Raw genomic sequence first — 56,394 nt, forward strand, 5'->3', positions numbered from 1 at the left:
CAACGACGCTACGAGCCAGACACCAGGTGATCAGGATCCAACCACCGCAACAAGCGGCAACCCCACCCTGACACTGACGACGACGCTAACGCACACACATTCGGCGCGGCCAGGCCCGCCAAAGTGGGTAACCAAGCCGATAGCGCGCGGGGGCGTCAATTCGAACAGATCGCGAGGCGGAAGGCGGGTTCGCAATGGCTGGTCACGAGGGCGAACGGTGGGACGTCAGCATCAAGAACAATGCGATCTACCTGGAGCGCATCTCCGACAGCGACGAGCAGTTGTTCGACGATTCGCTCGCCGTGGACGAGGCTCGCGGACTGGCCGGGCTGCTGAGGAAATTCGCCGACAAGCTCGAAGGGTCCGGGGATTCCGGCGGGACCGGCGACTCCGGCGACTCCGACGAGTCGGACGCCTCGAAAGCTTCCGAGGGGTCCGAAAAGCCTTCGGGGCAGCGCACATAGCCCGACGACGAGGGGGCCGGGCCGGAGCGGTCTGCGGGTATCGTTCGGCGGCGCCGAGGTGAGCGTCTTGAGCGCGGCGCATTAGCCGATAAGCTCGCAGCGCCATGAACGAAACGCCGCCCGCAACCGTCGGGGCACCGGCCGTCGCCGGGGCCGACCACCCCGAAAAGCTACCCGACAAGCTTGATGCCAGGCTGCTGCGCATCGGCGCAGTGTGCGGTCTGGCCGCCCTGATGGGGTTTTTGGACTCCACGGCGGTGGCCGTCGCACAGCGCACCTTCGCAGCCGAATTCGGCTCCACCCCGGCCGTCGTCTCCTGGACGATTGCGGGCTACCTGCTCGCGTTCGCGGCCGTCGTCCCGGTAACCGGGTGGGCCGCAGACCGGTTCGGCACCAAACGCCTGTTCATCGGCGCGGTCGCCCTGTTCACACTGGCCTCGCTGCTCTGCGCGGTCGCACCAAACATCTTGTCGTTGATCGTATTTCGCGTGCTGCAGGGCGCCGGTGGCGGCATCTTGTCGCCCCTGAGCTTCGTGATCGCGACCAAAGAGGCGGGCCCCAAACGGCTCGGCCGGCTGGTCGCGGTGGGCGCCGTACCGTTCCTGCTGGGCCCGATCGGAGGACCCATTCTCGGCGGCTGGTTGATCGGGACCTACGGATGGAAATGGATCTTCTTGATCAACCTGCCCATCGGGCTGATCACCCTGGTGCTGGCGGCGGCCATGTTCCCCCAAGACCGTCCGGCGCCGGCAGAGGCCCTCGACGTGCTCGGCATGCTCCTGCTGTCACCCGGCTTCGCCGTCCTGCTGGCCGGGGTGTCGGCCATTCCGGAGCAGCGCGGGGTCACCGATGCTCACGTGGTGCTACCACTGGCCCTCGGTCTGGTCTTGATCACCACCTTCGTCGTGCATGCCTGGCGGCGCACCGACCACCCCCTGGTGGATCTGCGGCTGTTCCGGAACCGGGTGGTTACCTTGTCCAACGCGACGCTCTTGCTGTTCGCCGCCACCTACGTCGGCGTCTTGTTGTTGGTGCCGAGCTATTTCCAGGCGGGGCTGCACCAGACGCCGATGTCGTCCGGGCTGCACCTGATCGCGATGGGCGTCGGCGTCGTGGTGACCACGCCCATCGCCGGGGCGGTGATGGACAAATTCGGACCCGGCCGGCTGGTGCTGGTCGGATTTCCGCTGATGGCAGCCGGTCTGGGGATCTTCACCCTCGGCGTTGCCCGGCGCGCGGACTACACGCCCACGCTGCTGGCCGGGCTGCTGGTCATGGGCCTGGGCATCGGTTGCGCCGCGACACCCTTGTCCGCGGGATGCATGCAGTCGTTGGCGACGCATCAGATCGCCCGGGGCACGACTCTGCTCGGCATCACCGACCAGTTGGGCGGGGCCATCGGAGCGGCGTTGCTGGCGACGCTGTTGACCAATCAGTTGGCGGGGCACGGCGAGGGGGTCGCGCAGCCCGAGCTCGCGCACGCCTACGCGACGGTGTTTGCGGTGGCCGCGGCGATGGCCGTGGGCACGATCATCCCCGCGGCCTTCCTGCCGCGCAGGCTGGTCGTGCCCCCACCCGGGGGGGAGAACTGAGCCCGGCTTTGCCCGGTGCGCAAACTTAGGCCAGCCTAAGGTAAGCTTCGGCTCCTGTGGGCGACGCACAGTGGGGTGCGTCGAGCCGGCCAACAGTTAGCGGGTTCTGCGTAATGCGCATCGTGTTCTTTGGGTTTCAGACCTGGGGCTACAAGACTCTGCAGGCGTTGATCAACCTCGAGCACCACGTCGTGCTCGCCGTAACCCACCCCGTCAGCAGCGAGTCGTACAAGGCCATCTGGTCGGCACCCGTCGACGAACTCGCCCGCAGCCACGGCATCCCGCTGCACGTGGCCACGCAGGCCGACCCCGAGACGATCGATTTGGTCGCCGGCTACGAGCCCGACGTCATCGTCGTCAACAGCTGGTATCACCGGATGCCGCCCGAGCTCTACGACCTGCCGCGGTACTGCACCCTGAATCTCCACGATTCGCTGCTGCCCAAATTCACCGGCTTCTCCCCGGTGCTGTGGGCGCTGATCAGCGGCGAGTCCGAGTTCGGGCTGACCGTGCACCGCATGGACGACGGCCTGGACACCGGCGACATCCTCGTGCAGCGGTCATTGCCGATCGGACCCGCCGACACCGGAACCGAGCTGGTACTGCGAGGCATGGAGCTGATCCCGGGTGCACTCGACGAGGCGTTACGGGCGCTAGAGTCCGGCCACGCTGCCTTTCGGCCGCAGAACAAGGCGGAGCGGACGTATTTCCACAAGCGTTCGGCGCGCGACAGTTTGATCGACTGGAGCTGGCCCGCCGAGGACCTCGAGCGGTTCGTGCGGGCGCTGTCCGATCCGTATCCCCGCGCGTTCAGCTTTTACCGGGGCGAGCGGATCGAGGTGCTGGAGGCTCACGTTTCCGACGCCCGCTACGGCGGTACGCCGGGCCGGGTGATGGTGCAGGAGGAGGGCGGCGTGGTGGTGTGCGGTTCCGCGCCACGCCGGGGCCACAATCGCGGCTTGGTGATCACGCGGCTGCGTTGCGCGGAAGGCGTCGAGTGCAGCGGGGAGAAATACTTTCGGCGCGGAGGCTACCTGGACAGTCACCCGTAGTGCGGCCGCAGACCGAAAACGCTTGCGGGACAGGACAAGCACCGTCGCGAACAGGAAGACCGCAATAAATGCTCGACTACGGTACGCAACCGGACATGTTGGGACCGTTGACCCCCGCGCAGCGCTCGATGTGGGTCGCGCAAGAACTGCAGCCCGACGTCCCGTACAACTTCGCCGGCTACGTCGAGATCGACCATCATGTCGACGCCGAAAAGCTCATGGCCGCTTGTGAATCGGCCGCGACGCGATTTGGGTCGCCGTGCGCGCGACTCGCCCTCGACCGGGGTGAACCGGTTTTCATGCTCGACCATGCGATCCCGCACGCCCTGCACTGTGTGGATCTGCGCGCGGAGTCCGACCCGGCGGCCGCGGGCCGGGCGTGGATGCACGACGACTACCGCCGGCCGGTCGATTTGCTCACCGACCGGCTCACCCATTTCGCGCTGCTGCGCGTCACCGACGATTTGTGCTACTTCTACGTGCGGGCACATCACGTCCTGTTGGACGGCTACGGCGCCTACAACTTCCTGCGTCACGTCGCGGACGCCTACTCCGAGGGGCCACGTTCCGCCGGTGTCGTCGATTTCTCGGAATTCGACGTGATCCGGGCCGCCGACGAGAAATATCGACAGTCGCCCCGCAGCCACGCCGACGCGCAATACTGGAAATCCGTCCTGACCGGGTCTCCCGACATCGCCGATCTGTCGGGCAGGCAACGACCGGTGGCCCCGCGCCACCCCCAGGTCCGCGAACTCGCCTGTCCAGCCAGCCGGGACGGCCAACGCCACTTCGACGTCGCGCAGGTCATCGCCACGATGGCCGTCTTTCTCGCGAAAACCACCGGACGGCAAACCATTTCGCTCTCGCTTCCGGTGTCGGCCCGCACCACCGCGGCGCTGAAGAAGTGTGCCGGGATGGTGTCCAACATGGTGCCGCTGATCATCGACGTCGCCGAGCACGACTCCATCGGCGCGCTCACCGACCGGGTCGGCAGGGCGGTCGTCGGCGCACTGCGCCATCAGCAGTACCGCGGCTTTCCGGAGATCATCGGCGACGGAACCCCTTCCGACATGAATCTCGAGTTCGGCCCGGTGGTCAACGTGCTCGACTTCGCGGCGCCCTTGCATTTCGGTCCATCCCAATCCGCCTGTCACGTCCTGAGCAACTTTCCCATCCAGGACGTCGCGGTCAACATCTATCCACAATTGGGCGACGGGGCCCCGCGCGTGCACTTCTCCTGGAATCCGGACCGGTACCCCGCCGACGAGATCGCCGGGCACATACGGCGTTTGGAGGCGCTGTTCGAGAATCTGTTGGTGGCGGACCCGTCCGTGGTGGTGGGCACGGTGCCGTTGCTCGACGACGCCGAGCGGGCGCGATTGGACGGGTTGGGCAACCGGGCGGTGCTGAGCCGCCCGGTTGCGGGTGCGTCCATTCCGGAATTGTTCGCCGCGCAGGTGCTGCGCACTCCCGACGCCGTGGCAGTCAGCTGCGCGGGCCGGTCGCTGACCTACGCGGAGCTCGACGAGCAAGCAAACCGGTTGGCCCACCGGCTGGTTGGGCTCGGCGCGGGTCCCGGCCAGTGCGTGGCGACGCTGTTTCCCCGTTCGGCGCATGCAATCGTGGCCATCTGCGCCGTGCTGAAATCGGGTGCGGCGTATCTGCCTATCGACTCCGCGGTGCCCGACTCGCGCATCGAGTTCATGCTCACCGACGCTCGACCGATCGCCGCGCTGACCACCATCGACCTTGCCGGGCGGCTGGCAGGCCGCGGGGTGCCCGTCGTGGATGTCGCCGACCCCGCGCTGCACAGCCAGCCGGGGACCGCTCTGCCGATGCCCGCACCCGATGACGTCGCGCACATCGTGTACACCTCGGGCACCACGGGGGTGCCAAAGGGCGTGGCGACCACCCACCACAACGTCACCCAGCTGCTGCAACCATTGCATCCGGGCCTGCCGTCGGGGCCCGGCCAGGTGTGGTCGCAGTGGTATTCCTACGCCTTCGACGCCTCGGTCGAAGAGATCTGGGGTGCGCTGCTGCACGGCAGCCGGCTGTTGATCGTGCCGGAAGCGGTGGCCGCATCGCCAGCAGAGTTCCAGGCCTTGCTGATTGACGAACGCGTCACCGTGCTGCATCAAACCCCGTCGGCCGTATCGGCGCTGACGCCGGACGGTCTGGACTCGACGGCCGTGGTGGTCGCGGCCGAGCCGTGCGCGGTGGAGCTGGTGGACCGGTGGGCGCCGGGCCGGGTGATGACCAACGCCTACGGGCCGACCGAGACCACCCTGTGCGTGACGGTCAGCGTGCCGCTGCGGCCCGGCGCCGGAGAGGTTCCGATCGGGGCGCCGATACCGGGGGCGGCGCTGTTCGTCCTGGACGGGCGGTTGCGGCCGGTGCCGCCGGGCGTGGTCGGCGAGCTGTACGTGGCCGGACTCGGGGTCGGACTCGGGTACGTCCGCCGCGCGGGCCTGACCTCATCGCGGTTCGTGGCCTGCCCGTTCGGCGATGCGGGCCAGCGCATGTACCGGACCGGGGACCTGGTGGCGTGGGGCCCCGGCGGACAGCTGCGCTACATCGGGCGTGCCGACGAGCAGGTCAAGATCCGCGGATACCGCATCGAAATCGGTGAAATCCGTTCCGCCCTAGCCGGTTTGGGCGGGGTAGATCAAGCCGTGGTCATCGTGCGGGAAGACCGCCCCGGTGACAAGAAGCTGATCGGCTACGTCACCGAGTTGATTGCGGGCCGCGTCGACATCGCTGCCGCGCGCGCACACTTGGCCAAGCGCCTGCCGGCCTATATGGTGCCCGCCGCCATCGTGACCCTCGACGCGCTGCCACTGACGGTTAATGGCAAGCTCGACACCCGCGCCTTGCCGGCACCGGAGTACCGGGACACGCAATACCGCGCGCCGTCCACCGCCGTCGAGGAGATTCTGTCCGCCATCTATGCCGAAGTGCTCGGCCTGGACCGCGTCGGCGTCGACGACTCTTTCTTCGATCTGGGCGGCGACAGCATCTTGTCGATGCGGATCGTGGCGCGGGCCCGGGCGGCGGGAGTGCTGTGCCGGCCGCGGGATATCTTCGTCGAACAGACCGTCGCCGGCCTGGCCCGGGTGGCCACGATCGTCACGGGAAACGCCGACCCGGCCGACGACGGCGTAGGCCCGGTGATCGCGACGCCGATCGTGCGCTGGCTGCACGGCGTGGACGGCCCGATCGACGAGTTCAACCAGACGCTGGTCATCGACGCACCTCCCGGAGTCACCGATTCCGACGTCGTCGTCGTCCTGCAGGCCATCCTGGACCGGCATCCGATGCTGCGCCTCTGCGTGGACGACGACGGCGCCGGGGACTGGTCGCTGCACGTGCCCGACCCCGGCTCGGCGCGGGCGACGGATCAGTTGCAGATCGTCGAGGCGCTATCGGACGACGCGCTCACCCGGGCGCGGTCCTGGCTGAACCCCGGCGCCGGAGTCATGGTGAGCGCGCTGTGGGCGACCTCGACCGCTCAGCTGGTGCTGATCATCCACCACTTGGCCGTCGACGGTGTCTCGTGGCGAATCCTGTTGGAAGACCTCAACATTGCCTGGGCGCAACACAGGGGTGGGCAGCCGGTCGCACTGCCCGGGGGCGGCACCTCATTCGCCCGATGGTCGGCGCTGCTCGCTGAGCACGCGCGGCGACCCGACATCGCGAAACATGCCCAGACGTGGCGAGAAATCACGGCCACCGCGCCGGCACCGCCGGCGCTGCGACCCGGCACCGATACTTATGCCGATACTTATGCCGGGGCGGGACGACTGTCGCTGACGCTGGATGCCGAGACCACCCGCCTGCTGCTCGGCGACGTGCCGTCGGCGTTGCACGCCGGCGTGCAAGACATTCTGCTGATCGCGTTCGGGTTGGCGGTCGCGGAATTTTTGGGCGGCGCCGGCGCGCCGGTCGTCATTGACGTGGAAGGACACGGCCGCCAGGAGCTGGCCGACGTTCGGGTGGACCTGTCGCGCACGGTGGGCTGGTTCACCGTTAAGCACCCGGTGGCATTGACCCTCGACGAGCTGGACTGGTCCGAGATCGCTGCGGGCGGCGCGGCCCTCGGGGCGGTGCTGAAAGCCGCGAAGGAACAGTTGCGCGCGCTGCCCGACGGACTGACCTACGGGCTGTTGCGATACCTCAACGCCGAGGTGGAACTGGATCAGCCGGACCCGGCCATTGCATTCAACTACCTGGGCCGGCTGGGCGTCGCGTCGGACCTGGCCGCCCAGCTGTGGCGGCCCAGCCCTGACACGTTATCGGTCAGTGCCACAACGGCTTCGGTGCCGATGCCGCTGAGCCATGCCGTGGTCCTCGACGCGGCCGCCCTGGACGGCGAGGCCGGCCCGCGCCTGCATGCCAACTGGACTTGGGCACCCTCGGTTATGAATGGTGACCAGGCAAACCGGTTGGGCCAGTTGTGGTTTGACGCCCTGACCGGCATCTGCGCCCATGTGCGCGGCGGTGGCGGCGGGTTTACTCCGTCGGATCTGTTGCCCGCTCGGCTCACCCAACCACAGATCGACGAACTCGCGCGGCACCACCGTATCGCCGACGTGTTGCCGTTGACCCCACTGCAGCAGGGCTTGCTGTTTCACGCCACCATCGCTGCGCGCAGCGGTGTCGGCCCGTACGCGCCTCAACTGGTCATCGGACTGACCGGCCCGCTCGATGAGATTCGGCTCCGCGACGCGGTATACGCGGTCGTCGACCGCCATCCCAACCTGGCGGCGCGGTTCTGCCCGCAGTTCGACCCGCCGGTGCAGATCATCCCCGCCGACCCGGCGCCGGCGTGGCGATCGATCGACCTCGGCGGCGCCGCCGACGCCGACGAGCGGATACAACGGGTGTGCGCCGAGGAACGCGCCGCGGTGTGCGACCTGGCCAACCCGCCGGTCTTTCGGGCGGCGCTGCTGCGCACCGCAGCCGGGCAGCACCGCCTCGTGCTCACCAACCACCACATTGTCCTTGACGGATGGTCACTGCCCATCCTGCTGCGCGAGATCTTCGCGAGCTACGACGGGCAGCGGCTGCCCGCCCCGGTGCCGTATCGCAGATTCGTTGCCTGGCTTGCCGATCGAGATCTCGACGCCGCCCGGGCGGCATGGCGGGACGTGCTCGCCGGCTTCGACACCCCCACCCTGGTCGGATCGCATCGGGTGGGTGAACTTGGGCCGCGCGGTCTGACGGCGATCCGGTTACCCGAGCCGACTACCCGCGCGCTGACCCAGCTTGCCCGCGCACACCGCACCACGCTGAACATCGTGCTGCAGGCCGGCTGGGCCCAGCTGTTGATCTGGCTGACCGGCCGGCACGACGTCGCTTTCGGCGCCACCGTATCCGGGCGTCCCACCGAGGTCGCCGGGGCGGAGTCGCTGGTCGGTCTGACGATCAACACAATCCCGGTGCGGGCCCGCGCGGGCGCCCTGATCACCACCGCCGACCTGCTCCACCAGCTGCACGACGGCCATCAGCGCACCCTGGAACACCACCATCTGGCGCTCAGCGACATTCACCGGATCGCCGGCCACGATCAGCTTTTCGACACCCTGTTCGTCTACGAGAACTACCCGATCGACTCCGCGGTCTCGACGGGACTCGGCGCATTGGCCATCACCGAGTTCACCAGTCGCGAATCCACCCACTACCCGCTGACCCTGCAAGTCGCCCCGGGGCCGGAACTGGGGCTACGTATCGAATACGACGCGGAACTGTTCGACGCCGAAAGCGTTGCGCGCCTCGCCGATAGGTTGCAACGGGTGTTGCAGGCCATGGTGCAAGCACCGTCGGGACGGCTGTCGGCGGTGGACCTTCTCGACACCGATGAACATGCCCGGCTGGACGTCCTCGGCAACCTCCCGGTGCTGACGAAGGCGGTGGCGGGCACGTCGATCCCGGAGCTGTTCGCCGCGCAGGTGGCCCGCACCCCCGACGCGCCGGCGCTGCGCTGTGCCGGCCGGTCGCTGACGTATCGCGAATTGGACGAGCACGCCAACCAGCTGGCGCACCACCTGATCGCGCTGGGCGCGGGTCCCGGCGCCTGTCTGGCGGTGCTGTTTGCACGTTCGGCCGAGGCGATCGTGGCGATCCTGGCGGTGCTCAAGGCGGGCGCCGCGTATCTGCCCATCGATCCCGCGGTGCCCGACACGCGCATCGAGTTCATGCTCGCCGACGCGGAGCCGATCGCGGCGGTGACGCCGACGCGGCTGGCCGACCGGTTCACCGGACACCGGCTGCGTATCGTCGACGTCGACGATCCCGCGATAAAAGCGCGGCCGCGCACCGGGTTACCGTCGCCGCAACCCGACGACATCGCCCACATCGTGTACACCTCGGGCACGACGGGTGTGCCGAAGGGGGTGGCGACGACCCACCACAACGTGACCCAGCTGCTGGAGTCCCTGCATGTGGGTCTGCCGTCGGGACCCGGCGAGGTTTGGTCGCAATGGTATTCCTACGCTTTCGACGCCTCCATCGAAGAGATCTGGGGCGCGCTACTGCACGGATCTTGCCTGGTGGTGGTGCCCGAGTCGGTGGCCGCCACGCCAGATGCCTTCCAGGCCTTGCTGATTGACGAGCACGTCACCGTCTTGCATCAAACCCCGTCGGCGCTGTCGACCCTGACGCCCGCAGGCCTGCCGGACACGGCACTGGTCGTGGCCGCCGAGGCGTGTTCGGCCGAACTGGTCGATCGTTGGGCGCCGGGACGGATCATGACCAACGCCTACGGGCCCACCGAGACCACACTGTGCGTGACGGTCAGTGCACCGTTAACCCCGCAGTCGGGGACACCGCCGATCGGTGCGCCGGTGCCGGGTGCGGCCATGTTCGTCCTGGACGGCTGGTTGCGTCCGGTGCCGCCGGGCATGGTGGGCGAGTTGTACGTGGCCGGGCGGGGACTGGCCGCCGGCTATCTGCACCGGCCCGGCTTGACGGCGTCGCGGTTCGTGGCGTGCCCGTTCGGCGGGGCGGGCTCGGCGGGCCAACGCATGTATCGCACCGGCGATCTCGTCCGGTGGGGCGCCGACGGTCAGCTGCAGTACCTGGGACGCGCCGACGAGCAGGTGAAGATTCGCGGGTACCGCATCGAGCTGGGTGAAATCCAGGCGGCACTAAGCGATTTGGACGGTGTCGAACAAGCCGTCGTGATCGTGCGGGAAGACCGCCCCGGCGACAAGCGCCTGGTGGGCTACGTCACCGAGGGGCGGGAGAACGCGGTGGACGTGGCCGATGCGCGCGCCGCGCTGGCGCGGCGGCTGGCCGCCTACATGGTCCCCGCCGCGGTCGTGGTCCTCGACACGTTGCCGCTGACCGTGAACGGCAAGCTCGACGTCCGTGCCCTGCCGGCACCGTGCTATCGCGGCACCGAATACCGCGCCCCGAGTAGCGCCGTCGAGAAAATCGTGGCCGACGGCTACGCCCAGATCCTTGGCCTGGACCGGGTCGGGGTCGACGATTCGTTCTTCGACCTCGGCGGCGACAGCATCTCGGCGATGCGGCTGATCGCCACCCTCAACACGGCTCTCGACACCCGCCTCAGCGTCCGCACGCTCTTCGACGCGCCGTCCGTCGGTGCCCTGAGCCGACAGGTGGACCGCCACGCCATCGACCCGCGCTTTGCGGCCGTGCACGGCGATCAGCCCGAGCGGCTTCGCGCCGACGATCTCACGCTCGAGAAATTCCTTGACACGCAGACTCTTTCGGCGGCCGCCACGCTGCCGGTGCCGGGGCCCGAGGTGCGCACGGTGCTGCTGACCGGGGCGACCGGCTTCCTCGGCCGTTATCTGGTGCTGCACTGGCTCGAGCAGCTGGAGTTGATCGGCGGCACCCTGATCTGTCTGGTACGGGCCAGCTCCGACGCGGACGCGCACCGTCGCCTGGAAATGGTCCTCGACAGCGGAGATCCGCGGCTATTGGCACACTTTCGCGACCTGGCCGCCGGTCGGCTGCGGGTCATCGCGGGGGACAAGGCCAAAACGCGGCTGGGCCTCGACGAGCAGACCTGGCAGCAGCTAGCGGAATCCGTTGACCTGATTGTCGATTCGGCCGCGCTGGTCAACGGCGTGCTGCCCTACGCGGAGCTGTTCGGGCCCAATGTCGCCGGGACCGCCGAACTGATCCGGCTGGCGCTGACCGCCAGGCTCAAACCCTACGCGTACGTGTCCACGGCCAACGTGGGCGATTCGGTTGAACGATCGGCATTCACCGAGGATGCCGACATCCGGGTGATCAGCCCGACGCGCAGCAACGACGGCGGACCGGTCAGCGGCTACGCCAACAGCAAGTGGGCCGGCGAGGTGCTGTTGCGGGAAGCCCACGACCTGTGCGCCCTGCCCGTTGTGGTGTTTCGCAGCAGCATGATTCTGGCCGACACCAGTTACCTCGGTCAGCTCAACGTGGCGGACCTGGTCACCCGGATGGTGCTGAGCGTGCTGGCCACCGGCATCGCACCCGGGTCTTTCTATCAGCGTGACGCGAACGGCAACCGGCAACGCGCCCATTACGACGGGCTGCCCGTAGAATTCGTCGCGCAGGCGATCGTCGCCCTCGGTGCCCAAACGGTCGACGGGTTCCACACCTACCACGTGATGAACCCGCACGACGACGGCATCGGCCTCGACACCTACGTCGACTGGCTCATCCAGGCGGGTCACCCGATCAAGCGCATCGACGATTTCGACCTGTGGTTGCGGCGATTCGAGGCCGGCCTGCGCCGCCTGCCGGAACGGCAACGGCAGCACAGCGTGCTGGCGTTACTGCAGTCGGCGGGGCCCCGATATCTGCGCCCGGCAACGCCGACCCGCGGCGCGTCGGCGTCGACCGCCAGGTTCCGCGCCGCGGTGCAGGAAGCCAAAATCGGAGCCGATAACGACATCCCGCATGTCAGCGCACCAATCCTGGAAAAATACGTCACCGATTTGCAGCTGCTCGGACTGCTCTAACCTGACCACCATGATCCGTTGCGTCGTCACCGTGGTGATGCCGATCCTCGGTGTGCCGGGCTTCGGCGCCCCGGTTCCGTTGGACATTGCACCCGCCAAGATCGACGCCAGCGTCGCGACCGTGACCTATGACTGTGGCAACCAATCGCCGATCAGGATCGTGGGACAGGACGCGACCGTGACCCTGAACGGATCATGCGGCGAAGTCGACGTCACCGGCATCGCGAACACCGTCAACCTGCAAACCGTGGCGAGCATCCGGGTCACCGGCACCGGCAACCACATCACCTGGATGAATGGCCCGGACGGCAAAATCCCGCGGATCAGCAACACCGGCGGCAGCAACTCGGTCGTCGGCCCCGGCGGGATCCAGATCCAGTAGGCGCCGACACCCGCGCGCATCTTCCGTGCGGCCGCGCGGCGTCGTACGCTCGGTGCGATGCTGGCAAACTCCGAGATCCGGTTCCTGCGCGTGGACTCCGGCCGGGTGGCCTACGAGGTGCGCGGCGACGGTCCGGCCCTGGTCGCCCCGGCCTGGTGGGTCAGCCATCTCGAACTCGACTGGCAGAGCGCGGGATTCCGGCGTTTCTGGGACAGCGTCGCCCGCGGCTACACGCTGATCCGCTACGACCGGCTCGGCGTCGGCATGTCGGATCGCGCGGTGCACGAGTCGGACCTGACGCTGGCCGGCGAGGTCGCGCTGCTGGGCGCCCTGTTCGACGAGCTCGGACTGCAACGCGCATCGCTGGTGGGCGGCTCCTGCGGAAGTTGTAGCGCAATCGCTTTCGCCGCAACATATCCCGAACGTGTCGACCGGCTGGTGCTGTACGGGTCCTATGCCGACGGCTCGGCGATCACGGAGCCGGAGGTGAGCGATGCGATCGTCGCGGCGGTGCGTGCGCATTGGGGGCTGGGCTCGCGTCTGCTCAGCCATATCTTTTTGGGTTCCGCCGAATCCGTGGAGCACGAACGTTTTGCGCGGCTGCAGCGAGAAGCGGCAACCGCCGAAACCGCGGCCGCGTTGCTGGGACTGGTCTACCGCCTCGACGTCCGCGCGCAGCTTGCCGAGGTCGGCTGTCCGACCCTGGTTGTGCATCGTCGCGACGACCGCGCGGTGCCGTACCGGCTGGGGCGCGAGGTCGCTGCCGGGATTCCGGGCGCCGCACTGCTTTCCCTGTCGGGCAATGCCCACTTCCCCTGGCATGGCGACGTGGATTCCGTTGCGCGCGCCTGCCGCGAGCTGCTGGGCGCGTCCCAGGAGCCGCCACAGTCGGATGATGAAGACCAGATCGTGCTGACCGTGCGCGAACGCGAGATCCTCGCCTGCGTCGCGCGCGGCCTGCACGATCGCGAGATCGCCGAGCAATTGGTGCTGAGCCCGCACACCGTGCATCGCCATGTGGCCAACATCCGCCGCAAGCTCGGCCGCAGCTCGCGCGGCGCCGCCGTCGCCGAGGCCGCCGGCCTGGGGCTGCTGTGAAGTGGCCGAAACGGGCCATCCGCCCAAGATGGCCGCACTGAGCGACGCGCGGTGACACCGGGCACCGTTACGTTCACGCCATGACCGACACCGGCATTCGACGGGAAGTCCGCCCATCCTCCGGCGCTTGGCTGCGCGTGATGGCCGTGGTGTATGACCCGTTCGTCTGGCTGGGCGAACTGGCGGGCATGCGCCAACGGCGGTGCACTCTGCTCAGCGGCGCGCGGGGCGGCGTGCTCGAAATCGGTGCCGGAACGGGACTCAACATCGGGTGCTATCCCGACGGCATCGACCAGCTCGTGCTTGCCGAACCCGAGCCGGCCATGCGCCGCAGGCTCGCCCGCCGGCTGCGGCGGCACGCCCAGCCGGCGCGCATCATCGATGCGTCCGCAGAGCGGCTGCCGCTTCCCGACGACTCCGTAGACACCCTCGTCTCGACACTGGTCTTGTGCACCGTCGCCGATCCCGAACGTGCCTTACGCGAGATCGCGCGGGTATTGCGCCCCGGCGGTCAGCTGCTGTTCATCGAGCACGTGCGCGCGCAATCCGCTCTGCTGGCGCGGTGGCAGGATTGGCTGTTCGCCGCCTGGCGCGGGTTCGCGGGCGGCTGCTGCTGCAACCGCCCGATCGGGGACTTGATCCGCGGCTGCGGGTTTGACGTCGTGGCCGACGAAGCCGTATGGCGCGGCATGCCCCGCATCGTCCACCCGCTCATCGTGGGCCGCGCGACCCACTGATCATCTTTGACTACAGTCGTTTTCATCACGGTCCGCAGACGTCGTCGATTGGGTCACCTCGCTAGCATCAGGTGACCTTGCCGAAAGGCATCGCGACCTCGCTGCCGTATGTTACTGCCTTGCTTAACAATTGGTTACCGGCAGGCAACGGGCGGGCGTTCCGATGCATCATGAGCCTGCTGCGAAAAGAGGACGATGTCGTCTGTTGGGGTGTTGTCGCGTAGTCGAATTATTGCCGGACCGCGGTGGAACAGATGGCTTGTGCCGCCCGCCGCGCTTTCCATCCACCTGGCGATCGGCAGCGTCTACTCGTGGAGCGTCTTCAAGCTGCCCTTGCATGACACCCTGCACGCGTCCGGGCTTTTGAGTGCCATCCCGTTCACCCTGGGCATCGTCATGCTCGGCGTGTCGGCGGCGGTCTTCGGCACCGCGGTGGACCGGAAGGGCCCGCGCTGGGCGATGGTCGTCGCGCTGTCGTGCTTTTGCGGCGGCTTGTTGATCTCGGCTGCCGCGGCCGAGCTCGGCCAGATGTGGCTGATCATCGTCGGTTACGGAATCGTCGGTGGCGTCGGGCTTGGGATCGGCTATATATCACCGGTTTCCACGTTGATGAAGTGGTTCCCCGACCGGCCGGGCATGGCGACCGGCTTCGCCATCATGGGTTTCGGCGGCGGTGCGTTGATCGCCTCGCCCTGGTCGTCGCAGCTGATGAAGTGGTTCGGCACCGACCGGCACGGCCTGGCCGCGACATTTTTGGTGATGGGATTGGTTTACGCCGTGTTCATGTCCCTGGGCGTCGTTCTCATTCGGGTACCGGCACCGGGATGGGAGCCGCCGGTCGTCCGAAACGTCGTCGCGAAGACTCCGCACGCCGCCGGCCCGGATCACACCGCCAACGAGGCGATCAAGACGCCCCAATTCTGGCTGCTGTGGGTCGTGCTGTGCTTCAACGTCACCGCGGGAATCGGCATCCTGGAACGAGCCGCGCCCATCTACCGGGATTACTTCCCCCACGCGGCATCTCCCGCCGCGCTGACGGCGGCCGCCGCCGGTTTCGTCGCCATGCTGTCGCTGGCGAACTCGTTGGGACGGATCTTGTGGAGCTCGGCCTCAGACACGGTCGGACGAAAGAACATGTACCGGCTGTACCTGGGTTTGGGCGCGGCGCTCTATCTGGTCTTGATCGTCGCGCAAAACGCCAGCAAGCCGTTGTTCCTGGTGGTCTGCATTCTCCTGCTGTCGTTCTACGGCGCTGGATTCTCAACGGCCCCAGCGTATTTGCGTGACCTGTTTGGTTACCTCGAGGTCGGAGCGATCCACGGCAGGCTGCTGACGGCGTGGTCGACGGCCGGCGTGCTCGGGCCGGTCATCGTCAATGCGATCGCCGACAACCGGATCGCCGCGCACGTGACCGGTCCCGAGCGCTATCGATGGTCGTTCATGATCATGCTGGGCCTATTGGTGATCGGCGTGATCTGCAACGAGCTGATTCGGGTCCCACAGCCGCCGAACTTCCTTGGCGCGGCAACCGACACGCGGCAACCCGCCGGCGTGACTTCCGGAGAGGGTGTGGAATGACAGCACTGCGAGTCGTCAGCTGGGTGTGGGTGGGAGTGCCGTTCTGCTACGGCCTCTATCAACTCCTCGTCAAGATCCCCGCGCTGTTCCTGAACTGAGTCGCAACGCCGTAGGCGCCCTGGGATGGACCCGGAATGGACTCAGCAAGGGAATAGCCCGGCGGCCTGACCGCGTTGGGCCGGACATGAAATCTTTCACGGAGAGCGAAAGCCAGCAATTCCTGGCGGACCTGCATGTCGGGGTGGTGTCCGTCGCCGCCGAGGGTGACCGTCCGCCGGCGAGCGTGCCGATTTGGTACGACTATGTTCCGGGCGGAAACATCCGGATCACGACCGGTAGCTCATCGCGCAAGGCCAAGCTGATCAAGCGGGCCGGGGTGGTGACCCTGGTCGCGCAGCGCGAAGAGCTGCCTTATCAGTACGTGGTCGTGGAGGGCACGGTGGTGGAAACGACCACGCCGACTCCGGCGGACGTGCAGGAAGCCATTGCCATCCGTTACCTGGGCGAGGAAGGCGGGCGGGCGTTCGTCAAGAGCCTGGAAGGACACGAGAACGTGTTATTCACCATCCGCCCCGACCGTTGGCTCAGCGCCGATTTCTCCGACGATCTCTGAGCCGGCGTCGGCAAATCCGGTAACACGCCCCGGCCGGTGCGATAACGGCAATAGTGGTTCGAAGCGAGAAGTCGCGGGTATTCCCTGGCGACTTCTCGTGGAGAAAGGACCGGACATGTTGCACTCGGTGATTCTGGCTAGCGCGGATCCGCTTGCGGCGGGATTCATTCTGCGCGGGATCAAAGGCATCTTCGTCGCGATAGCAGCATCATCGCCGCGATCGTCTGCGGCCTGATTGCCGCGATGAAAGGCCGCAATCCGCTGGGCTGGGGAATTCTGGGACTGTTCTTCTCCATTCTCACGCTGATCGTCGTTATCGTCATTCCCAGCAAGAAATAGGCGCCGTGCGGCGTGTTCCGCCTGTCACCTTGGATGGCCCAGCAAACTGCTTTTACTTGTCTCGACCGGCCATGGAATCGGCGGCTTGGCCGACACGCTGTCGCGCGGTCAGCAACAAATGGTCGAAATCGGATTGCGACGTCAGGTGCGGGCCCTCGGTGCGAAAGTCCTCGCAGATTTGCTCGGCGAGCACACGTAACTTGATGTTCGCTTCTTGCGACAGCCATTTCAGTAGTTCGAAGGCCGCCGCTTCGCCGATGCCGTAAATCAGCATCAGCATCCCCTTGACCTGCTCGATAACGGCGCGCTGCTCGGCGATCTCGGCGAGCTTCGCGGTGACGAGGTCCTCGCCTTCCTGCTGCAACGGGGAGACATCGACATAAAACCCGTGCGTCCCGATCACCGCGCCCTTGCCGTCGCGAAGCTGATCGCCGACCACCACGACATGGTGGACGTGCCCGCCGGTGTCGATGACGCGATGGCGGGTGCTGAACGCCTGATGGGTGTTGAGTATCTCGTCGATGGTGGCCGCGACTTGTCTTCGGTCATCGGGGTGTTTGTGGGACAACACCAGTTCGGTGGTCGGCGTGACCGTGCCGGGCTCATACCCGTGCAGCTGCTGGACCTGCTCCGACCATTCCCAGCGCTGATCGGCGAAGTAGAACCGGAACCAGCCTGCCCGCTGTGGTGCACCACCGGCGAGGGCCTGTTCGACGTCGGCCGATTGACCGTTGAGGTCCCAATTCATCGCGGGGTTCGTCTCCTGGGGTTCGGATGCCGACGCAACCACGCCCACCGCGGGTATGCACTCCCGATCGCAGAGGATCGGTGTGCGGTGCGGGAATTCGCGCAGTGGCGGTATGAGTGGCGCTGGATATTCAACGCCGAGGTCGTGTCAGATCCTGTCACAACGGTCGGCGCGCAGGTCGGGGACCGGCGACGGACGGCGCCGGCGGTGATGCCACGCCGCCCGTCCCGATCCGTCACTGCATCAGGCGTTGATCACCTCCCGCTGTTCCGTACGGTTTCCGACCTGTTCATCGATGACGTGGTGGGCGCCGCCGCGGTCGATGGCGATCTTGCGCGGCTTGGCCTTCTCCGCCACCGGAATGCGCAGGCGCAGAACGCCTTCGGTGTAGGAAGCCTCGATCCGGTCGGTATCGAGGTTCTCACCGAGCACCAGTTGTCGGCTGAACACGCCACGTGCTCGCTCGGTGGCCAGCATTTCCCGGTTGGGGTCGAGGGCCGGGCGTTCGGCCCGGACGGTCACCACATTGCGCTCGATGTCGATGTCCAGCGAGTTGGCGTCGATGCCGGGGAGATCGAACTCGACGACGAACTCTTCACCCTGGCGCCAGGCGTCCATGGGCATCGCCGCGGGACGAGCGGCCGTCCCCAACACCTGCTGAGCGAAACGGTCCAGTTCCCGGAAGGGGTCGGTACGCATCAGCATTGCAGCCATTTCTTCACTCCAATCTGTTGCTACGAGTCTGGAATTTCTATGCCGTGAGGCATAGGTTTTATATAGCACTATCGCGAGATGACTGCAAGTGTGGTAGACAAGTTTTCTACACGACCGAGTGAGGAGGTGCTCGATGGCCGATCTCTTTGGCGACGCCGGTGCGCCGCCGCCCGATCGTGGCGTCTACGGCATTTCGGTTGCCGCCGAACTGTCCGGGGTCCCCGTGCAGTCGCTACGGCTATATGAGCGCCATGGCTTACTCACTCCGGCCCGCAGCGAGGGGGGAACGCGCCGCTACAGTGCCGACGACCTGGCACGGTTGCGGCGCATCAGCACGCTCGTCGAGGCCGGGGTGAACCTGGCCGGCATCGCTCGGATACTCAACCTCGAAGACCACAACGCCGAACTCTCGGCGGCCAACACCGACCTACGGTCCAGCAATCGCGCCTTGCGCAAGGCCGTGAAGTCCAACGGTCAGGACCCGGCCTAAACCCCCGCGGCTCAGGCGACAACCCGGAACTGGCGAGCGGTCGAATCCGCCGGATCCGGCAGCGTCATGCCCGCGTCGACGCCGGAACGCAGATAGTCGATGACGGCGTCGTTGAGACGTTCACCCGGCACCACCGCCGGAATGCCCGGTGGATACGGCGTGATCTGTTCGGCCGAGATGCGTCCGGCGGCCTTCTCGGCGGGCACCATCTCGGTCGGCCCGAAGAAGGCGACGCGCGGCAAGCAGACGGTCTCGAGCTGCAGTTCTTCCGGTGCCGGCAGGTCAATCGGCGGTGGCGGTTCGAAATCCGTTGCGGCCCGCCGCCATTGGCCCATCGCGGTGAGGAGCCGGTCCGCCGTCTGCCGGTCGTCGGCAAACGACATGGTGGCCAGAATCCGGCGGTGGTCGCTCATCCCGAGGTCGAGGCGACAGTGTTCACGCAGCCAGTCGGCGGCCTGATATCCCGATGTGCCGGTGCCTGCGACGTCCATCAACACCTGCGTGGTGTCCAGGTCGCACGACGCCTCGGCGCCGAGCAACTCGTCCTCAAGCACCAAGACGTCGGGAATCTCGGCCAAGCGGCTGCGCAGGTAGCCGGCGAGAGCGAGTTCCGCGGCGAGCAGTTCGTGCCCATGTTCGACCATCTGGCGACGCCAACCGTCGAGCGCCGCATAGACCATCACGTTCGGGCTCGTCGTCATCAGTAGGTCGGCGCACGCCGACAAGCGGGTCGGGTCGACGAGGTCGCCCTGCAGATGAAATACCGAACCCTGCTCGAAGCCGGCACCCATCTTGTGGACACTGACCACGCAGACGTCCGCGCCCGCATCCATCGCCCACGTCGGCAGGTCTTCGTGGAACGGCAGGTGCGCGCCCCACGCCTCGTCGACGATCAGTGGCTTGTTGCGCCGATGACAGACCTCGGCGATGCCGGCGATATCGGCACACGTGCCATACGGGCTGGGGCTGACAATCAGCGCGCCGGCCGCGTCGGGGTGGGCCTCCCACGCGGCCTGCACCTGCTCGGGTGACGGGGGGTGGGAGAAGTGGTGCGCGCTGTCCCACCGGGGGCTGATCCATCGGGGGCGGACGCCGGAAAAGATCAATCCCGCCACGATCGACTTGTGGCTGTCCCGCGCGACCAGCAGTCCGCCGTCGGCGTCCCCGGCGACGGCCATCATCGCGGCCTTGACCGACAGCGAACTGCCGCAAGTGGAAAAGAACGCCGTGTCGGCGCCCACGGCGTCGGCCATCAGCTCCTCGGCCCGCGCGAGAAACTTGCCGCGGCTCTTCCGATCGTCGAGGCCGTTGGTCGCGAGCACGTCGTCGCGGAACGGTTCGGTGCCCAGCACCGCCAGCACGCGCGGGTCGGCGCCCCGGCCCTGGCGGTGGCCGGGCGGGGTGAAGCCATAACGGTCGCAGCGGTGGTAGTCGGCCAGCGCATCCAGCAGGGGGGCTTGCGACTGATCCATGAACGAACGGATACCCCTCGCACATGACTCCAATCGCGTACGGGCCCCGATTGGGTCGCGCGTCGCCGGGTACCCGTGCTGCCGGACACGCCTGTGGCCACCGTGAAGGAGTGTGAAAATGAACGAATCGTCGGCGGCTCCCGGCCGTGTGATCGGCGAGGCGCGCCATGAGGCCGACGTCTACCGCGGCGACGAGCCGCAACCGCTGGGGGGCTACCTGGTCGTCCTCGGGGTCTACGGCCTGCTCGTGACGGCGGCGACAGTGCTCGCCGCGGTCACCGGACGCAGCCTGGCATCGCAGTGGCGGTTGCAAGACCTCGCGATGCTAACCCTTGGCACGCACAAGCTTTCGCGGACATTGACCAAAGACGCGGTGACGAGTCCGCTGCGGGCGCCGTTCACCCGCTACGCGGGGACCGGCGGTCCGGCCGAACTCAACGAAGAGGTGCGACGCGACGGGCCGCTGCGGCACAGTCTGGGCGAGTTGCTGACGTGCCCGTTCTGCCTCGACATGTGGGTCGCGACCGCGTTCACCATCGGTTTGGTCTTCGCGCCTCGGTTCACCCGGCTGGTGGCGGGCGTCTTCACGGTCCTGGCCGGGGCCGATTTCCTGCAGCTCGCCTACGCCAAGGCGCAGCAGGCGGCCGAAGGCTAAGTCCGCCAAGCGGTTTCGCCTTCCTGGTTCGACCCGTCATGGTTCGAGGTTGTAGAACGAGTCACCGTCTTCGGGCGTCCCGTCGATCTGACCGGCTTCCCGCCCATGGGTGGATGGGTCGATGCGGTCCAGTTCGTCGTCGCCGACCATCACCACCGCACCGTCGTCGACGGTGTCGACGGCGTCGGGTGCTTGGCCCGCGCCGGGCTCGTCGGGGATTTCCGCCGCGAGGCGCTCGTCGAGGGACTCGTCCTCCTCGGCCCTGATCCAGCGGTCGGGAGGATCCACCACTTCGTCGCCGTCGTCGTTGCGGACCTCGTCGGAGTCGAGGCTCTCGGCCTGGCCCAGCATGTCGTCATTGCCGTTATCCACGTCGCTATTCACGTTGGCCGGTTGCCCGAGGCGGGATCGAATTAAACGATCTTCGGCATCGGAATGCCTTCGGCGGCCGTGAACTGCGCATCCTCCTGCGACGACAACCCGATGGACACCACCGATCGGTTGAACAGCAGGTCGGTGAGGTACGCCAGCGACACGGCCCAGCGGTTCAGTGGGCGGGGAATCGCACACAGATGGTAGGCGCGGGTGACGAGTTTCGCCGGTAAGCCAGACAGGTGCACGTTGAGGGGGTTGGCGACGGCATAGCCCGGCCCGAGATCGACGACCAGACCGAGGTTGCGATGTTTGTATTGCTTGCTCGTGCCGTAACCGAGACTGGCGGCAACGTTGCGGGCCAACACCTTTCCCTGCCGTGTCGCGTGCTGCGCGGTCGGTGGCGTGATTTTCCCGGGCTGCGTCAGGTCGGGCACCGCGGCCGCGTCGCCCGCGGCGAACACACCCAGATGGCCCGGCACCTGCAAATCGGGGTGAACCTTCAACCGCCCCCTCTCGGTCGGCAGGCCCAGCTTTTCGATCAGCGGGGCGCCGGTCACACCGGTCACCCATGCGATAGTGTGCGTGTCGATGCGCGAATCATCGCTGAGCACAACGTGATCGGCGTAGGCCGCCTTGAGCGTGGTGCCGAGCCGGACATCGATCCCGCGGCTCCGCAGGACCTCCATCGCGGCGTTGCCGAGCTTCTCGCCCACCTCGGGCATGACCTGCTCGGCCGTATCGAGCAGCAGGAACCTGACCTCGGCCGGGTTGAAACCCATTTGACGTGCCGCCGCGTCGGCCAGCGCCCGCAGCTGGGCGACCAATTCGGTGCCGGAATACGACGCCCCGACCACCACGACCGTGCGTCGTGCCGCCGCCACCGCCGGGTCGTCCTCAATGGCGGCCAGCTCCAGCTGTTCGACGAAATGGTCGCGCAGATACAGGGCCTCCGCGGTGGTCTTCAGACCGCGCGCGTACGTCGCGAGCCCGGGAACGTCGAACAACCGGGTGACCGACCCGGGGGTGAGCACCAGGCGGTCCCAGGGCAGGGGATGCCGGCGCTCCTCCGGGTCGCAGTAGGTCACGGTCCGCGCGGCGAAGTCCACATCATCGACCCGGCCGCGAACCGCGCGTACGCCTTTCAGCGCGTTCGCCAACGGTATGGCCACGAAGCGGGCGTCGACCACACCGCCGGCAACGTCGGGCAGCAGCGGCGTGTACAGCATGTAATCGACCGGCGAGACGATGGTGATCTGGGCCTTCGCTTGCTTTCGGCGCAGAATCCGGGCCAGCTGGTGGGCGCAGGTGTATCCGGTGAAGCCGCTTCCGACGATCACGATCGAGGTCATCCATCCGAGTCTAAGGCGATCCGGCAAAGATTCGGGGTGTGCCGCAACGTGAGGCGAAAAGCATTGATTGCCAATGCCTTCCCGGCGGCCTTCGCTCACTGGCCATCGGCTTCGCTCATTGTCCTGGCGTAGGCGCCGGCCGTCGTTGTGCGCCCGCCAAAGCTTCGCCACGCGGATATGATGGGCGTTGTTTTGCATCAACTCGGGCTCGTCGACCGCCCCTGCCGGGGCGATGGGACGTCCTAAAAGGGTGGTGTCATGCCGGACGACAACACCACGGTCGTTGCTCAGCTCGCCGAGCTGATTGCCAATCTGGAGCGCGACGGCACGGACACGGTGCTGGGTCTGCGCGAACTGATCGAGAACGGCACCCGGCATGTTCTCGGCAGTCACTGCGCGGGCATCACATTGGCCGACGCAAAAGCGGTGACCACCGTCGCGGCCACGCATGCCTACGCGACCGAGCTCGACCGCGTCCAGCACCGATACCGGGAAGGCCCCTGCGTCACGGCCGCCTGGGAGCACCACACGATGCACGTCGCGGACCTCGGCGCCGACCACCGGTGGCCGCGCTACCGGCAGTACGCCCTCGACCACACGCCGGTCCGCTCGGTCCTGTCCTACGAGTTGTTCGTGGAAGGCAACTCGACCGGGGCGCTGAATTTCTACGGCGAACGACCGCACGCTTTCACCGCTGACTCGGTGGAGCTGGGCGGCGTCTTCGCTACCCATGTCGCATTGGCATGGTCGATGATGCGCCGCCACGACCAGTTTCGCAGTGCCCTGGCCTCGCGCGACCTGATCGGCCAGGCCAAGGGGATCGTCATGGAGCGCTTCAATCTCGACGCCGTCGAGGCGTTCGAGTTGCTCACCCGGTTGTCCCAGCAATCCAACGTCCGGGTCGCCGATCTGGCCAGGTCGCTGATCGACAGCGAGCATCCACTCAAGCTCCGGCCTTGATAGACGTCCAAAACCATGGCATTGCAAAGCCTTTGGTTGTCCGGCCGAGCCACGGTCGACGGTGCGATCGGGGGCGGCGGTTTCGACCTGCGGCAACCGGGTACCAGCCAGATGTCTTGACCTAGGAGGGCGCATGAAAGCAGTCACCTGGCACGGCAAACGCGACGTCCGCGTGGAGTCGGTGCCTGACCCGAAGATCGAACAGCCCACCGACGCGATTATCGAGGTCACCTCGACCAACATCTGCGGGTCCGACCTCCATCTGTATGAGGTGCTGGGCGCCTTTATGAAACCGGGGGACATCCTTGGGCACGAACCAATGGGAATCGTCCGAGAGACCGGGCCGCAGACCGGCGACCTGCGGGTCGGCGACCGGGTGGTCATCCCGTTCCAGATCTCGTGCGGCAGCTGTCATATGTGCGGTCAGCGGCTGTTCACGCAGTGCGAAACCACCCAGGTGCGCGAACAGGGTATGGGCGCGGCGCTGTTCGGCTACTCGGAGCTCTACGGCGCGGTCCCCGGCGGCCAGGCCGAATTGTTACGGGTGCCCCAAGCCCAGTTCACGCATATCAAAGTGCCTGTGGGACCGCCCGATTCGCGGTTCGTATACCTCTCCGATGTGTTGCCGACCGCCTGGCAGGCGGTGGCCTACGCTGACATCCCCGATGGCGGCACAGTGGCCGTGCTCGGGTTGGGCCCGATCGGTGACATGGCCGCGCGCATCGCCGATCATCTCGGCTACCGCGTCATTGCCATCGACCTGGTGGCCGAGCGGCTGGCCCGGGCCGCCAAGCGCGGGATCCACACCATCGATCTCGGGCGTCTCGACGCGTCGCTGGGCGATGCGGTCCGGGACCTGACCGATGGCCGGGGCGCGGACTCGGTGATCGACGCGGTGGGGATGGAGGCGCACGGTTCCCCGGCCGCCAAGTTCGCACAGCAGGCCACTGCGGTGCTTCCCGACGCGATCGCCAAGCGGTTCATGCAGACCGCCGGCGTGGACCGGCTCAATGCGCTGTACTCGGCCATCGACATCGTGCGGCGCGGCGGCACCATCTCGCTGAGCGGGGTCTACGGTGGCATGGCCGATCCGCTGCCCATGCTCACGCTCTTCGACAAGCAACTGACCCTGCGTATGGGACAGGCCAACGTGAAGCGGTGGATCGACGACATCATGCCGTTGCTCACCGACGACGATCCGCTCGGCGTCGACGACTTCGCCACGCATGTGTTGCCCCTCGAGAAGGCGCCACACGGCTACGAGATCTTCCAGAAAAAGCAGGATGGCGCCGTCAAGGTCATGCTGAAACCCTGAATTCGCCACCGCGTCTGTGCATTTCACAGCGTTGTTTGGCCGGGGTCCGGCTCGGGTATCAAGTGCGCCATGACTAGAGCCGACGGCCCAGCTCCCACGCCCACCGGTGAATTATGGCCGGGCAAGGCGTACCCCTTGGGCGCCACCTACGATGGCGCCGGTACCAACTTCACCCTCTTCAGCGAGATCGCCGAGCGGGTCGAGCTGTGCCTATTCGACGCAGACGGCACCGAGACGCGCATCACCCTGCCCGAGGTCGACTACTTCGTCTGGCACGGCTACATCCCCGCCATCGAACCCGGCCAGCGATACGGCTACCGGGTGCACGGCCCGTACCACCCCGCCGAGGGCCTGCGCTGCAACCCGAACAAGTTGCTGCTGGACCCGTACTCGAAGGCCATCGACGGCACCTTCGACTGGAATCAGTCGCTGTTCAGCTACAACTTCGGTGATCCCGACAGTCGCAACGACGACGACTCCGCGGCCAGCATGCCCAAGTCGGTGGTGATCAACCCGTACTTCGATTGGGGCAACGACCGCCCGCCGGGCCACGAATACGCCGACACCGTCATCTACGAGGCGCACGTCAAGGGGCTGACGCAGACCCATCCCGACATTCCAGAACAGATCCGCGGCACCTACGGCGCGGTGGCGCACCCGGTGATCATCGACCACCTCAAGAGCCTGGGTGTCACCGCGATCGAGCTGATGCCGGTGCACCACTTCGCCAACGACTCCACCCTGGTCGAACGGGGCCTGTCGAATTACTGGGGCTACAACACGATCGGCTTCTTCGCGCCCGACTTCAAGTACTCGACCGGCAGCACCCCGGGCGGGCAGGTGCAGGAGTTCAAGGCGATGGTGCGCACGCTGCACGAGGCGGGCATCGAGGTGATCCTCGACGTCGTCTACAACCACACCGCTGAGGGCAACCACATGGGTCCCACATTGTCGATGCGCGGTATCGACAACCCGGCGTACTACCGGCTCGTCGACGACGACAAGCAGTACTACATGGACTACACCGGGACGGGGAACAGCCTCAACGTCGGCCACCCGCATGCGCTGCAACTGATCATGGATTCACTGCGGTACTGGGTTACCGAAATGCACGTCGACGGCTTCCGGTTCGACCTGGCCTCGACCCTGGCCCGCGAGTTCTACGATGTCGACCGGCTGGCGGCGTTCTTCGAACTCGTCCAACAGGATCCGACCGTCAGCCAGGTCAAGCTCATCGCCGAACCGTGGGACGTCGGACCCGGCGGCTACCAGGTGGGCGGTTTCCCGCCGCAATGGACGGAATGGAATGGTAAGTACCGCGACACCGTCCGCGACTTCTGGCGCGGTGAACCCGCGACCCTCGACGAATTCGCCTATCGGCTGTCCGGGTCGGCCGACCTCTACGAGCACACCGGTCGCCGTCCGGTGGCCTCGATCAACTTTGTCATCGCCCACGACGGATTCACGCTGCGCGATCTGGTCTCCTACAACGAGAAACACAACGAGGCCAACGGCGAGGACAACAACGACGGCGAGAGTCACAACCGTTCCTGGAATTGCGGTGCCGAGGGACCGACCGACGACCCCGGCATCATCGAGCTGCGCGCCCGACAGCAGCGCAACTTCCTGACGACATTGCTGCTGTCCCAAGGTGTTCCGATGATCTGCCACGGCGACGAGCTCGGTCGCACGCAGCAGGGCAACAACAACGGGTATTGCCAGGACAGCGAGCTCACCTGGATCGATTGGGCCTCCTGCGACACCGATCTGTTGGAGTTCACCCGCAAAGTCTCGGCGTTGCGCGCGAACCATCCGGTGTTCCGCAGGCGGCGGTTCTTCTCGGGCAAGCCGGTGGGCCGCCGGGGGCAGGGCGGCCTGGCCGATATCGCTTGGTTCACTCCCGACGGGGACGAGATGACCGACGAGGACTGGGGCACCAGCTACGCGAAATCCGTCACCGTTTTTCTCAACGGGCACGGCATACCCGACCGCGACGCGCGGGGCCAGCGGGTTCTCGACGACTCTTTCCTGCTGTGCTTCAACGCCCATCACGAGCCACTCGAATTCACGCTTCCGCCAAAGGAATTCGGTGCTTCCTGGCAAGTCGTGGTGTTCACCGGTCCCGAGCACGCGACACCCGCCGACGAGGTGCCCGGCGGAGGCGCGCTGACCGTGGACGCGCACAGCGCGGTGGTGCTGCAAGCCCTGGAGACCGAGCGCGCCGGTTGACATCTTGTCGATCCCGCGACATCGATCGGCTGTTCGATCTAAAGATCGCCCTTTCGCGTAGGCGAAGGACGACGAGGTCCGATGCCGTGCGTCAGGGAAGGACTGTTGATGGACGAGCCCGGTGCGGACGCGAATCTGCAGTCGGTGCTGAGGTGGTGCACCCTGACAACATCGCCGAGAAGATCCGCGACCGCGCCGCCGACCCCATCGATGTCGGCGGCCACACCATCCGCGCCACCCTGAGCGTCGATGCGACCATCGCCCTACCGGGCGAACCGGTCTCCTCCGTCACCGCGCGCGCCGACGCGGCGATGTACCGACAGAAACTGGGCGGGCATGATGCCGTCACCCGGTTCTTGATCGAGCGCTCCCTGCGCCGGACACGCCGGGCGTGACCTGCCCGGCAGTGACATGCCGAACCCCAGCTCGATACGCTGTGCCTGCAGCGGCCTCGTTACAGGAGAGGGCAAATATGTCAAGGACAGTGGTTGTCGGCGCATCGAGCGGGCTCGGGCGCTGCATCGGCGTGGGACTCGGACAGCGCGGGGAAAACGTCGCCCTGCTCGCCCGGCGGTTGGAGCGCCTCGAAACCGCCGCCAAGGAGGCGGGGCCGGATGCCATCGCCCTGGCCTGCGACATCACCGACGAGTCATCGATTCGGTCGTCGCTAGACCGGGCCGCCGACGCGTTGGGTGGTATCGACAACGTCGTGTACACGCCCGCGATCAGCCCGCTGGTGCGCATGGTCGACACCGATGCGGACACGTGGCGCCGGATTTTTGAAACCAACGTGATCGGCGCGTCGCTGGTGACTGCGGCGGCCTTGCCGCACCTGACGGCCTCGACCGGCAAGGTGATCTACCTGTCCAGTGACGCCGGCCCGTACGGCCCGTCGTGGCCGGGCCTGGGAGCCTACGGTGTCAGCAAGGCCGCGCTGGAGCGACTCGTCGAGGCGTGGCGCGCCGAGCATCCCGACATCGGCTTCACCAACCTGATCGTCGGGGAGTGCCCGGGTGGCGAGGGCGACGGGGCGACCGGAATGAACGTCGGCTGGGATACGGATCTGGCCATGCAGGCCTACCCGTTGTGGGTGCAGCGCGGCTGCATGCCAGGCAAGTTGATGCCGGTCGAGGACCTGATTGAGGTGGTGCACATGATCCTGCGCACCAATGCGTCTACCTCGATGCCGGTTGTGGTGGCACGGGGCGGACCCGCCAGCGCCGCCGTCCTCGCCCCGGCTCAGTGACGACCGAGCCGCTCTCGCGCCAGGTCGGTCACAAAGCGGATTGGTGACACTGGACGGAATGCCAGCGCCGTGTCGGTCAGCGCGTCCCTCGTCTCGGCGGGCAACTCGATGTCGGCGGCGGCGACGTTGAATTCGAGCTGCTCGACGCTGGACGCGCCGGGAATGGCGACGACGCCGGGATAACTGATCAGCCAGGCCAGCGCCACCTGCGCCGGCTGGGCGGCAACGTCGTTGGCGACGTCGCGCAGCAGCTGCAGCAGCGGCTCGAGGCGTCGCAGGTTTTCGGTGCCGAACAGCGAATTGATCGCGCGGATCCCGCCCGGCCGGTTGTCGACGTTGTACTTACCGCCCAGCAACCCCTGTTCCAGTGGGCTATAGGCGATCACGATGCGGTTCTCCCGTTCGGCGAACGGCACCAGGTTTTTCAGCGCCTTGGGGAAGGCGAGCGAGAAGTGAACCTGATTGCTGATGACCGGCCGGCCCAGCGCGGCGTCGGCCTTCTGCCAGCGCTGAAGCGAATAGTTCGAGACGCCGGCGGCGCCGATGGCGCCGCTGTCGAGGAGGTCGCGCATGCCCGGCATGATCACCGAATCGGGCACCACCGGGTTGGCCTGGTGGATTTGATAGAGCGGAATCCGGTCTAGCTGCAGCCGCCGCGCGCTGGCCCGCTCGCGCTGCTTGATCACCGCCGGAAACGGCGCGACCGGAAAGACTTTGCTGGCCACCGCGACCTCGGCACGCTCGTCGCCGAGCGCCTCGCCGAGGATCCGCTCACTTTTGCCCAGCCCGTACACCTCGGCGGTGTCGAACAGCGTCACACCCAGCGCGCGAGCGCGTTGCACGATGTCGCGGGCGGGACCCGCGGCGTAGTCGTCCCCGTAGCCCCACTCTCGCGAGCCGAACTGCCAGGTGCCCAGCCCGATCCGGCTGACCCGTCCGACCCCGTCGACGTCGACATATTTCATGTGTTCACCGTACTGGCCCAACACTTGCCGCTTCGACTAGTCGGGGATCTTGCCGACGATGTAGTTGGCGATGCTGACGGCGGTCTGCCGGGGCGCGCCGGCATCGGTCGTGCCGAGGTTGACGACATACAGGTCGACCACGACGTTCGACTTTGCCGCGGCCGCTCGGACAAAACGCACCTTCAGACCCTTGGGTGCCAGACCCATCGTGGTGATGCCGTTGCCGGCGTCGGCCGGCGGGCTCAGTGACAGCTGGTAGGTCGGCCCGCCCCGGGCGGTCAGCGTCACCGGCGCCCCGCCGCAATCACGCCAGCCGTCGACCAGCTTGGTCACTTGTGCTTGTGCGGTCGGCGAGTCGCGAAACGCCATCACCGCCTGGATGACCTGGACCGACTTCAACAGCGTTTGCGTGTCGGAGTACGCCTCCGCGCGATAGCGCAGCATCGCGGTGAGGTCGTAGGCCTCCGGGGCCCCGGGCATCACGGCGCCCCAGCACTGCGGACGATCGATCGTCGCGTCCGTATCGCTCTTGCTCGGCCGGTCCCAGGTCTGGCCGGCTTCCAGGTTTTGGTCGTTGGTAAGGCCTTTCAGGGCGTCCAGTTTGGGCAGCAGCCTGATCACCTCGTCGGGCGCCACCTTCGGTGGTGGCGGCGGCTCGGCGCTGGTGCCGGGGATGGCCGTGATTGCCGGCGCGGCGCTCTGCTGCGGCCGCGAGACGGTCAGGGTGGACAGCGTGGCCCACCCCGCCAGGGCGATGACGGTCAGGGTGATGAATGCATACGACAGCGACAACCCGACGAGCGCCCGGTCACGTCCGAGCTCGCCGGTGCGCCGGATTTGCGCCAGGCCCAGATGCCCGAGAATCGCGCCGACAGGGGCGAACACGAATGCGAACACCACCGACAGCGTCGCGAAGGTGTTGACCGGCGGGGGCTGCGGCGGCGGGGGTGGCGGCACGAAGACCGGCGGTGGGGTGTGGGGGGCGCGGCCCAACGGATCGTAGCTCAAGGATTCTGGGCTAAAGGGGCTAGAGGGGCTAAAGGGATTGTGTCCGAACGGATCCTGAGGGTTCGTCTCGGCCTCCTTGGTCTGGGACCCTGCCCAGACTTTAGTACCGGGACCTAGGCCATTGGTAGCTCTAGGCCATTGGTAGTTCTAGGCCATCGGAAGTTGCATTGTCAGCTGCGACGCCACACCAGCTTCGCGTTGCGCGGCGCACCGTTGAGCACGATCGGTTCGGCCGGGCCGAGTTCGAGGTAGCGCTCCCGCAAGCGGGCCGTGCGGTATTGGATTCCGCCGATCCAGTTAGGCAGCAAGCTGACCTCGACGTGATGGGCGATCAGGCCGTCGCCCACCACGGAGAACGGGCCCGCATAGCTCATGTATCCACCGGCCGCGGCGGCAAGCTCGCTGTCGTGCGCATGGTGGGGATCGTCGCGGTCGAACGGGGTTCGGTCGGCACGCATCAGCTGGGCCGACATGTAGCCGTCCGGGGTGTACATGATGACGCCGCGGGCGTCGACGCCTAGTGGGTATGTCACCTCGGACCGGTCCAGCGCGCAGCTTTCGTACGACTCCAGGGTCCAGGCGCCAATCAGCTTGGTGCGCAACTCTTCTGCCGTCGTTGTCGTCATCGGACCGGTGCCCCGGCTGCCGCCTCGGCGCTCGCGGTGAGCGCGGCGATGGCGGCGTCGAACGGCTCGGGGCTGCGCAGCACCCGGCCGAGTATCAGCGCGCCTTCCACGGCGGTGACGGCGTTCAGGGCGAGTTGCCTCGCACCGTCTTCGGGTACGCCCTTCTCACCAAGACGAGCCGCCAGTGTGGCGATCACGTCGCCGAAGCCGCGCCGGGCCGTGTCGGAAAGCTGGGCCGAGGCCGGGATGGATTCGATGACGATGGGTGCCACGGCGCAACCCTCGCGGTAGTCGCTGGCCGTGAGTTCGTCGCGCGGCCGGCCGATGAACGCGGCGATCAGCTCGGCCGCCGTGCTCGCGATGCCCGCTGCCCGGTTGATGTGGGCGATGGTGTCGGCGGAATGCACGAGCGCCACCTCGGTGGCGAGTTCTTCCTTGCCGCCCGGGAAGTGGAAGTACAGCGATCCCCGCGGTGCCGAGCTTTCCGCTACGACGTCGGACAGCGCGGTGCCGTAGAAGCCGTGTTCGCGGAACAGCCGTCGGGCCGCCGCAATCATCCGGTCCTTGCTGTCACTCCTCTTTGGCATGTCGTCCATCATACATAGTTCTTGACATTCCGCGGCAAGCAGTCCTAACGTGGGCATTGACGTAAGTATGACGACCGACATAGTTAGATGAGGGGAAATTGATGACGGAGCTGGACCAGCCGGTCGGTGCGATACCGCCGGTGCATGCCCCGGACCGGGACTCGTCACCGGTGGCGCGTGAGATGGATGGCCACGTCGCCGTGCTCACCATGCAGCACGCCCCGCACAACTTTTTGGGTACCGCGTTGTTCGACGCGCTGCTCGACGGAATCCATTGGGCGGCCGAGCAACATGCCCGTGCCGTGCTGCTGCGCAGCAGCCTGCGTAATTTCTGTGCCGGCGCCGACGTCACCTTGTTCGATAGTGCCCAACACGGCGAGACCCTGGATCTTCCCGTTCTCGACCTGCTGCGCGCGTTCGATGCGCTCCCGATACCGATCGTCGCCGCCGTGCATGGTGCTTGCCTGGGCGGCGGTGTGGAGTTGGCGATGGCCTGCGATCTGATCGTGGCCAGCGAGTCGGCCAAGATCGGCAACATCGAGGCGTCGCTCGGGTTGAACCCGTTGATGGGCGGCATTCAACGGATCACCCAGCGTGCCGGCGCGGCGCGGGCCAAGGAGATGGCGCTGCTGGGCCGTCGCTATGACGCCCGCACGCTGGAACGGTGGAACATCATCAATCGCGTGGTCGCCGACGAACAACTGGCAGCGGTGACCAGCGCGCTGGCTCACGAGCTCGCCAACGGGCCCACCGTCGCTCATGCTTCCACCAAAGCCATTGTCTCGCATGCGATCTCGCACGGCGTTGCGGCGACCGACGAGGCGATGCAGGAGTTGCAGAAGGACATCTGGAAATCCGAGGACCTAAGGGTCGGGCTGGCCTCGCTGGCCTCCGACGGTCCCGGAGCCGCGCGGTTCGGGGGGCGGTAGTCATGGTGCTCCCACTCGACGGTGTCCGGGTGATCGACTTCACCCGGGTGCTGGCCGGCCCGCACTGCACCAAGCATCTGCTCGACCTGGGCGCCGAGGTGATCAAAATCGAACCGCCGCGCGGTGACATCAGCCGCCTTGCGTTTCCGCGCCAAGACGAGATCAGCGGCTACTACGCCCAACAGAACGCGGGCAAACGCAACTTGAGCATCGACCTCAACGTGCCCGAGGCGCGCGACGCGGTGCTGCAGCTGTGCGATACCGCCGACATCATCGTCGAAAACTTCCGTCCCGGCGCGCTGGCGTCCTTCGGCCTGGACTATCAGTCGGTGGCGGCGCGCAACCCCGCCGTCGTCTACGCCTCGATCAGCGGATACGGACAGACGGGGTCGTGGCGAACCCGCATGGCCTACGCGCCCACCGTCCAGGCCGAGGTCGGCTTCACCCTGAATACGTTGCGGCAGTTCGCAGTTGACGGTGACGATCGCCGGTCGGACCCGTTGTCACATGGCGATGTCTACGCCGGACTACACGCCACCATCGCGGTCTTGGCGGCCTTGCAGCATCGGCGGGTCACCGGCGAGGGACGATACGTGGACGTGGCGATGGCGGCGGTGCTGACGTCGCTCAACGAGCGGGTGCACTATGACCTTTCGGACGTCGACCTGGGCGAGGAGACGCCGATCCTGGGCGCCACCGACTGCGCATTCTTCACCAGTCCCGAAGGCCACCAGTTCGTTTCGCCGATGAGTCTGGTAGGCAGCATGAGTTTCCCGTTATATCTGCACGCGATGCGGCGTCCAGACCTGGCCGACGACCCACGGTTCCGCACCCCCCAACTGCGCCGCCAGCACCTGGCGGAGCTGCACGCGATCGTGCAGACCTGGATCTATACCTTCGACTCCATGGGTTCGCTCGACGCGCAGTTCGACGAGGCCAAGATCGCCACCGGTCAACTTCGTGACATCGCCGAGTTCAGCGCCACCGAATGGGCCAAAGACTGGGGGATCACCCGCGACGTCCCCGACCGGCACGGTGGCAGCATCACCATCCCCGCACCGCCCTGGCATTTCAGCGGCCACGACGGCGCCCTCGCGGTGCAAGTGCCGGCGCGTCAGGGCGAGCACAACGACGAGATCCTCAAAGAGATCGGCCTCACCGGCGACGAGATCGACGCGTTGCGGGAAGCCGGAGCGCTGATCGAATCCGCCCGTCCGCCTGCCGTTTGATCGGACTGCCGACGGGTACGCGGCGCCCGTGAGCCTTCGCAGCCGGTTGATACGGATGCTCAGCTTGGGTGGATATGTCGCGTTCAACATGCCCAGGACGGTGACCGCGGCGGGCGTGGCGTTGTTGCTCGGCTGTGTCGCGACCCATATTTACGCAGTGCTCAGCCAACCAGATCGACCCGCCTTCTTCCTGGTGTACGTCGCGGCGGCGGTCACCGGGTGCGGACTGATCGCCGTGCTGCTGTGCTTGACGCGCAGTCCCGTTGCGATGCAATTGAGTTGGGTCCTCGGCAGTGCGGCATCGGTGGTCATTGCCGGGATCGTGGCGGGCACCCGAATCGTGCGGTTGAGCGCGCTACCGGCGATCACCGGGCGGTGGGATGTCGCCGCGGCCACCTTGACGCTCGCCTTCGCCGGTGCGTTTGTTGCTCTACATGCCACGGTGCTGCTGGGTATCAATGTCGCCTACCCGCGACGGCAGCACTGGATGGATTGAGCGGAGGTCGGATGACTACGCTGGACTACCCGGCCTGGCTGCGCGTCGATCATTGGCTCAACGTGCTGTTCTTGACGCTGTCGATTCGCAGCGGTATCGAGATCCTGTCCACCCACCCGAAGTTGTACTGGCACGAGGACTGCCAACCCGGCACCGAATGGGCGCGCTTCACCACGAAGACCATGCCCACCGACCGGCTCTACGACACCCTCGATGAGGAAGAGAATTACAGCTCGTTGGTCGCACTGCCCGGTCACAAAAAGCTCGGCATGGGCCGGCATTGGCATTTCATCTCGGTGCTCGGGTGGATCGCGGTCGGGATTTCCTACTACATCTTGCTTTTCGCGACTGGCCAATGGCATCGGTATTGGCCCTATTCCTGGTCGATCTTCGCCGAGGCGCGGAACGACATCGTCACGTACGCGACGTTCAACCTACCGCCGCTGCTGCCCGGTGAACCGCTGGACGCCATCCAAAAGCTCACATATGCGGGGGTCGTCTTTGTGCTCGCCCCGTTCCAGATCGTCACCGGCGCGGCACAATCCCCGGCGATCGAGGCGAGGTTCCCCTGGTTCGTGCGACTGTTGGGCGGCCGGCAATGGGCGCGCAGTCTGCACTTCCTCGGACTGGTGGGGTTTCTGCTGTTCATCGCGATCCACCTGGCAATGGTGTTCTTCTGGGGGTGGGGACCACTCACCGCCTCGATGATCTTCGGATCGGTCCGCAACACGCATTGGGCGACTGTATGTTCCCTCGCGATCATCGTTGCTGTTGTTGCCGTGCACGTCGCGGCGACGGTGTGGAGTTTGCGCAGGCCGGTACAGGTACGCCGGGTGCTGGGCGCGGTGGTGACACGTGCCCGACTTATTCTGTTGCGCCCATTGAAGTCTCGGCAGAACTATCCGAGACGGATGCTTTCGGCGGAGCATCGGGTCAATGGCAAACCGCCGTGCTCGGTGGCGTACAAGGTGATGGCCGTGCACAACTTCCGCGATTGGCGGCTCCGGGTTGGCGGACTGGTAGAGAACCCGATGACGCTGGACCTCGCCGCGCTGCGAGCGTTGGCTGACCCGGAAGCTCAACGGGTGCTGCACAATTGCGTGCAGGGCTGGACGAGTATCGGTGAGTGGACGGGGCTTCCGCTGGCGCTGCTCGCTGACCTGGTACGCCCACTTCCACAGGCGCGTTACGTGTGCTTTTTGACCATGCAGGACACCGGCCGGGACGAACCGAGCGCCGAAGGGGAGGGCCGGTTCTACGAAGTCATTGACCTTGAACTCGCCTACAAGCCGCAAACCATCTTGGCATACGAGATGAACGGAATGCCGTTGCCCATCAAGCACGGCGCACCGCTGCGCCTACGGGTCGAGACGCAGGTCGGCTTCAAGATGGCCAAGTGGATCGATCAGATCGAATTCATCGACGACCATCGCGGCATCGGCCACGGCTTGGGCGGATGGCGTGAGGACAACGTCCATTACGACAAAGACGTGGAAATTTGACATGCAAGAGGCGGCGATGGTGCGTCCCGAACTGATTGGATTGGACGAGGCGGCACGGCAACGGGTGCGCCGACGAATAGCCGCCAAAGGCGGCTATTGCGGTTGTTGCGGGGCAACGGATTTCGATGTCGGCGACGCGCTGTTTCTCGGCTTCCTGTTTCTGGACGAGGACCACGACGCGTACATGATCGCGTTGACGTGTCGTAACCGGGAGTGTGCCAAACCGCGGACCGGAATCATCCTGCCGGAGAAAGACTTTCTCACCGGCGAGTCCGTCCGCCGGGGCGCAAGCGCTTGGCGGTCGCTGGCGGGGCATCGGTGAAGACCGGCCGTGCGAGGCCAAACCGGTCGATCAGGTTCGACAGACCGTGCAGCTCCGTGCACAACAGCTCGAAGCGACGTTGGTCGTCGGTGTCCAACTTGCCCAGTGCGCTGTAGTGCACCAGCCGCCGGAACCGTCCTGCCATCGCGGTACCCCATCCGATGCTGAAGTCGTAACGGCGGCCCTCGGTGATGGGCTCGTCGGCGTCCGCGGCCCCGAGCGCGCGAAGTGCCGCGATTTGGCCGCTGAGCAACACGACGTCCTCGTCGATGTCGATCTTGTTGGGCGCGGAGTTCATGGCTTCGGCTTGGCAATGCTCACCACATCGGGCGAGTCGGCCAGAGTGAGATGGACCCGGTGGGGGCCGACGGCCATGCCGGAGACGCGAAGCGCGCCGGCAGCGCCGGTCGGACCCGCACGATAAGGGACGACCCGGATCACCGGGATGGTGTGCTGGGCAAAGCCGGTAAAGCTGTTCGTTTCGAGCACAACCAGTTCGTGATCGGTGGCGGCATAGATTCGGGTGCTATCGGTGGCCAGGTAGCGGATCGGCGAGGGCAGCTGGGCGCTCGCCAGTACCTCCAATCCCGCCCCGCCCCGGCGCGAGTCGACGGCGTAGAGCACGTTGCTGTCGTGACCGGCCACGTAGCTGCGGGCCACCGCGGCGCCGTCGCCCGCAGCGACCGCGACGTCGATGCCCAGCGATCCGCGTTCGAGCGGCGGCGAGGACGGGCCCCGAAAATAACGAATTCCGGACGCATCGTAGAGGTGATAGTCGATCTGGCGGCCGCGGTTTGCCCCGTCGATCCGCTCGGCGGCGGCGCCTTCGATCACGGCCGTCCGTAGTTTCCGGAAGCCGTACTGATCCACCGGTGTCACCGACCTGCCGTCGGAAGAGAGAGCGAGCAGGATCCGCATTCCGGCATCCTCGGACAGATAGGCCGGACTCGGACCGGCGTCGAATGCGCCGACTTGGTGCAGCGTTTCCAGGTTCACCCGTGCGACGGTGCCGCGTTCGGGTTGCGGGACGAACACGACCAGGTCATCTCGCTGGCTGATCTGCAGATTGCGCCCAACTGCCAGCGGCGCAGACGAGCGCGTCGTCGCGCGCCGGTGATCGGCCCCCGGGGTGACCTCCACCAGCCGGTTGTCGTCGGTCAGCGCGATGAGGGTCTGCAAACGGTAGGACCATACCGGCTGACGCAATACCGCACCGCTCGACCACCGAACCACCTCGGGTGCGCTCTGCGACGACGTCGCCGGTTGGGCACAACCGGCGGCGGTCAAGAACGCGCCAATCAGCACCAGGCAGCCCAGCCGGTGCCCGCGGCGACGAATCCCGGGAACCAAGCCGCTCACCGTCCCTTCCCGAAATATGCCCCGACCAGGCGCATGTTTCGTGATTCGGGTGATGGGTAGCCGCTTGCAGGCGCGCGAAACAGTCTGGCGCGCTGCAAGAACGAACTTAACGGGAGGACTTCATGGCTCACGCCGCCGTCACGTCACCCACCGATGTGGTCGACTTTCTGTCCAGTCAGCACGAGCAGATCAAATCGTTGTTCACCACGACACTTTCGGCGTCCGGGGACGCCCGCGAGAAGGCGTTCGTCGACCTGCGTCGTTTGCTCGCCGTGCACGAAACGGTGGAGGAGGAAATCGTCCATCCGCGGGCGAAGCGCAAGATCGCCGACGGAGCCGCCGTGGTCGAGCAGCGGCTGGAAGAGGAGCACGAAGCCAAGGCGGTGCTGCAGAAGCTGGAGAAGCTCGACGTCGACAGCGCCGAGTTCACCCGAATGCTGACCGAGCTCCGCGACGCCGTGCTCGACCACGCCGAGCATGAGGAAAAGGACGAGTTCACCAGGCTGGGCCAGGAATTGAGCAGCGACGAGCTGGAGAGTATGGGCCGCGCCGCCAAGCTGGCCGAAGCGATCGCGCCCACCCGGCCACACGCCGGCGTCGAGTCGCAATTGGCGAACCTCGTCGCGGGACCGTTCGCGGCGATGCTGGATCGAGCCCGCGACGCCATCGTCGGAAAAGGCTGACCAGCGGCTGATTCGTTTCGCCAACGTCGGCAAGGGTATGCCCGGGAACATGAGGTTCCCGGGCTACTTGCTGTTCGGCCGGCGATGACCGCGACGAAGCCGACCGCCGAACCATTCCTGCCCGCGCAGCGTTCGCTCCGGTCCCTGCAGACGGCGGCCGAAAAGTGCGAAGGCTGTTCTCTTTTCGAGAACGCGACCCAGACCGTCTTCGGGCATGGCAAGGTCAAGGCGCCGATCATGCTGATCGGTGAACAACCCGGAGATCAGGAAGACCGGGCCGGGTTGCCGTTCGTGGGTCCCGCAGGGAGATTGCTGGCGAAGGCACTCGACGATGCCGACATCGATCCTGAGAGCACGTATCAGACCAATGCGGTCAAGCATTTCAAGTTCACCCGCAAGGGCGGCAAACGGCGAATTCACCAAAAACCCAACCGCACCGAGGTGGTCGCGTGCCGGCCCTGGCTGCTGGCCGAGATCGACGTGATCCACCCGCAGGTAATCGTGTGTCTCGGCGCTACCGCCGCGCAATCCCTGCTGGGGGCTTCGTTTCGGGTGTCTGCCCACCGAGGTGAGGTGCTGACTCTGGCCGCAGCGGCGCCCGCAACGACCGCGGACGAGGGGCCGGCCGTGGTGGCGACGGTGCATCCCTCGGCGGTGCTACGGGATCGCAGCGATCGCCGCGACGACGCATACCAGGCCTTCGTGGACGATCTGCGCAGCGCACGCTCGGCTCAGCTGCGCTCGGCGAGCTGAGCCGGCCCGTCAACTGTTCTTGTGCGGCAGGAACTCCTGAACCTTGGTTTTCAGCCCCTGCTTGACGAATCCCACACGGTCCTCGTCACCGGACAGCACGGCGGTGGCGGTCGCCTTGAACTGATCCCAGGTGGCGTGCGGTGGGATGGGCGGCATGTCGGGATCGGTGTAGACGTCGAGCACCGTCGGGCGATCGGCCGACAAGGCCTCGCGCCAAGCGCTGGCGAGGTCCTCGGGATCCTTGATGACCATCGCGTTCAGGCCCAGCCCGGATGCGAAGGCCGCGAAGTCGACATCCGGAAGTACTTGGGACTCGGCGAATTTCGGCGCGCCCTCCATGGCCCGCATCTCCCAGGTGACCTGGTTGAGGTCGTTGTTGTGCAGGATCGCCACGATCAGACGCGGATCCTCCCACTCCTGCCAGTACCGCTTGATCGTGATCAGTTCGGCCATGCCGTTCATCTGCATGGCACCGTCTCCGGCGAATGCGATCACGGGTCGTCGCGGGTGAGCGAATTTCGCGCCGATGGCATAGGGGACACCGGGCCCCATCGTCGCGAGGGTGCCCGACAACGACCCGCGAATATTGCCGCGGAACTTCAGGTTACGTGCGTACCAGTTAGCAGCGGAGCCGGAATCGGCTGTCACAATCGCGTCATCCGGCAGTTGCGGCGAAAGCTCGGAGAACAGTCGCAGCGGATTGATCGGGTGAGCGTTGACTTTGGCTTCCTTGTCCATCGTCTCCCACCACCGGGCGACATTCTTCTCGATGCCCTCGCGCCACGACCTGTCCGCCTTGCGGCGCAGGTGCGGGATCAGCGCCCGAAGCGCCGTCTTGGCATCGGCGACCACATTGACCTCGTAGGGGAAACGCATGCCGATGAACCGGCCGTCGACATCGATCTGCACCGCCCGGCACTGCCCGAACTCGGGCAAGAACTGGGTGTAGGGGAAACTGGATCCCACCGTCAGCAGGGTGTCACAATCACGCATCATCTCGTAACTGGGCCGGGTTCCCAGTAGCCCGATAGAGCCAGTGACCCAAGGTAATTCGTCGGAAAGCACGTCCTTGCCGAGCAACGCCTTGGCGGCGCCCGCACCGAGCAGGTCCGCGACCTCGGCGACTTCGGCGCTGGCAGCTCGTGCGCCGTTGCCTATCAGCATGGCGACCTTTTTCCCGTCGTTGAGCAGCTGGGCCGCCCGGGTGATTGCGGCATCGTCGGGGGAGACGGCCGGGTACTCGATGCCCAAACTGGACGGCACCATCTTGAAGGCGTGAGTGGGCGGCGAGTACGGCAACTCCTGCACATCGGCGGGAATGATCAACGCAGTCGGGGCTCGCTGCGTCATCGCTACCCGGATGGCGCGATCCAGCACGTTGGGCAGTTGCTCTGGGACCGTGACCATTTGGATGTAATCGCTGGCGACGTCTTTGAACAGGCTCATCAGGTCGACCTCCTGCTGATAGGAGCCGCCCATGGCGCTGCGGTTGGTCTGCCCGACGATGGCCACCACCGGGACGTGGTCGAGTTTGGCGTCGTAGAGTCCGTTGAGCAGGTGGATCGCGCCGGGGCCAGACGTGCCCACACATACCCCGACCCGCCCGGTGAACTTGGCGTAACCGACCGCTTCGAACGCGCTCATCTCTTCGTGACGTGCCTGAATGAATTTCGGTTGATTGTCGGCGCGTCCCCACGCGGCGAGGAGTCCGTTGATGCCGTCGCCCGGATAGCCGAAGACGTGCTCAACGCCCCACGCCCGCAGCCGCTCCAACAGGTAGTCGCTGACCTCTTGCTTAGACACTCGTCATCCTCTCTCGAACTGTCGGGATGAATCCCGAACGCCGTCCTTGGGGCTCCACGGGTTTGACGCCCCAAACGGCGAAGGCGGGAAGGCCCGCCGGCCGTGGCCGAGTCCGCGACCGCCGCGGCGGTAACGGGCACGAGCGGGCAGCATCGATACTTCCCACGCGGGGGGAGGTACCCCCGCAGATGCCCATTAAGCATGTCGCAAACCTGTGACTCTGCGTAAAAGATCGGTTCGACCCGAACGGCTGGTCCGAGGTCCGCCCGGCCCTGACGGGAGCGGTTTGCCAGGCGGGTCAACGGGTACGCCGCGCAGATGCCTAGCGGAGGTCCAGCACCCGTCGGCGCGCCGCGTGCGCTGGCCCTGGTGTGCAGTCTCAAACGCAGTCCGACGCCGTCGAGCAGTGAGCTGCTCGCCGAGCAGGTGCTCGAGCAGATGCGCAATGCCGGGGCGCGCTGCGAGTCGATCCGGTGCGTCGACTACGCGATAAAACCCGGCGTAGCGGCCGATATGGGGCCCGGTGACCAGTGGCCACAACTGCGGGAAAAGGCGCTTGCCGCCGATATTTTGGTGCTGGCGACGCCGGTGTGGCTGGGCCACCTGTCCAGTGTGGCGCAGCGGGTGCTGGAGCGGTTGGACGCCGAGCTGTCCAACACCGACGACGCGGGCCGCCCGACCATGGTGGGTAAGGTCGCGGTGGTCGCGGTCGTCGGGAACGAGGACGGCGCGCACAAGGTCACCGCGGACGCGTTCCAGGCGCTCAACGACATCGGGTACACGATCTCTGCGCAGGCCAGCACCTACTGGAACGGTGAAGCGATGCAAACCACCGATTACCGAGATCTGGACAAGGTGCCCGACGCGGTCGCCTCGGCTACCGCTGCCGCCGCACGAAATGCCGTGTACCTGGCCGGAGTGCTGCGCGACGGCACGTATCCACCGTACGAGTGAGGAAGGGGCCACGATGACCGGGAAACACCGCGCTAAGGCCGAGAAATCCGAAGAAGACATCGACCCCGATCCCAACGTTGCCGGATCGCGAGCCGGCAGCGACAAGGACGGCAGCTATGTCGGTCGCGCATCGTCCGATGATGACTTCGGCAGCGGCGAAACCGGTGCCGAAGCGCGCAGCCAGGACGGTTGAGCAGCGATCAATAGCCTTGCGGGAGAACGTTTCTCGGAGCAAGAAGGTGCCGCTGGATCCGAGTGCCTACCGTGGGATAACCCGTCGCTCACAGGTGATCAACCCCACCAATTGTTTGACCAATCGAACCGGGGGAAGCCCTTGAAGATCACCGGAGCAAGAGCAATTAGCGAAAGAGAGGTGTCCCATGGGGGATGACAAGAGCGGACCGCAGGAAGCAGTGAAGGGCGCCGTCGAGGGCATCAAGGGCAAGGCCAAGGAGTTCGGCGGAACCATCGCCGGCCGCGACGATCTCGTCGAGGAGGGCCAGGCCCAGCAGGACAAGGCGGACGCCCAGCGCGATGCCGGAAAGAAAGAAGCCGAAGCCGAATCCGCCCGCGCCGGCGCGAAGGCGGCGGAGGAACGGCAGAAGGACGCCCAGTAGTTCGGTACGACGTTAGTAGGCCCGGTCCCGTAACGGGACCGGGCCTACTCGGTTGCGGTAGTGCAAAAGTTTTGCGAATGAGGTTTCAAGCCGGAGCGCGTGGTTACCCATCGCGGTGATCCGCGGGTACCCTGCGGGACGGACGCGAAGGGCCACGATGAGTATTAGCAGTCGCATATCGAGACTCGTGGCTTTTCTGCGCCTCCGTTACCCAGCCGTCGCGCCGCCGGTCGGTTATGCGCCGCTGCTGGCGCTTTTGCCGCGGCGAATGTCCGATGACGAAATCTCCGCAACCGCAACCAAACTTCGGATGTTGGCGTGCTCAACGATCGAGCGAATTGACGTCGGTGTCGAAATCACCCGCGCCACCGACGAACTGCCGCTGCCCGATGACGTTGACCGGGTCTGCCGTCAACTTCTTCCGCTCGAGTGACCTGGGCGGTCACGGCCGGTCGATGTCGACCACCAGCGGGCGATGATCGGAGATTGGCATCAGTTCGGACTCGGTGGTGGTGCCCCTGAGGGACGGATCATCGGTGAGGATGTGATCGAGCTGGCGGTCGGGCGCATCGGCGGGGAAGGTTTTGTCCGCGCCCAGCGCCCGCATGCCCGACCACCGTCGGACCGCCGCAGGCGTCATGTTCAGATCGCCGGTGAGCAGCCGCGGACCCGAAAAGCCCCGCAAGTCATGCACGAGCCGGCGCAGTTGACGCCGATTCCAGCCCGGGACGAAGGACAGGTGCGTGTTGGCGACGGTCAGCGCGCCCAGCGGCGTGCTCAGCTGCGCGATCACCGCCGTCCGTGGTTCCTCGTCGACCATCATCACCCTGTTCGGCCCGGGCAGATACATGGGGAATCGGATCGGGATCCGGGGCAGCCGCACCACTTGCCAGCTGGTTGCCGGGAACCGCGACAGCAGGGCTATTCCGTACGCCGCGGTCCCCGGTTGCTCGTCGCCGGTGGCGGCCATCCAGGTGGCCCCCGGGGTGCCGGAGATGGCCGCCACGAACCGTTGTTCCACCGCTCCCATGGCCTCGGCGGCCACCGTGGTGAAATCGGTGCGATTGGATCGCGGCTGGTCGCAATCCACCTCTTGAAGGGCCAGCACGTCGGGGTCTATCCGTCGCACGCAATCGACCAGGCGCGCCGGTTCGACACCGTCGCCGACGATGCGGCCGTGCAGGATGTTGAAGGTGGCTAGCCGCATCAGTTTTATGCTCCGGACAGCCCATCTTGCAGGCCGGCCAGACGGGCGTTCAGCGGAACACCACCTCTCCGACCGCCATCAGTCGGGGTAAGACGTAGGGCGGCAGCGCCGGTCGAGCGCCGGCGCGAGATTCGAATTGACTCCGGAAGCATTGCGCCGCAAGGCGTTTGCGCGCGACCGCGAACTTCGCGGTAGGCACCGAGTACCCGCGGTCCCACGGCACCGCCGCATCGAAGGGCGTGGCCCAGTGCCACATCCAGATCGGATACTCCAAAAGCACCGCATCGGTGCGGGCGCAGGCCGCCGCCGCGGCGCGTCCGACGGCCTCGTGATCCGGATGCCCGTCACCCCGCCAGGTGGCGGCACACCAGGGTGTGACGGCGCTGGTTGCCAAAATCTCGCTCAGCGAATCGGCCAGCCTGTCCTCGTAGTCGGTCAGCTGACCGTCGGGCAGGCCCAGCGAAACCGGCGGCGGAACGCCCAACATATTTGTGGCCCTGCGTAGTTCGTGCCTCCGGATGGCTTCCATGCGAACCCGGTCCATCGGAGCCGCGCCGGGGTGCACCGCCCCGCCGTCGCTGACCGAGACGACCTGTACGTCGACGCCCGACGCCACGAGTTGCGCGATCGTGGCTCCCAGCCCGAGTGTCTCGTCGTCCGGGTGAGGGGCGACGACAACCAAGCCCGGGCAGTGCGTTAAGTCCAGGGGCGCCAACGGTTCCCGGTCAAGCGCGGCCAGCCATACGGGCGTCGGGGTGCCACTGTGGGTCAGCGGCTTCGCCGCGAACCTGGTGCAGTTGCCCGTCGATAGTGTCTTCATCTCGCCCTCAGTGCCGATGCCCCGCCAGGCGCCCGAGCGCGGCCAGATCCCGTTCCGCATGGCTCTGCCGGATGTAGATGCTCAGGTCGGCAACCCGTTGGGCGTGCCGCCCGTCCTGGCACAGGGGCCCCGGTCCCAGCGCGCGGCCGGTACGGGTGATTGCTTCGTCGGCGGCGTGCTCGACGATGGCGCGGATGCGGCGGGCGAGCAGCTCGGCACTCAGAGACCGGTCGAACGGATCGGCGTCGACCCGACTTGCGGCGTCGATCAGCATCGCCTCGCCCGCGGCGAGTGCGGCGTCGACGGCGCCCAGGTGGGCCAGCGAGTAGGCGTCGGCGGATTCGCTTGCCGCACAACGGTACAGCGGCTCAGCGACCTTGCGTGCTCCACCGAGCCAGCAGGCGGCCACACCAATTGCGCCGTGCCAAAAGCCGGGCCGATTCAGGTAATCACCCGGTTCGCCCACCGCGACGGCCTGGGCGTTGGTGAATTGCACCGGGCGGGTGTCGCTACCGGCCATGCCGGTGTTCCACCACGTGGTCGGCAACGCCTTGACCGCGGGATCGACCAGCGCGACCGCGAACAAGCACCGGCTACCGTCTTCGAGCCGCGCGGTGACCAGGGCGTGCGTGCAGAAACCCGCCCCGGCGCACCAGACCTTGGTGCCGTTGAGGATGTACGCCCCGTTGATGTCGGTCGCGGTGAGCACCGCCTCCGGCGACTCGGCGGCCCACACGCCCCACAACTGGCCCAATTCGGGCGGCTTGCCGCCCAATTCGTGCAGAATTGCTACCGCGTCCACATGGGCCTCGGCAATCCGCGCCGCCACGATATCTTCCTCGGCCAACAGTGCCAGCCGTTGCCAACGTTCCAGCGTGCGTCCCGACGCCGGCAGCGGCAGTTCGAGTCGCCCAGAGTCGAGCCAGTGCTGTACCAGTCCGGCGGTCACGCGCAATCACCCGCTGCCGATCTGCCCAATGCCGCGAGGTACTGCCCGATTCCCTGGGAGGTGCGCGTGCGGTTGCGTGCCGATCCGATCACCGACAGGTCGGTGTCCCGGTGGATGGACAAGCCAGCGGCTTCGAACCGCTCGGCGAGGTCGACGTCTTCGCCCGACGGCATGGTGCGGAACCCGCCGACCCGCCAATAGGCGCGGCCGCTGCAGCCCATGTCGGCAATGTGGTCGCACCGGTCGGTGCTGTGCACCGCGCCCAGCACCATGTCGGCACCAACCTCGAGCTGATGGATCAGCCAACCGGGATTTACCCGCCTGGTCGCATCGACGGTCGCGTACCAGCACCGATCGTCCCCGGACAGGGAACGCCCGTAGCCGAAGCCGACCGCACGCGCGGTACCGCTGTTGCGGGCGTCGATGGTCACGAAGTGCACGTCCCGCCCGTAGTGTCCGGCCAACCGGGCGCTGTCCTCGTCGGTCGCGTCCAACACCACCACGACCGTCACGGATATCGGCGTACACAGCGCCGCCGTCAGCACCGCGCGCAGACACGCCGGGAGGTCGACAGTTTGATCGTTAACGGGAACCACCACGACGACCCGGTCGTAGGCGCGGAACGCACGTGTTGACATGTTGCGTTCGATTGCCCACTCGGGTGCCTTTTAAACAGTTGACAACAGCCGTTCGGGGTTGTTCCGGTTGCTCATTCGGTCCGCCGGGTATGTCTGATCCACATGGCACCGATCGAGATGGCCACGCAACCGCCCGAGTGTTCGGCGCCGTTGCGGGCGGCGCTGCGTGCGGCGGCGTCTGCACTCAAGGAGAACGGCCCGCGCTTCGCGTTGGCCGGCAGTTATGCGTTATGGGCTTATGGCGCACCCGAACCCAGCCACGATGTCGATCTCGTCGTAGCCGAATCCGACGTGGCGCAGGCCGCCGACACCTTGCGGCGTGCCGGATTTGTCATCGAGCATCCGCCCGAGGATTGGCTGTTCAAGGCCCGCAGCGACAATGCGCTGGTGGACGTGCTGCACCGGCTCAACGGCGAGCGGGTGGAAGCGGGCACCTTGGACCGTGCCGAGCACCGTGACGTGCTCGCCATAACAATGCCGGTGCTGCCGCCCACCATGGTGCTCGTACAGAAGCTGCGCTCACTCAACGAACATCACTGCGATTTCGCCAAGTTATTGCCCGCCGTGCGCGCGATTCGCGAGCACCTGGACTGGGACCACGTCCGGCGACGGACCGCCGACAATGATTACGCGGTCGCGTTTTTGGTGCTCGCCGAACGCCTGAGCCTCACCGATTAGTGATTGCGCAACTTGGCGACGAGCTTGTCCTTGGTTAGACCCGAATAGCCGGACATGCCAAGCTCTTTGGCCCGCTTTTTCAATTCCGGGACGGTCCAGTCGCTGTAGGAACCGGATTTACCGCCTTTGCGCGAAACCGACGACTTGCCGCGGCCGGCCGCGGCGTTGGAGATCCGCGCCGCCTTCTCCTTGGAGTCCCCCTGCTTGCGCAGGTCCTTGTACAGTTTTTCGTTCTTGATCGACGAATTCGGCATCTGTCATCCTCCTCGCGTGATGAGACCGCTGCCACCGAGTTGCCCGGGCCGCCCGTCGATAAACGCAGGGCAACCGAATCCGCGCCCACCGCGGTGCAAGCCCATGCCCCGCCGCAGGGTTACCCACCCCTGCCGCGGGTAGTCGGCAACGATGACCCGGGCGGCAGGCGACGACATCGGTGGCGTGGTGGCCATCGGCGCGTCGGCCGGGGGTGTCGAAGCACTGTCCAAGCTGGCCGGCGGCTTGTCGCCCGATTTGCCCTATGCGTTTCTCATGACGTTGCACATGCCCGCGGGTTCGCCGAGCATTTTGGCGCGCATCATCGACCGCAGCGGACCGTTGCCGGCGGTCGCTGCTGAAAATGGCGGGGCGCTGAAGCCCGCCCATATTTTCGTCGCGCGCCCGGATCACCATTTGCTGGTGCCGATCGCCGCATCGTGCTATCGCAAGGGCCGACCGAGAACGGGCACCGGCCCGCGATCAACGCATTGTTCCGTTCGGTTGCGGTGGCGTTCGGACCCCGCGCCGTGGGAGTGCTCCTCTCCGGTGTGCTCGACGACGGCGTATTGGGGCTCAAGGCGATTCGCGCACGCGGCGGCGTCACGATTGGGCAATCCCTCGACGACGCACTTTTTCCGGCATTGCCGGGGAAAGCCCATGACGCCGGTGTGCTGGATCGACAGGCGGCGGCGGCCGACATCGGCCAAGTATTGAAAGAGCTCTCGGCGCGCGAGATCAAGGAGCCGGTCATGGAGCCTGACAGCCGGATGGAACTGGAGAACCGCATCGCCATGACGGCGCGCTTCTCGGCGAGTTTCGACTCCCAGGAACTCGGTCCGGCCTCGGGCTACACCTGCCCCGACTGCAATGGATCATTGGCGGCGATCGGCGACGGCCACTTCCGCTGCCGCGTCGGTCACGCCTGGACGGCCGATGCGTTGCTGTCCGCGCGCGACCGGGAAGTGGAGGGAGCGCTGTGGGTCGCGCTGCGCAGTCTGCAGGAAAAGGCGAAGCTGGCTCGGCAACTGGCCGATACGGTGGGTCCAGGTCCGCTCCACCGGCGCTACAGCGCGCAGGCCGACGAGACCGAACGGGCGCTGCACGTGCTCGGTGAGCGGCTCACTTCCATGACCGACCCGCAAGACGGGGCACCCGAGGCGGGTGGCCCCAGTGGCTGAGTCGGTTGTGCTGCTCGGCGCGGACCGCCACCAGGACGTCGTGGTGCTGACGGCCACGGGCGTCCTGGACGGTACGACCTATCGCACCCTGCGCGACGGAGTGATCAAGGCGGCACTCGAAGAGCCGCGAGCGGTGATCGTGGATGTCAACGATTTGGCGGTGCCCTTCGCCTCGGCGTATGTGGTGTTCACCAGCGCGCGTTTGCACGTCAGCACCTGGCCGGACGTGCCGATCCTGTTGGTGTGTGAGGACCGCCAGTCGCGGCGCGCGATCACCGCGGGCGGCGTCGCGCGGTATGTGCCCGTGTTCCCCGACCGCGACTCGGCGGTGAACGCCGCACTGCATCAAAAGCTGGACGGCCGGCAGCGCGCGCGAACACCGCTGCCCGCCCGGCCGGTCAGCATCGGACTGGCCCGGGCCCTGATCGACAAGTGGTTGACCGCCTGGGGGCACCGCGATCTGATTCCCGTCGCCGGCACGGTCGCGACGGTCTTCGTCGAAAACGTCCTCGGCCACACCGACGGCGCGCCGGTGCTGATCGCCGAGAGTTACCGAGACACCATTACCGTCGCCGTAGAGGACGGCAGCCCAGTGCCGGCGGAACGGCGCGAAACCACCCATGGTGCCGAAATGCTGTCGGGTTTATCCATGGTGTCCGCCCTGTGCCGCGCCTGGGGCAGCACCCCGACGCCGTCCGGCAAGACGGTATGGGCGCTGGTCGGCCCCGAAAACCGGCTTTAATCCCGCGAGTATTGTGCAAGTCCTCCACACTTGACCGGCCGACCTTCGACGGGATCTCCATGGACGCCACCACCGACGAGTCCTTCGAAGCATTGTTGCGGTACATGCGAGATTCGCGCGGGTTCGACTTCACCGGCCACAAGCGCACTTCGCTGATCCGGCCGGTCCGGCATCGGATGGACCAGGCCGGATACCGCTCGTACGAGGAATATCTCGACGTGCTGCAGGCAAGTTCGGACGAATTCGCGTCGTTGTTCAACACCATCCTGATCAACGTCACGGCCTTTTTTCGCGACGAAGAGGCCTGGGACTTCGTCCGCGACGAGGTCATCCCGCGGATGCTGGCCGAACGCGGCCCCACCGACCCGATTCGGGTCTGGAGCGCCGGCTGCGCCTCCGGGCAGGAGGCCTACACGCTGGCCATGCTGCTCGCCGAGGCGCTCGGGCCCGAGGCATTTCGGCAGCGGGTCAAGATCTACGCGACCGATATCGACGAGGAGGCGCTCGCCGAGGCGCGAGCTGCCAGCTACGACGCCAGGGCCGTCGAATCGGTGCCGCCGGATATCCTGTCCCGCTATTTCGAACAAGTCAACGGCCGCTACATCTTTCACAAAGATCTGCGTCGCGCGGTGATCTTCGGCCGCAACGATTTGGTCAAAGACGCACCGATCTCGCGGGTCGACTTCCTCGTCTGTCGCAATACGCTGATGTACCTCAATGCGGAGACGCAACGAAATGTGTTGGGCCGCCTGCATTTCGCGCTTGGTCCGCAGGGCACGTTGTTTCTCGGCCACGCCGAGATGCTGCTGAGTCATAGCGATCGGTTCACTGCGCTGAACCTGAAGAACCGCATCTTCCGCAAGGCGGTCGGCACCCACGGCGGGGCGGAGCGCTACGACCCGGCAGCCTTCTATGACCGCACCGACGAGTCGTCGGGGTTGACCACGGTGCGCGAGTTGGCTTTTCGCGCCAGCCCGGTGGCACAGATCGTGGTCACCGGGGAAGACACCGTGGCAATGATCAACCAGCAAGCCGAGAGCATCTTCGGCCTGTCGGCCCGCGATATCGGTCGGCTGCTCAGGGATTTGGAGGTGTCCTACCGAGCGGTGGAGCTGCGCGCCTATCTCGAGCAGGCCAAGGTGGAGCGCCGCTCGGCGCGGATCCCCGATGTCAAATGGCAACGGCCGGGCGCGGAAACGGTGTGGTTCGAAATCCACGTCAACCCCTTGGTCGACGCCGAGAACGGATTGCTGGGGGTGTCGATCGTCTTCTTCGACGTCAGCGCCACGCGCGCGCTGCTGGACAAGGTCGTCCAGACCAACCGCCAGCTCGAAGCGGCTTACGAGGAGTTGCAGTCCACCAACGAAGAACTCGAGACCACCAATGAGGAGTTGCAATCCACGGTGGAGGAACTCGAGACCACTAACGAGGAGCTGCAGTCCACCAACGAAGAACTCGAGACGATGAACGAGGAGCTGCAGTCCACTAACGACGAATTGCACACCATCAACGACACGTTGCGCGAGCGCAGTCTGGAACTCGACGGTGCGACAACCTTCCTGGATTCGCTGATCAATTCGGTGCAGATGGGCATGGTCGTGGTCGACCGGGAGATGAAAGTGGTGGTCTGGAATCGGGGTTGCGAGGACCTGTGGGGGCTGCGGGCCGACGAGATCGCCGGCACCAAACTGACGTCGCTGGATATCGGATTGCCCCTCGATACGGTGCTGCCGTTGATCGGCAACGCCTTTGTGGATCCGGAGAGCTCGGGCGAAACGCTGGTGGACGCGGTCAACCGGAGGGGACGTCCGGCGCGGGTGCGGGTCACGTGCACGTCGTTTCGGTCGAACGACGGTGCGGCCGGTGGAGCGCTGTTGCTGATGGAGGTTTTGGGCTAGTCACGCAGTTGCGCGACCGCCCGCCTGGCGGCCTGCTGCGCTTGTTGGGCACGCCGCACGGATTCTTCGGCGCGGCGTCGTGCCATCGCAACCGTTTGGGCCGTGGCGCCGATGCCGGCCGCCAGATCCTGGCGTCGGCGCCGGAGTTCGTCTGCCCGCAGCCGCGCGGCTTCGGCGCGGGCGGCCGCGTCGTCGAGGGCTCGCGTCGATGGCTCCCGGAACTGATCGTCGGGCGGGGCGGCACCCGTCTGCGCCGGCGGTGTGGGCGCGCTGGCGCGCTCGGGCGCGGGGGGTATCGGGGCGCCGCGGGCAATGGCGGCAAGCACGCCACCGATGTCATGCACCGGCAAGATGAGGTCCGCACCGGCTTCGGCCGCGGCCATCGGCATCGAGGGGTAGTCCGCGGTCCCGGGGCTTTGGGCGATGACGATGGCCCCGGCCCGCTTCATCGCCCTGACTCCCTCGGCCCCGTCTCGGCCGGACCCGGACAACACGACGGCCAGTGCGCGCGGCCCGTACGAGCCGGCAACGGACACCAGCAACACGTCGAATCGACGCTCCGAGATCGACCCCATTCTGCGCAGTCGACAAGTCCGGTCTGCGACCAGCTCCATGTGCATGTCCGGCGGACAGACGGTCACGGGCCCCGGTTCGATGGTTTGGCGGTCGCGTGCCCAGCACACCGGGTGCGCGGTGGACCGTTGCAAGATCATGGGCAGCACGCTCGATTGCCCGCCGAGGTGCTGTTGCACGACGATGGCGGCACCGAACTCCGTAGGCAAATCGCCTAGGACCGCTAACAACGCCTCTAACCCACCGGCCGAGGCCATCAGGACCACCAACTCGACCCCGGGTCGCTGGGTGTCGGTTGCCATGCGTCCAGTGTCCTCCGCCCGCCCTGATCCGGCCTCGGGAACTTTCGCACTATCCAGCCGGCGAAGGACCCGGACAGCCAGCGAAGCCGCAACGGCGCCGCGTTTGGCAGTCGGCCACGCCGGGTACTGCCCAGGGTCGCGGGCTTCCGCCCTTGCGCCAAAGACCTCGACGGCAGTTCGAACCGGATACGGAGGGATTTCGTCGTGAAGATCGCGGTCGTGACCGGAGACGACGTCGCCGGTGACGGGCCAGCGCAGCTATGTTCCGCGCTCGCCACTCGCGGGCACGACGTGACATGCCATGCGAGGCAACAACGGCGGCCCCGCGCCCAACGCTCAGCCGAGCCGAATTTTCGGGTCGTGGCGACACGTGTCGGACCGCCGCCAGGGGGAACCGCCGCCGACGTTCTGCCTTTCGTGGGTGATTGGGCGGCCATCCTGCAACGCCGGTGGTCACACGACCGGCCCGACATCGTGCACGCGCATGGCTGGCTGGGCGGGCTGGCGGCCCAGCTGGCTGCACGGCGGCAAAGCTGGCCTACCGTCCAGACTTTCCAGTGCCTGGCCGCAGCAAGGACGTCATCCGCCGACCGGTCCGACGATTCCGCGAGACAACGCATCGAGCCGCTGTTGGCGCGGCACGCCGACTGGGTCACCGTCGAAAGCACGGCCGACCTCGAGGCGCTCACCCGGTCGCTGCACAGCCGGTCGCGGATGTCGGTGATCAGTGGTGGCGTCGACGGTGATCGGTACACCCCGGTGGGCAGGGCCGACGATCACAGCGCCGCCCTGCCCGGCCTGCTCCGCGTCTTGTGTATCGCGCAGAATCCGTTGTGGGTCAATGGAATCGACACGGTGATCGCGGCATTGTCCCGGGTCGCGTCCACCGAGCTGGTCATCGCGGAAAGCGGGCCCGACAGCTGTCGCGACGACCGGGCGAGAGCCAAGTTGGAGCGCTTCGGCGCAAAGTTGGGTGTGGACCAGCGGATCAGGTTCCTCGGCGCCGTCACCGATGACGACATGCCCGCGCTGCTGCGATCCTGCGATGTCCTCCTCTGCACGCCGCAACGACCACCCACAGCCGCCTCGGTCTTGCAGGCCATGGCCAGCGGGCTGGCGATCGTCGGCCCGGCCATCGGCGTGCTGGACGATCTCGTGGTCCACGACGTCACCGGCCTGCTGGCAGCCGGGGACGATCCCAGGGATCTGGCGTCGGCACTGAGAATCCTTGCGGCGGAACGTTTTCGCTGCAGCGGCATGGGGGCGGCCGGCCGCAACCGGGCGTTGTCGCGCTACACCTGGGACCGAATCGCACTGGACTCGCTGGCGATCTATGAGAAACTCAGCTCAGAACGCGTAGTGGGTGAAGCAATGGAAGAGGTCACACGGTGACCGGTGCGCAGTCATGACGAGCATCACCGAAAAGAAACCGCACGGCGTGTCCAACGGCGCGGGCGACGTTCTGCGTGACTCGTTGAGCGCCAACCTCAAAGCCGCCGGTGACATGGGCGTCCTGTCTCGGCCTTCCGTGGTTCGACACGAGCAGTTCCGCACCTTCGATCCCGAGGACGCGCGGCGGTTCTTCGCAGCCGCCTACACGCCGGGCTGGCGAATCACCGGTATCGGCAGGGGATCGGCCGTCAAGCACCGGCGCTACACCGTGCCGGCGGTCACGCTCGACGACGTCCTGATGCAGGGCCGGGTCAACTGTGAAATCCCGGGCGCCGATGACGTGTTGGTGATCCAACCGCGCGCGGGCGCATTGACGGTGAGCGCGAATCGGTTGCCCGAGCTGGACCATCCGGTGCTCGTCGCCCACGACATGCCCTGCGTGCTGTGGGTCAACTCAGGGCGATTCGACGTGGTCAGCATCGGGTCGGACGTGTTGCGTAAGGCGGCGGCCGGACAGTACGCGCCGTTGCCGCAGAAGATTCGGTTCCTCGATTGGCGTCCGTGCTCCAGTGCCGCCGCGCGCGCCTGGCATCGAGCACTGGAATACGCGAAAGCCACGCTCTGCTCGGCCGACACTGCGGGCCAACCGTTGATCGCCGCGACGGTGGCGACCGTGCTGGCAACAGCGTTACTCGAGTGTTACCCCTCCAACCTTACGGCGGACAGCGACGTGCTGAGCGACCCCGCAGTGCCCGAGGCGCTCAAGGATGCGGTGTCGTTCATCCACTGTCATGCCGGCGCCGACGTCGGGATTCATGAAGTTGCGGCGGCCGTGCACCTCACCCCGCGGGCAGTGCAGTACCTGTTCAGGCATCAACTGGACACCACTCCGACGCGGTATCTGCGTCGCGTCCGGTTGCACCGCGCGCATTTGGACCTGTTGTCCAGTGATCGCTCACTGACCACCGTGGCCGAGGTCGCCCAGCGGTGGGGATTCCTGCACACCGGCAGGTTCGCCGTGCAATACCGCAAGACCTACGGTCAGAGTCCACACACCACGTTGAGACAGTGAGTTTTGGTAACCGCTCGGGTCAAAAGGCCCTGCGCAGCTTGCCTTTCTGAGGTCAAACGTGGCGTCCTGCACACTTTGGGGTCTGCGAACCCGCGCCGATGCGGCTAGGCTCTTGACAGGTTGAGTCCGCAGCTGCCGATATTTCGGGGCCATTGGGACACCGACGTCGCTTCGGTCTACTTGATCCCTCATCCGATTGGGCGTACTCGCATGACTTCATTAGCTTTTCGACCGACCACCGACATGTGCGGCCAACCGCGCTGCCGCTTTTCGATCGACTGCGCCGGGGCGCAGTTGCATGTGCACACCCGCAGATCGGCCACCGTATTGGGCGTCCACGGCGAAATCGACGCGTTCAACGCGGACCTGGTGGGCGACGGGATTCGCCGGTACGCACGGCTCAAAGCGCCGGTGGTCCTGGACCTCAGTCAGCTGGATTTGCTGAGCGCGGCCGGGTTTCGCATGTTGCTCATTCTCAACGAAGAACACGAGCGCGCCGGATTGCACTGGAGCGTGGTCAGTGGGGCGCGATCGCGCCGCGTCGGCGCGGTCTTCCCGAAACACGGCTTGCCGCTTGTCGATTCGGTCTCCGAGGCGCTTCACATCGTCGACGACCTGGTTCAGACGCGCCGGCGGTGGCTCGCCGTCCCGGCTCGGCAACACGAGCCGCAGCGCGACAACAGCTCCGGGCGCGCCGCGGGGCGCCGCGCGATCGCCTGAGCGATCACGCTGTCTTGGCCAGCCCGGCAGTCTGAGACATGCCGGTGCCTCGGGCCACCCGCCGGATCAGCGCACGGGTCGCCTTTTCCAGGATTTCCTGGGCGGCGTCCGGCTGCCGGGTCCGCTCGGCGCGCCCGGTCGCCGCGGCGATGGTGAGCTCTTGCTCGTAGCCGGTGACGACACGGGGATCCACATAGGAGCCTCGTGCCACCGCGGGCGTGTTGCCCAGCCCCTCGGCCACCTCTTTCATCACTGCCGACTCGACGCGCTTGATCACCCGTTGTGACACTGGGGGATCCGCGTCGGCGAACGCCACGGCCGCCAGCACCGTGCCATGCCAGGTCCGCAGATCCTTGACGGTGAATTCGTCGCCGACGATTTCCTTGAACCGGGCATTTAGATCGTCGGCCCGCAGCTCAGTCCAGCCGGACCCGTTGCGGTACACCAACAATCGCTCACCGTGTTGGGTACTGCGCATCAGCGCACGCACCGCGCGCACCACCGCGGCGTCCTGCACCTCCACGGTCCGCTGCACGCCGCTCTTGGCGGGGTAATCGAACGCGACCGCATCCCGGCGCACCGTCACGTGCTCGCGCAGCAGGGTCGCGATTCCGTAGGACTCGTGTTCTTCGGCGTATTGCTCTCCGCCGGAACGGAAGTAGCCCCGGTCCAGCAGGCGCAACCCCAGCGCCAGCACCCGCTCGCGCGACGTCCCGCGCCGGGACAGGTCGGCCACGATGCGATCGCGAAAGTCCGGTAGCCGAGTGGACAACTCGAGGACGCGATCGAACTTCTCCTCGGCGCGCTCCTGCTGCCACGCCGCATGGTAAAGATACTGACGGCGTCCGGCCGCGTCGGTGCCCACCGCCTGGATGTGTCCATTCGGATGAGGGCAGATCCACACCTTCTTCCAGGCCGGCGGGATCACCAGATCCTTGATCCGTTGCAGGGTTGCCTCGTCGGCCAGCGGCTCGCCGTCGGCGTCGTAGTAGGCGAATCCCTTGCCCCGCGGCTTGCGGGCGATTCCGGGCCCGTCCAGGACGCTTCGTCGTAGCCGCATGGTCGTCGTCTCCCAGTCTTGTTGGCTGATCGGGAGTTACCCGCCCGCGGGGGGATTCACACGGATGGATTGTCCGTCGCAACGCAAAACGACCCGCCACGTCGGTGTGGCGGGTCGTTAGCGCGGGAGAATCTAGCCGGCCATGAACTCGTGGTAAGCCGATTCCAGATTCGCCGGCAGGGCCGACACGTTGCACTGACGCTCGGTCTCGCCGATCGGCGCCAGAATGCCGCGCAGGTCGTAGTACTCCTGCGGGTGCGCGGTGAAGTAGCCGCGAAGGTTGGATGCGGCTTCGGTCCTCGGCTGTCCGTAGGCAGCCATGACGACCTGGTTGGCGGCCGGGTGAGCCGCGAGGTACTGCTCGGCGGCGCCCTGCGCCGAGGACACCGTGGCGTTCACGCCCGCAGGGCTGCAGTCGGGTGCCGCGGCCGCGGACGGCGCACCGGCGATCCCCAAGGCCAGACCCCCGAGCAGACAACCGGCACTGACGCCGGCGACTCGCCGGCGCGCGACGCTATTGCTGAATTTCATGCTGTTGTCCTTCGATGATCGACATCAATTGACCGGGGTGCCCGATACCCAGAGACCAACGTAGCTGGCAGAGAACGCGACAGTGCCTTAAATTTGCGGGCAGCTAATGTGCGCCGGGAGGGGTTTGACTCGCGGCGGCCACGCCCATCAGTATCCGACG

At 66.5% G+C, this 56,394-nt stretch carries 54 protein-coding genes and 1 pseudogene; 35 read left to right on the forward strand and 20 right to left on the reverse strand.

Annotated elements, in window-relative coordinates; all coding sequences use genetic code 11:
- The first annotated feature begins 194 nt into the window (after window positions 1–194).
- The 10 genes from AWC25_RS06140 (at window position 195) to AWC25_RS06180 (ending at window position 16,494) form a co-directional block, all read left to right on the forward strand.
- Window positions 195–464 carry a hypothetical protein gene (locus AWC25_RS06140; protein WP_069400266.1) on the forward strand — a complete coding sequence of 90 codons (270 nt, stop codon included), beginning with the start codon at window positions 195–197 and terminating at the stop codon, window positions 462–464.
- Between the two features lie 104 nt (window positions 465–568).
- Window positions 569–2,056, forward strand: coding sequence for a DHA2 family efflux MFS transporter permease subunit (locus AWC25_RS06145; protein WP_069400265.1), 1,488 nt, complete (start codon window positions 569–571; stop codon window positions 2,054–2,056).
- 113 nt (window positions 2,057–2,169) lie between these two features.
- Window positions 2,170–3,108 carry a methionyl-tRNA formyltransferase gene (locus AWC25_RS06150; protein WP_069400264.1) on the forward strand — a complete coding sequence of 313 codons (939 nt, stop codon included), beginning with the start codon at window positions 2,170–2,172 and terminating at the stop codon, window positions 3,106–3,108.
- Window positions 3,109–3,176: 68 nt separating this feature from the next.
- Complete coding sequence (locus AWC25_RS06155) at window positions 3,177–12,086, forward strand: non-ribosomal peptide synthetase (RefSeq protein WP_142278713.1); 8,910 nt, start codon at window positions 3,177–3,179, stop codon at window positions 12,084–12,086.
- A 10-nt stretch (window positions 12,087–12,096) separates the two neighbouring features.
- Window positions 12,097–12,468: a DUF3060 domain-containing protein gene (locus AWC25_RS06160; RefSeq protein WP_158089731.1), complete on the forward strand. Its 372-nt coding sequence runs from the start codon at window positions 12,097–12,099 to the stop codon at window positions 12,466–12,468.
- 57 nt (window positions 12,469–12,525) lie between these two features.
- Window positions 12,526–13,566 carry an alpha/beta fold hydrolase gene (locus AWC25_RS06165; RefSeq protein ID WP_069400262.1) on the forward strand — a complete coding sequence of 347 codons (1,041 nt, stop codon included), beginning with the start codon at window positions 12,526–12,528 and terminating at the stop codon, window positions 13,564–13,566.
- An 80-nt stretch (window positions 13,567–13,646) separates the two neighbouring features.
- Window positions 13,647–14,303, forward strand: coding sequence for a class I SAM-dependent methyltransferase (locus AWC25_RS06170; RefSeq protein ID WP_085166495.1), 657 nt, complete (start codon window positions 13,647–13,649; stop codon window positions 14,301–14,303).
- 261 nt (window positions 14,304–14,564) lie between these two features.
- Window positions 14,565–15,881, forward strand: coding sequence for an OFA family MFS transporter (locus AWC25_RS06175; RefSeq protein WP_425320227.1), 1,317 nt, complete (start codon window positions 14,565–14,567; stop codon window positions 15,879–15,881).
- On the forward strand, window positions 15,878–15,979 hold the full coding sequence (locus AWC25_RS27805) for an MFS transporter small subunit (protein ID WP_415858659.1): 102 nt from the start codon (window positions 15,878–15,880) through the stop codon (window positions 15,977–15,979). The genes AWC25_RS06175 and AWC25_RS27805 overlap by 4 nt, the downstream gene beginning before the upstream one ends.
- An 86-nt stretch (window positions 15,980–16,065) precedes the next feature.
- Window positions 16,066–16,494 (forward strand): pyridoxamine 5'-phosphate oxidase family protein, encoded by a 429-nt coding sequence (locus AWC25_RS06180; RefSeq protein ID WP_069400259.1) that lies wholly within the window; start codon window positions 16,066–16,068, stop codon window positions 16,492–16,494.
- 391 nt (window positions 16,495–16,885) lie between these two features.
- Here AWC25_RS06180 and AWC25_RS06190 read toward each other — a convergent pair whose 3' ends face one another.
- Together AWC25_RS06190 and AWC25_RS06195 are read right to left on the reverse strand one after the other, a co-directional pair.
- Window positions 16,886–17,581 (reverse strand): PAS and ANTAR domain-containing protein, encoded by a 696-nt coding sequence (locus AWC25_RS06190; RefSeq protein ID WP_069400290.1) that lies wholly within the window; start codon window positions 17,579–17,581, stop codon window positions 16,886–16,888.
- 243 nt (window positions 17,582–17,824) lie between these two features.
- Complete coding sequence (locus AWC25_RS06195; RefSeq protein ID WP_069400258.1) at window positions 17,825–18,286, reverse strand: Hsp20/alpha crystallin family protein; 462 nt, start codon at window positions 18,284–18,286, stop codon at window positions 17,825–17,827.
- A gap of 142 nt (window positions 18,287–18,428) precedes the next feature.
- Here AWC25_RS06195 and AWC25_RS06200 point away from each other — a divergent pair, with 142 nt between their 5' ends.
- Complete coding sequence (locus tag AWC25_RS06200) at window positions 18,429–18,785, forward strand: MerR family transcriptional regulator (protein WP_069400257.1); 357 nt, start codon at window positions 18,429–18,431, stop codon at window positions 18,783–18,785.
- Window positions 18,786–18,796: 11 nt separating this feature from the next.
- On the opposite strand, the gene AWC25_RS06205 is transcribed toward AWC25_RS06200, so the two are convergent.
- A complete protein-coding gene (locus AWC25_RS06205) occupies window positions 18,797–20,257 on the reverse strand; it encodes an aminotransferase class I/II-fold pyridoxal phosphate-dependent enzyme (RefSeq protein WP_069400256.1) in 1,461 nt (486 codons plus the stop codon).
- Between the two features lie 118 nt (window positions 20,258–20,375).
- Here AWC25_RS06205 and AWC25_RS06210 point away from each other — a divergent pair, with 118 nt between their 5' ends.
- Entirely contained in the window at window positions 20,376–20,912 is a 537-nt protein-coding gene (locus AWC25_RS06210) for a DUF1360 domain-containing protein (protein ID WP_069400255.1), read from the forward strand.
- Between the two features lie 36 nt (window positions 20,913–20,948).
- Here the strand turns inward: AWC25_RS06210 and AWC25_RS06215 are convergent, their stop codons facing one another.
- Both AWC25_RS06215 and AWC25_RS06220 read right to left on the reverse strand, forming a co-directional pair.
- On the reverse strand, window positions 20,949–21,263 hold the full coding sequence (locus tag AWC25_RS06215) for a hypothetical protein (protein ID WP_069400289.1): 315 nt from the start codon (window positions 21,261–21,263) through the stop codon (window positions 20,949–20,951).
- Window positions 21,264–21,325: 62 nt separating this feature from the next.
- Complete coding sequence (locus AWC25_RS06220) at window positions 21,326–22,636, reverse strand: NAD(P)/FAD-dependent oxidoreductase (RefSeq protein ID WP_069400254.1); 1,311 nt, start codon at window positions 22,634–22,636, stop codon at window positions 21,326–21,328.
- 258 nt (window positions 22,637–22,894) lie between these two features.
- On the opposite strand from AWC25_RS06220, the gene AWC25_RS06225 reads away from it, so the two are divergent.
- From AWC25_RS06225 to AWC25_RS06245, 5 genes are all read left to right on the forward strand, one after another.
- Entirely contained in the window at window positions 22,895–23,596 is a 702-nt protein-coding gene (locus tag AWC25_RS06225) for a GAF and ANTAR domain-containing protein (RefSeq protein ID WP_085166496.1), read from the forward strand.
- A 133-nt stretch (window positions 23,597–23,729) separates the two neighbouring features.
- Window positions 23,730–24,911, forward strand: a complete 1,182-nt coding sequence (locus tag AWC25_RS06230; RefSeq protein WP_069400252.1) for a zinc-dependent alcohol dehydrogenase — start codon at window positions 23,730–23,732, stop codon at window positions 24,909–24,911.
- A 69-nt stretch (window positions 24,912–24,980) separates the two neighbouring features.
- A complete protein-coding gene (gene glgX / locus AWC25_RS06235; protein WP_069400251.1) occupies window positions 24,981–27,140 on the forward strand; it encodes a glycogen debranching protein GlgX in 2,160 nt (719 codons plus the stop codon).
- 152 nt (window positions 27,141–27,292) lie between these two features.
- Window positions 27,293–27,535 carry a hypothetical protein gene (locus AWC25_RS06240; protein ID WP_069400250.1) on the forward strand — a complete coding sequence of 81 codons (243 nt, stop codon included), beginning with the start codon at window positions 27,293–27,295 and terminating at the stop codon, window positions 27,533–27,535.
- Between the two features lie 89 nt (window positions 27,536–27,624).
- The gene (locus AWC25_RS06245; protein WP_084229309.1) at window positions 27,625–28,386 is read left to right on the forward strand and encodes an SDR family oxidoreductase; all 762 of its coding nucleotides are present in this window, start codon (window positions 27,625–27,627) and stop codon (window positions 28,384–28,386) included.
- On the opposite strand, the gene AWC25_RS06250 is transcribed toward AWC25_RS06245, so the two are convergent.
- From AWC25_RS06250 to AWC25_RS06265, 4 genes are all read right to left on the reverse strand, one after another.
- Window positions 28,380–29,351, reverse strand: coding sequence for an aldo/keto reductase (locus AWC25_RS06250; protein WP_069400288.1), 972 nt, complete (start codon window positions 29,349–29,351; stop codon window positions 28,380–28,382). The genes AWC25_RS06245 and AWC25_RS06250 overlap by 7 nt on opposite strands.
- Window positions 29,352–29,387: 36 nt before the next feature.
- Window positions 29,388–30,359, reverse strand: coding sequence for a sensor domain-containing protein (locus AWC25_RS06255; RefSeq protein ID WP_085166497.1), 972 nt, complete (start codon window positions 30,357–30,359; stop codon window positions 29,388–29,390).
- Between the two features lie 170 nt (window positions 30,360–30,529).
- The gene (locus AWC25_RS06260) at window positions 30,530–30,985 is read right to left on the reverse strand and encodes a lipocalin-like domain-containing protein (RefSeq protein ID WP_069400247.1); all 456 of its coding nucleotides are present in this window, start codon (window positions 30,983–30,985) and stop codon (window positions 30,530–30,532) included.
- The gene (locus AWC25_RS06265; protein WP_069400287.1) at window positions 30,982–31,572 is read right to left on the reverse strand and encodes a TetR/AcrR family transcriptional regulator; all 591 of its coding nucleotides are present in this window, start codon (window positions 31,570–31,572) and stop codon (window positions 30,982–30,984) included. The genes AWC25_RS06260 and AWC25_RS06265 overlap by 4 nt, the downstream gene beginning before the upstream one ends.
- 101 nt (window positions 31,573–31,673) lie before the next feature.
- Between AWC25_RS06265 and AWC25_RS06270 the strand changes: the two genes are divergently transcribed.
- The 5 genes from AWC25_RS06270 to AWC25_RS27810 are packed head-to-tail and all read left to right on the forward strand — an operon-like array spanning window position 31,674 to window position 36,050.
- Entirely contained in the window at window positions 31,674–32,501 is an 828-nt protein-coding gene (locus tag AWC25_RS06270; RefSeq protein WP_084229308.1) for an enoyl-CoA hydratase/isomerase family protein, read from the forward strand.
- A 2-nt stretch (window positions 32,502–32,503) separates the two neighbouring features.
- Window positions 32,504–33,730: a CaiB/BaiF CoA transferase family protein gene (locus AWC25_RS06275; protein ID WP_085166498.1), complete on the forward strand. Its 1,227-nt coding sequence runs from the start codon at window positions 32,504–32,506 to the stop codon at window positions 33,728–33,730.
- Window positions 33,731–33,758: 28 nt separating this feature from the next.
- A complete protein-coding gene (locus tag AWC25_RS06280) occupies window positions 33,759–34,226 on the forward strand; it encodes an oxidoreductase (RefSeq protein WP_142278715.1) in 468 nt (155 codons plus the stop codon).
- An 11-nt stretch (window positions 34,227–34,237) separates the two neighbouring features.
- Window positions 34,238–35,728, forward strand: a complete 1,491-nt coding sequence (locus tag AWC25_RS06285; protein WP_069400244.1) for a molybdopterin-dependent oxidoreductase — start codon at window positions 34,238–34,240, stop codon at window positions 35,726–35,728.
- A 1-nt stretch (window position 35,729) separates the two neighbouring features.
- The gene (locus AWC25_RS27810; protein WP_069400243.1) at window positions 35,730–36,050 is read left to right on the forward strand and encodes a hypothetical protein; all 321 of its coding nucleotides are present in this window, start codon (window positions 35,730–35,732) and stop codon (window positions 36,048–36,050) included.
- Here the strand turns inward: AWC25_RS27810 and AWC25_RS06295 are convergent.
- Complete coding sequence (locus tag AWC25_RS06295; RefSeq protein ID WP_085166500.1) at window positions 35,989–36,348, reverse strand: hypothetical protein; 360 nt, start codon at window positions 36,346–36,348, stop codon at window positions 35,989–35,991. The two genes, AWC25_RS27810 and AWC25_RS06295, sit on opposite strands and share 62 nt — an antisense overlap.
- On the reverse strand, window positions 36,345–37,400 hold the full coding sequence (locus tag AWC25_RS06300) for a hypothetical protein (RefSeq protein WP_372513445.1): 1,056 nt from the start codon (window positions 37,398–37,400) through the stop codon (window positions 36,345–36,347). Before AWC25_RS06300 ends, AWC25_RS06295 begins: the two co-directional genes overlap by 4 nt.
- A 131-nt stretch (window positions 37,401–37,531) precedes the next feature.
- Here AWC25_RS06300 and AWC25_RS06305 point away from each other — a divergent pair, with 131 nt between their 5' ends.
- Together AWC25_RS06305 and AWC25_RS06310 are read left to right on the forward strand one after the other, a co-directional pair.
- Complete coding sequence (locus AWC25_RS06305; RefSeq protein WP_069400241.1) at window positions 37,532–38,092, forward strand: hemerythrin domain-containing protein; 561 nt, start codon at window positions 37,532–37,534, stop codon at window positions 38,090–38,092.
- Window positions 38,093–38,176: 84 nt separating this feature from the next.
- A complete protein-coding gene (locus tag AWC25_RS06310; RefSeq protein WP_069400240.1) occupies window positions 38,177–38,845 on the forward strand; it encodes a UdgX family uracil-DNA binding protein in 669 nt (222 codons plus the stop codon).
- Window positions 38,846–38,854: 9 nt separating this feature from the next.
- Here AWC25_RS06310 and AWC25_RS06315 read toward each other — a convergent pair whose 3' ends face one another.
- Window positions 38,855–40,648, reverse strand: coding sequence for a thiamine pyrophosphate-requiring protein (locus AWC25_RS06315; protein ID WP_069400239.1), 1,794 nt, complete (start codon window positions 40,646–40,648; stop codon window positions 38,855–38,857).
- A gap of 318 nt (window positions 40,649–40,966) precedes the next feature.
- On the opposite strand from AWC25_RS06315, the gene AWC25_RS06320 reads away from it, so the two are divergent.
- The 4 genes from AWC25_RS06320 (at window position 40,967) to AWC25_RS06335 (ending at window position 42,652) form a co-directional block, all read left to right on the forward strand.
- Window positions 40,967–41,602 (forward strand): flavodoxin family protein, encoded by a 636-nt coding sequence (locus tag AWC25_RS06320; protein WP_085166501.1) that lies wholly within the window; start codon window positions 40,967–40,969, stop codon window positions 41,600–41,602.
- A gap of 13 nt (window positions 41,603–41,615) precedes the next feature.
- On the forward strand, window positions 41,616–41,795 hold the full coding sequence (locus AWC25_RS06325; RefSeq protein ID WP_069400238.1) for a hypothetical protein: 180 nt from the start codon (window positions 41,616–41,618) through the stop codon (window positions 41,793–41,795).
- Between the two features lie 187 nt (window positions 41,796–41,982).
- Complete coding sequence (mbp1, locus tag AWC25_RS06330) at window positions 41,983–42,219, forward strand: microaggregate-binding protein 1 (protein ID WP_069400237.1); 237 nt, start codon at window positions 41,983–41,985, stop codon at window positions 42,217–42,219.
- A gap of 187 nt (window positions 42,220–42,406) precedes the next feature.
- On the forward strand, window positions 42,407–42,652 hold the full coding sequence (locus tag AWC25_RS06335; RefSeq protein WP_372513444.1) for a DUF3349 domain-containing protein: 246 nt from the start codon (window positions 42,407–42,409) through the stop codon (window positions 42,650–42,652).
- A 9-nt stretch (window positions 42,653–42,661) separates the two neighbouring features.
- Here AWC25_RS06335 and AWC25_RS06340 read toward each other — a convergent pair whose 3' ends face one another.
- The 4 genes from AWC25_RS06340 to AWC25_RS06355 are packed head-to-tail and all read right to left on the reverse strand — an operon-like array spanning window position 42,662 to window position 45,833.
- Complete coding sequence (locus AWC25_RS06340) at window positions 42,662–43,426, reverse strand: endonuclease/exonuclease/phosphatase family protein (protein WP_085166502.1); 765 nt, start codon at window positions 43,424–43,426, stop codon at window positions 42,662–42,664.
- 49 nt (window positions 43,427–43,475) lie between these two features.
- Entirely contained in the window at window positions 43,476–44,246 is a 771-nt protein-coding gene (locus tag AWC25_RS06345; RefSeq protein WP_069400284.1) for a PIG-L deacetylase family protein, read from the reverse strand.
- A 7-nt stretch (window positions 44,247–44,253) separates the two neighbouring features.
- Window positions 44,254–45,195 (reverse strand): acyl-CoA dehydrogenase family protein, encoded by a 942-nt coding sequence (locus AWC25_RS06350; protein WP_069400234.1) that lies wholly within the window; start codon window positions 45,193–45,195, stop codon window positions 44,254–44,256.
- Window positions 45,192–45,833 carry a glycosyltransferase family 2 protein gene (locus AWC25_RS06355; protein WP_244899467.1) on the reverse strand — a complete coding sequence of 214 codons (642 nt, stop codon included), beginning with the start codon at window positions 45,831–45,833 and terminating at the stop codon, window positions 45,192–45,194. Before AWC25_RS06355 ends, AWC25_RS06350 begins: the two co-directional genes overlap by 4 nt.
- A 102-nt stretch (window positions 45,834–45,935) precedes the next feature.
- On the opposite strand from AWC25_RS06355, the gene AWC25_RS06360 reads away from it, so the two are divergent.
- Window positions 45,936–46,511: a nucleotidyltransferase gene (locus AWC25_RS06360; protein ID WP_085166503.1), complete on the forward strand. Its 576-nt coding sequence runs from the start codon at window positions 45,936–45,938 to the stop codon at window positions 46,509–46,511.
- On the opposite strand, the gene AWC25_RS06365 is transcribed toward AWC25_RS06360, so the two are convergent.
- Window positions 46,508–46,765 carry a DUF7218 family protein gene (locus tag AWC25_RS06365; protein WP_069400231.1) on the reverse strand — a complete coding sequence of 86 codons (258 nt, stop codon included), beginning with the start codon at window positions 46,763–46,765 and terminating at the stop codon, window positions 46,508–46,510. The genes AWC25_RS06360 and AWC25_RS06365 overlap by 4 nt on opposite strands.
- Window positions 46,766–46,916: 151 nt before the next feature.
- On the opposite strand from AWC25_RS06365, the pseudogene AWC25_RS06370 reads away from it, so the two are divergent.
- From AWC25_RS06370 to AWC25_RS06380, 3 genes and pseudogenes are all read left to right on the forward strand, one after another.
- Window positions 46,917–47,944 (forward strand): annotated as a pseudogene (locus tag AWC25_RS06370) (chemotaxis protein CheB).
- Entirely contained in the window at window positions 47,937–48,686 is a 750-nt protein-coding gene (locus AWC25_RS06375; RefSeq protein ID WP_232326989.1) for an STAS domain-containing protein, read from the forward strand. The pseudogene AWC25_RS06370 and the gene AWC25_RS06375 overlap by 8 nt, the downstream one beginning before the upstream one ends.
- A gap of 59 nt (window positions 48,687–48,745) precedes the next feature.
- Complete coding sequence (locus AWC25_RS06380; RefSeq protein ID WP_085166504.1) at window positions 48,746–50,584, forward strand: CheR family methyltransferase; 1,839 nt, start codon at window positions 48,746–48,748, stop codon at window positions 50,582–50,584.
- Here the strand turns inward: AWC25_RS06380 and AWC25_RS06385 are convergent.
- Window positions 50,581–51,459, reverse strand: coding sequence for a chemotaxis protein CheB (locus AWC25_RS06385; RefSeq protein WP_069400230.1), 879 nt, complete (start codon window positions 51,457–51,459; stop codon window positions 50,581–50,583). The two genes, AWC25_RS06380 and AWC25_RS06385, sit on opposite strands and share 4 nt — an antisense overlap.
- 204 nt (window positions 51,460–51,663) lie before the next feature.
- Here AWC25_RS06385 and AWC25_RS06390 point away from each other — a divergent pair, with 204 nt between their 5' ends.
- From AWC25_RS06390 to AWC25_RS06400, 3 genes are all read left to right on the forward strand, one after another.
- Window positions 51,664–52,851, forward strand: coding sequence for a glycosyltransferase (locus AWC25_RS06390; RefSeq protein ID WP_085166505.1), 1,188 nt, complete (start codon window positions 51,664–51,666; stop codon window positions 52,849–52,851).
- 13 nt (window positions 52,852–52,864) lie between these two features.
- On the forward strand, window positions 52,865–53,923 hold the full coding sequence (locus tag AWC25_RS06395) for an AraC family transcriptional regulator (protein ID WP_084229307.1): 1,059 nt from the start codon (window positions 52,865–52,867) through the stop codon (window positions 53,921–53,923).
- 210 nt (window positions 53,924–54,133) lie between these two features.
- Window positions 54,134–54,643 (forward strand): STAS domain-containing protein, encoded by a 510-nt coding sequence (locus tag AWC25_RS06400; protein WP_198166646.1) that lies wholly within the window; start codon window positions 54,134–54,136, stop codon window positions 54,641–54,643.
- A gap of 4 nt (window positions 54,644–54,647) precedes the next feature.
- Here the strand turns inward: AWC25_RS06400 and AWC25_RS06405 are convergent, their stop codons facing one another.
- Both AWC25_RS06405 and AWC25_RS06410 read right to left on the reverse strand, forming a co-directional pair.
- Window positions 54,648–55,703 (reverse strand): DNA topoisomerase IB, encoded by a 1,056-nt coding sequence (locus AWC25_RS06405; RefSeq protein WP_085166506.1) that lies wholly within the window; start codon window positions 55,701–55,703, stop codon window positions 54,648–54,650.
- Between the two features lie 132 nt (window positions 55,704–55,835).
- Complete coding sequence (locus tag AWC25_RS06410) at window positions 55,836–56,234, reverse strand: heme-binding protein (protein ID WP_069400226.1); 399 nt, start codon at window positions 56,232–56,234, stop codon at window positions 55,836–55,838.
- Between the last annotated feature and the right edge of the window lie 160 nt (window positions 56,235–56,394).

Source organism: Mycobacterium sherrisii (genome assembly GCF_002102355.1).
Classification (GTDB): Bacteria; Actinomycetota; Actinomycetes; order Mycobacteriales; family Mycobacteriaceae; genus Mycobacterium; species Mycobacterium sherrisii.

Bases quoted from the DNA above. Each gene is read 5' to 3' on its own strand.
- AWC25_RS06310 (WP_069400240.1), top strand. From the start codon at position 38,177: ATGACCGCGACGAAGCCGACCGCCGAACCATTCCTGCCCGCGCAGCGT.
- AWC25_RS06285 (WP_069400244.1), top strand. From the start codon at position 34,238: ATGACTACGCTGGACTACCCGGCCTGGCTGCGCGTCGATCATTGGCTC.
- AWC25_RS06220 (WP_069400254.1), bottom strand. From the start codon at position 22,636: ATGACCTCGATCGTGATCGTCGGAAGCGGCTTCACCGGATACACCTGC.
- AWC25_RS06275 (WP_085166498.1), top strand. From the start codon at position 32,504: ATGGTGCTCCCACTCGACGGTGTCCGGGTGATCGACTTCACCCGGGTG.
- AWC25_RS27810 (WP_069400243.1), top strand. From the start codon at position 35,730: ATGCAAGAGGCGGCGATGGTGCGTCCCGAACTGATTGGATTGGACGAG.
- AWC25_RS06405 (WP_085166506.1), bottom strand. From the start codon at position 55,703: ATGCGGCTACGACGAAGCGTCCTGGACGGGCCCGGAATCGCCCGCAAG.
- AWC25_RS06165 (WP_069400262.1), top strand. From the start codon at position 12,526: ATGCTGGCAAACTCCGAGATCCGGTTCCTGCGCGTGGACTCCGGCCGG.
- AWC25_RS06205 (WP_069400256.1), bottom strand. From the start codon at position 20,257: ATGGATCAGTCGCAAGCCCCCCTGCTGGATGCGCTGGCCGACTACCAC.
- AWC25_RS06270 (WP_084229308.1), top strand. From the start codon at position 31,674: ATGACGGAGCTGGACCAGCCGGTCGGTGCGATACCGCCGGTGCATGCC.
- AWC25_RS06355 (WP_244899467.1), bottom strand. From the start codon at position 45,833: ATGTCAACACGTGCGTTCCGCGCCTACGACCGGGTCGTCGTGGTGGTT.
- AWC25_RS06140 (WP_069400266.1), top strand. From the start codon at position 195: ATGGCTGGTCACGAGGGCGAACGGTGGGACGTCAGCATCAAGAACAAT.
- AWC25_RS06225 (WP_085166496.1), top strand. From the start codon at position 22,895: ATGCCGGACGACAACACCACGGTCGTTGCTCAGCTCGCCGAGCTGATT.
- AWC25_RS06400 (WP_198166646.1), top strand. From the start codon at position 54,134: ATGACTTCATTAGCTTTTCGACCGACCACCGACATGTGCGGCCAACCG.
- AWC25_RS06170 (WP_085166495.1), top strand. From the start codon at position 13,647: ATGACCGACACCGGCATTCGACGGGAAGTCCGCCCATCCTCCGGCGCT.
- AWC25_RS06195 (WP_069400258.1), bottom strand. From the start codon at position 18,286: ATGCTGATGCGTACCGACCCCTTCCGGGAACTGGACCGTTTCGCTCAG.
- AWC25_RS06380 (WP_085166504.1), top strand. From the start codon at position 48,746: ATGGACGCCACCACCGACGAGTCCTTCGAAGCATTGTTGCGGTACATG.
- AWC25_RS06230 (WP_069400252.1), top strand. From the start codon at position 23,730: ATGAAAGCAGTCACCTGGCACGGCAAACGCGACGTCCGCGTGGAGTCG.
- AWC25_RS06180 (WP_069400259.1), top strand. From the start codon at position 16,066: ATGAAATCTTTCACGGAGAGCGAAAGCCAGCAATTCCTGGCGGACCTG.
- glgX (WP_069400251.1), top strand. From the start codon at position 24,981: ATGACTAGAGCCGACGGCCCAGCTCCCACGCCCACCGGTGAATTATGG.
- AWC25_RS06260 (WP_069400247.1), bottom strand. From the start codon at position 30,985: ATGACGACAACGACGGCAGAAGAGTTGCGCACCAAGCTGATTGGCGCC.
- AWC25_RS06190 (WP_069400290.1), bottom strand. From the start codon at position 17,581: ATGAATTGGGACCTCAACGGTCAATCGGCCGACGTCGAACAGGCCCTC.
- AWC25_RS06325 (WP_069400238.1), top strand. From the start codon at position 41,616: ATGACCGGGAAACACCGCGCTAAGGCCGAGAAATCCGAAGAAGACATC.
- AWC25_RS06410 (WP_069400226.1), bottom strand. From the start codon at position 56,234: ATGAAATTCAGCAATAGCGTCGCGCGCCGGCGAGTCGCCGGCGTCAGT.
- AWC25_RS06305 (WP_069400241.1), top strand. From the start codon at position 37,532: ATGGCTCACGCCGCCGTCACGTCACCCACCGATGTGGTCGACTTTCTG.
- AWC25_RS06320 (WP_085166501.1), top strand. From the start codon at position 40,967: ATGCCTAGCGGAGGTCCAGCACCCGTCGGCGCGCCGCGTGCGCTGGCC.
- AWC25_RS06395 (WP_084229307.1), top strand. From the start codon at position 52,865: ATGACGAGCATCACCGAAAAGAAACCGCACGGCGTGTCCAACGGCGCG.
- AWC25_RS06365 (WP_069400231.1), bottom strand. From the start codon at position 46,765: ATGCCGAATTCGTCGATCAAGAACGAAAAACTGTACAAGGACCTGCGC.
- AWC25_RS06210 (WP_069400255.1), top strand. From the start codon at position 20,376: ATGAACGAATCGTCGGCGGCTCCCGGCCGTGTGATCGGCGAGGCGCGC.
- AWC25_RS06295 (WP_085166500.1), bottom strand. From the start codon at position 36,348: ATGAACTCCGCGCCCAACAAGATCGACATCGACGAGGACGTCGTGTTG.
- AWC25_RS06145 (WP_069400265.1), top strand. From the start codon at position 569: ATGAACGAAACGCCGCCCGCAACCGTCGGGGCACCGGCCGTCGCCGGG.
- AWC25_RS06160 (WP_158089731.1), top strand. From the start codon at position 12,097: ATGATCCGTTGCGTCGTCACCGTGGTGATGCCGATCCTCGGTGTGCCG.
- AWC25_RS06155 (WP_142278713.1), top strand. From the start codon at position 3,177: ATGCTCGACTACGGTACGCAACCGGACATGTTGGGACCGTTGACCCCC.
- AWC25_RS06345 (WP_069400284.1), bottom strand. From the start codon at position 44,246: ATGAAGACACTATCGACGGGCAACTGCACCAGGTTCGCGGCGAAGCCG.
- AWC25_RS06150 (WP_069400264.1), top strand. From the start codon at position 2,170: ATGCGCATCGTGTTCTTTGGGTTTCAGACCTGGGGCTACAAGACTCTG.
- AWC25_RS06360 (WP_085166503.1), top strand. From the start codon at position 45,936: ATGGCACCGATCGAGATGGCCACGCAACCGCCCGAGTGTTCGGCGCCG.
- AWC25_RS06340 (WP_085166502.1), bottom strand. From the start codon at position 43,426: ATGCGGCTAGCCACCTTCAACATCCTGCACGGCCGCATCGTCGGCGAC.
- AWC25_RS06215 (WP_069400289.1), bottom strand. From the start codon at position 21,263: ATGCTGGGCCAGGCCGAGAGCCTCGACTCCGACGAGGTCCGCAACGAC.
- AWC25_RS06250 (WP_069400288.1), bottom strand. From the start codon at position 29,351: ATGAAATATGTCGACGTCGACGGGGTCGGACGGGTCAGCCGGATCGGG.
- mbp1 (WP_069400237.1), top strand. From the start codon at position 41,983: ATGGGGGATGACAAGAGCGGACCGCAGGAAGCAGTGAAGGGCGCCGTC.
- AWC25_RS06385 (WP_069400230.1), bottom strand. From the start codon at position 51,459: ATGGCAACCGACACCCAGCGACCCGGGGTCGAGTTGGTGGTCCTGATG.
- AWC25_RS27805 (WP_415858659.1), top strand. From the start codon at position 15,878: ATGACAGCACTGCGAGTCGTCAGCTGGGTGTGGGTGGGAGTGCCGTTC.
- AWC25_RS06200 (WP_069400257.1), top strand. From the start codon at position 18,429: ATGGCCGATCTCTTTGGCGACGCCGGTGCGCCGCCGCCCGATCGTGGC.
- AWC25_RS06265 (WP_069400287.1), bottom strand. From the start codon at position 31,572: ATGCCAAAGAGGAGTGACAGCAAGGACCGGATGATTGCGGCGGCCCGA.